General features: G+C 63.9%; 59 protein-coding genes (1 of these 59 cut by a window edge). 38 read left to right on the forward strand and 21 right to left on the reverse strand.

Annotation, left to right across the window (positions count from 1 at the left end; translation table 11 throughout):
- From ISS97_RS02975 to ISS97_RS03010, 8 genes are all read left to right on the forward strand, one after another.
- A protein-coding gene (locus ISS97_RS02975) for a hypothetical protein (protein WP_379984865.1) crosses the window boundary here: on the forward strand, window positions 1-11 show its 3' end. It extends 394 nt beyond the left edge of the window; only the last 11 of its 405 coding nucleotides appear in the window; the start codon falls outside the window, past its left edge; the stop codon is at window positions 9-11.
- Window positions 12-289: 278 nt separating this feature from the next.
- A complete protein-coding gene (locus ISS97_RS02980) occupies window positions 290-1,090 on the forward strand; it encodes a hypothetical protein (RefSeq protein ID WP_379984866.1) in 801 nt (266 codons plus the stop codon).
- Entirely contained in the window at window positions 1,080-1,754 is a 675-nt protein-coding gene (locus ISS97_RS02985) for a hypothetical protein (protein WP_379984867.1), read from the forward strand. The genes ISS97_RS02980 and ISS97_RS02985 overlap by 11 nt, the downstream gene beginning before the upstream one ends.
- The gene (locus tag ISS97_RS02990; protein ID WP_379984868.1) at window positions 1,751-2,386 is read left to right on the forward strand and encodes a FliH/SctL family protein; all 636 of its coding nucleotides are present in this window, start codon (window positions 1,751-1,753) and stop codon (window positions 2,384-2,386) included. Before ISS97_RS02985 ends, ISS97_RS02990 begins: the two co-directional genes overlap by 4 nt.
- 10 nt (window positions 2,387-2,396) lie before the next feature.
- Complete coding sequence (locus ISS97_RS02995) at window positions 2,397-3,704, forward strand: FliI/YscN family ATPase (protein ID WP_379985010.1); 1,308 nt, start codon at window positions 2,397-2,399, stop codon at window positions 3,702-3,704.
- The gene (locus ISS97_RS03000; protein ID WP_379984869.1) at window positions 3,701-4,186 is read left to right on the forward strand and encodes a hypothetical protein; all 486 of its coding nucleotides are present in this window, start codon (window positions 3,701-3,703) and stop codon (window positions 4,184-4,186) included. The genes ISS97_RS02995 and ISS97_RS03000 overlap by 4 nt, the downstream gene beginning before the upstream one ends.
- A 7-nt stretch (window positions 4,187-4,193) precedes the next feature.
- A complete protein-coding gene (locus ISS97_RS03005; protein ID WP_379984870.1) occupies window positions 4,194-4,931 on the forward strand; it encodes a hypothetical protein in 738 nt (245 codons plus the stop codon).
- A gap of 9 nt (window positions 4,932-4,940) precedes the next feature.
- Complete coding sequence (locus tag ISS97_RS03010) at window positions 4,941-6,347, forward strand: LysM peptidoglycan-binding domain-containing protein (protein ID WP_379984871.1); 1,407 nt, start codon at window positions 4,941-4,943, stop codon at window positions 6,345-6,347.
- A gap of 506 nt (window positions 6,348-6,853) precedes the next feature.
- Here ISS97_RS03010 and ISS97_RS03015 read toward each other — a convergent pair.
- The 3 genes from ISS97_RS03015 to ISS97_RS03025 form a co-directional block, all read right to left on the reverse strand.
- Window positions 6,854-7,987 carry a DUF1521 domain-containing protein gene (locus tag ISS97_RS03015; RefSeq protein ID WP_379984872.1) on the reverse strand — a complete coding sequence of 378 codons (1,134 nt, stop codon included), beginning with the start codon at window positions 7,985-7,987 and terminating at the stop codon, window positions 6,854-6,856.
- A gap of 190 nt (window positions 7,988-8,177) precedes the next feature.
- Window positions 8,178-8,936 (reverse strand): ankyrin repeat domain-containing protein, encoded by a 759-nt coding sequence (locus ISS97_RS03020; RefSeq protein ID WP_379984873.1) that lies wholly within the window; start codon window positions 8,934-8,936, stop codon window positions 8,178-8,180.
- A gap of 136 nt (window positions 8,937-9,072) precedes the next feature.
- Window positions 9,073-10,056 (reverse strand): hypothetical protein, encoded by a 984-nt coding sequence (locus ISS97_RS03025; protein WP_379984874.1) that lies wholly within the window; start codon window positions 10,054-10,056, stop codon window positions 9,073-9,075.
- A gap of 236 nt (window positions 10,057-10,292) precedes the next feature.
- On the opposite strand from ISS97_RS03025, the gene ISS97_RS03030 reads away from it, so the two are divergent.
- Complete coding sequence (locus ISS97_RS03030; RefSeq protein WP_379984875.1) at window positions 10,293-12,038, forward strand: LysM peptidoglycan-binding domain-containing protein; 1,746 nt, start codon at window positions 10,293-10,295, stop codon at window positions 12,036-12,038.
- A gap of 66 nt (window positions 12,039-12,104) precedes the next feature.
- On the opposite strand, the gene ISS97_RS03035 is transcribed toward ISS97_RS03030, so the two are convergent.
- Entirely contained in the window at window positions 12,105-12,545 is a 441-nt protein-coding gene (locus ISS97_RS03035) for a hypothetical protein (RefSeq protein ID WP_379984876.1), read from the reverse strand.
- A 90-nt stretch (window positions 12,546-12,635) separates the two neighbouring features.
- On the opposite strand from ISS97_RS03035, the gene queD reads away from it, so the two are divergent.
- From queD to glmU, 13 genes are all read left to right on the forward strand, one after another.
- On the forward strand, window positions 12,636-12,998 hold the full coding sequence (gene queD, locus ISS97_RS03040; RefSeq protein WP_379984877.1) for a 6-carboxytetrahydropterin synthase QueD: 363 nt from the start codon (window positions 12,636-12,638) through the stop codon (window positions 12,996-12,998).
- Between the two features lie 152 nt (window positions 12,999-13,150).
- Window positions 13,151-13,543: a phasin family protein gene (locus ISS97_RS03045; RefSeq protein ID WP_379984878.1), complete on the forward strand. Its 393-nt coding sequence runs from the start codon at window positions 13,151-13,153 to the stop codon at window positions 13,541-13,543.
- Window positions 13,544-13,752: 209 nt separating this feature from the next.
- Window positions 13,753-14,118, forward strand: coding sequence for a hypothetical protein (locus ISS97_RS03050; protein ID WP_379984879.1), 366 nt, complete (start codon window positions 13,753-13,755; stop codon window positions 14,116-14,118).
- Between the two features lie 3 nt (window positions 14,119-14,121).
- A complete protein-coding gene (atpB, locus tag ISS97_RS03055) occupies window positions 14,122-14,955 on the forward strand; it encodes a F0F1 ATP synthase subunit A (RefSeq protein ID WP_379984880.1) in 834 nt (277 codons plus the stop codon).
- Between the two features lie 78 nt (window positions 14,956-15,033).
- The gene (atpE, locus tag ISS97_RS03060; protein ID WP_090449621.1) at window positions 15,034-15,312 is read left to right on the forward strand and encodes a F0F1 ATP synthase subunit C; all 279 of its coding nucleotides are present in this window, start codon (window positions 15,034-15,036) and stop codon (window positions 15,310-15,312) included.
- A gap of 86 nt (window positions 15,313-15,398) precedes the next feature.
- Complete coding sequence (locus ISS97_RS03065; protein WP_379984881.1) at window positions 15,399-15,869, forward strand: F0F1 ATP synthase subunit B; 471 nt, start codon at window positions 15,399-15,401, stop codon at window positions 15,867-15,869.
- 3 nt (window positions 15,870-15,872) lie between these two features.
- Complete coding sequence (locus tag ISS97_RS03070) at window positions 15,873-16,406, forward strand: F0F1 ATP synthase subunit delta (protein WP_379984882.1); 534 nt, start codon at window positions 15,873-15,875, stop codon at window positions 16,404-16,406.
- Between the two features lie 24 nt (window positions 16,407-16,430).
- Entirely contained in the window at window positions 16,431-17,981 is a 1,551-nt protein-coding gene (gene atpA, locus ISS97_RS03075; RefSeq protein WP_379984883.1) for a F0F1 ATP synthase subunit alpha, read from the forward strand.
- Between the two features lie 95 nt (window positions 17,982-18,076).
- A complete protein-coding gene (gene atpG, locus ISS97_RS03080) occupies window positions 18,077-19,009 on the forward strand; it encodes a F0F1 ATP synthase subunit gamma (RefSeq protein WP_379984884.1) in 933 nt (310 codons plus the stop codon).
- 126 nt (window positions 19,010-19,135) lie between these two features.
- The gene (atpD, locus tag ISS97_RS03085) at window positions 19,136-20,548 is read left to right on the forward strand and encodes a F0F1 ATP synthase subunit beta (RefSeq protein ID WP_379984885.1); all 1,413 of its coding nucleotides are present in this window, start codon (window positions 19,136-19,138) and stop codon (window positions 20,546-20,548) included.
- A gap of 85 nt (window positions 20,549-20,633) precedes the next feature.
- Entirely contained in the window at window positions 20,634-21,059 is a 426-nt protein-coding gene (locus ISS97_RS03090; RefSeq protein ID WP_379984886.1) for a F0F1 ATP synthase subunit epsilon, read from the forward strand.
- A 123-nt stretch (window positions 21,060-21,182) separates the two neighbouring features.
- The gene (locus ISS97_RS03095; RefSeq protein ID WP_379984887.1) at window positions 21,183-21,710 is read left to right on the forward strand and encodes a hypothetical protein; all 528 of its coding nucleotides are present in this window, start codon (window positions 21,183-21,185) and stop codon (window positions 21,708-21,710) included.
- 53 nt (window positions 21,711-21,763) lie between these two features.
- On the forward strand, window positions 21,764-23,131 hold the full coding sequence (gene glmU, locus ISS97_RS03100) for a bifunctional UDP-N-acetylglucosamine diphosphorylase/glucosamine-1-phosphate N-acetyltransferase GlmU (RefSeq protein WP_379984888.1): 1,368 nt from the start codon (window positions 21,764-21,766) through the stop codon (window positions 23,129-23,131).
- 62 nt (window positions 23,132-23,193) lie between these two features.
- Here glmU and ISS97_RS03105 read toward each other — a convergent pair whose 3' ends face one another.
- Window positions 23,194-24,129: a chorismate transformation enzyme, FkbO/Hyg5 family gene (locus ISS97_RS03105; RefSeq protein WP_449757857.1), complete on the reverse strand. Its 936-nt coding sequence runs from the start codon at window positions 24,127-24,129 to the stop codon at window positions 23,194-23,196.
- Window positions 24,130-24,277: 148 nt separating this feature from the next.
- On the opposite strand from ISS97_RS03105, the gene ISS97_RS03110 reads away from it, so the two are divergent.
- The 6 genes from ISS97_RS03110 to ISS97_RS03135 all read left to right on the forward strand — a co-directional run bounded on the left by ISS97_RS03110 (window position 24,278) and on the right by ISS97_RS03135 (window position 29,195).
- Window positions 24,278-24,550 carry a phosphopantetheine-binding protein gene (locus ISS97_RS03110; RefSeq protein WP_379984890.1) on the forward strand — a complete coding sequence of 91 codons (273 nt, stop codon included), beginning with the start codon at window positions 24,278-24,280 and terminating at the stop codon, window positions 24,548-24,550.
- 70 nt (window positions 24,551-24,620) lie between these two features.
- The gene (locus ISS97_RS03115) at window positions 24,621-24,923 is read left to right on the forward strand and encodes a hydroxymyristoyl-ACP dehydratase (protein WP_379984891.1); all 303 of its coding nucleotides are present in this window, start codon (window positions 24,621-24,623) and stop codon (window positions 24,921-24,923) included.
- The gene (locus tag ISS97_RS03120) at window positions 24,920-25,873 is read left to right on the forward strand and encodes an LpxL/LpxP family acyltransferase (protein ID WP_379984892.1); all 954 of its coding nucleotides are present in this window, start codon (window positions 24,920-24,922) and stop codon (window positions 25,871-25,873) included. Before ISS97_RS03115 ends, ISS97_RS03120 begins: the two co-directional genes overlap by 4 nt.
- Window positions 25,797-26,441 carry a LolA-related protein gene (locus ISS97_RS03125; RefSeq protein WP_379984893.1) on the forward strand — a complete coding sequence of 215 codons (645 nt, stop codon included), beginning with the start codon at window positions 25,797-25,799 and terminating at the stop codon, window positions 26,439-26,441. Before ISS97_RS03120 ends, ISS97_RS03125 begins: the two co-directional genes overlap by 77 nt.
- Window positions 26,442-26,443: 2 nt before the next feature.
- The gene (locus tag ISS97_RS03130) at window positions 26,444-28,777 is read left to right on the forward strand and encodes an MMPL family transporter (RefSeq protein WP_379984894.1); all 2,334 of its coding nucleotides are present in this window, start codon (window positions 26,444-26,446) and stop codon (window positions 28,775-28,777) included.
- Complete coding sequence (locus ISS97_RS03135) at window positions 28,761-29,195, forward strand: phosphotransferase (RefSeq protein ID WP_379984895.1); 435 nt, start codon at window positions 28,761-28,763, stop codon at window positions 29,193-29,195. The genes ISS97_RS03130 and ISS97_RS03135 overlap by 17 nt, the downstream gene beginning before the upstream one ends.
- A gap of 8 nt (window positions 29,196-29,203) precedes the next feature.
- Here the strand turns inward: ISS97_RS03135 and ISS97_RS03140 are convergent, their stop codons facing one another.
- From ISS97_RS03140 to ISS97_RS03150, 3 genes are read right to left on the reverse strand one after another with little or no spacing between them, the layout of a single operon-like run.
- Entirely contained in the window at window positions 29,204-29,965 is a 762-nt protein-coding gene (locus tag ISS97_RS03140; RefSeq protein ID WP_379984896.1) for a glycosyltransferase family 2 protein, read from the reverse strand.
- Window positions 29,962-30,756, reverse strand: a complete 795-nt coding sequence (locus tag ISS97_RS03145; RefSeq protein WP_379984897.1) for a beta-ketoacyl synthase chain length factor — start codon at window positions 30,754-30,756, stop codon at window positions 29,962-29,964. The genes ISS97_RS03140 and ISS97_RS03145 overlap by 4 nt, the downstream gene beginning before the upstream one ends.
- Window positions 30,753-31,952 (reverse strand): beta-ketoacyl-[acyl-carrier-protein] synthase family protein, encoded by a 1,200-nt coding sequence (locus tag ISS97_RS03150; protein WP_379984898.1) that lies wholly within the window; start codon window positions 31,950-31,952, stop codon window positions 30,753-30,755. The genes ISS97_RS03145 and ISS97_RS03150 overlap by 4 nt, the downstream gene beginning before the upstream one ends.
- Window positions 31,953-32,144: 192 nt before the next feature.
- Between ISS97_RS03150 and ISS97_RS03155 the strand changes: the two genes are divergently transcribed.
- The gene (locus ISS97_RS03155; RefSeq protein ID WP_379984899.1) at window positions 32,145-32,813 is read left to right on the forward strand and encodes an ElyC/SanA/YdcF family protein; all 669 of its coding nucleotides are present in this window, start codon (window positions 32,145-32,147) and stop codon (window positions 32,811-32,813) included.
- A gap of 91 nt (window positions 32,814-32,904) precedes the next feature.
- On the forward strand, window positions 32,905-33,807 hold the full coding sequence (hemF, locus tag ISS97_RS03160) for an oxygen-dependent coproporphyrinogen oxidase (RefSeq protein ID WP_379984900.1): 903 nt from the start codon (window positions 32,905-32,907) through the stop codon (window positions 33,805-33,807).
- Between the two features lie 48 nt (window positions 33,808-33,855).
- Here hemF and ISS97_RS03165 read toward each other — a convergent pair whose 3' ends face one another.
- The gene (locus ISS97_RS03165; protein WP_379984901.1) at window positions 33,856-34,509 is read right to left on the reverse strand and encodes a DUF4097 family beta strand repeat-containing protein; all 654 of its coding nucleotides are present in this window, start codon (window positions 34,507-34,509) and stop codon (window positions 33,856-33,858) included.
- 143 nt (window positions 34,510-34,652) lie between these two features.
- Here ISS97_RS03165 and gpmA point away from each other — a divergent pair, with 143 nt between their 5' ends.
- The gene (gpmA, locus tag ISS97_RS03170) at window positions 34,653-35,396 is read left to right on the forward strand and encodes a 2,3-diphosphoglycerate-dependent phosphoglycerate mutase (protein ID WP_379984902.1); all 744 of its coding nucleotides are present in this window, start codon (window positions 34,653-34,655) and stop codon (window positions 35,394-35,396) included.
- Between the two features lie 123 nt (window positions 35,397-35,519).
- Window positions 35,520-36,038 carry a DUF1453 domain-containing protein gene (locus ISS97_RS03175; protein ID WP_379984903.1) on the forward strand — a complete coding sequence of 173 codons (519 nt, stop codon included), beginning with the start codon at window positions 35,520-35,522 and terminating at the stop codon, window positions 36,036-36,038.
- Here ISS97_RS03175 and glnK read toward each other — a convergent pair whose 3' ends face one another.
- Entirely contained in the window at window positions 36,039-36,377 is a 339-nt protein-coding gene (glnK, locus tag ISS97_RS03180; RefSeq protein WP_090449601.1) for a P-II family nitrogen regulator, read from the reverse strand.
- A 195-nt stretch (window positions 36,378-36,572) separates the two neighbouring features.
- Here glnK and ISS97_RS03185 point away from each other — a divergent pair, with 195 nt between their 5' ends.
- The 3 genes from ISS97_RS03185 to ISS97_RS03195 all read left to right on the forward strand — a co-directional run bounded on the left by ISS97_RS03185 (window position 36,573) and on the right by ISS97_RS03195 (window position 40,610).
- The gene (locus ISS97_RS03185) at window positions 36,573-36,830 is read left to right on the forward strand and encodes an accessory factor UbiK family protein (protein WP_379984904.1); all 258 of its coding nucleotides are present in this window, start codon (window positions 36,573-36,575) and stop codon (window positions 36,828-36,830) included.
- A gap of 147 nt (window positions 36,831-36,977) precedes the next feature.
- On the forward strand, window positions 36,978-38,477 hold the full coding sequence (locus ISS97_RS03190) for a YifB family Mg chelatase-like AAA ATPase (RefSeq protein ID WP_379984905.1): 1,500 nt from the start codon (window positions 36,978-36,980) through the stop codon (window positions 38,475-38,477).
- Window positions 38,478-38,798: 321 nt separating this feature from the next.
- On the forward strand, window positions 38,799-40,610 hold the full coding sequence (locus tag ISS97_RS03195; protein ID WP_379984906.1) for a cation:proton antiporter: 1,812 nt from the start codon (window positions 38,799-38,801) through the stop codon (window positions 40,608-40,610).
- A gap of 95 nt (window positions 40,611-40,705) precedes the next feature.
- Here the strand turns inward: ISS97_RS03195 and aceA are convergent, their stop codons facing one another.
- The gene (gene aceA / locus ISS97_RS03200) at window positions 40,706-42,004 is read right to left on the reverse strand and encodes an isocitrate lyase (protein WP_379984907.1); all 1,299 of its coding nucleotides are present in this window, start codon (window positions 42,002-42,004) and stop codon (window positions 40,706-40,708) included.
- Between the two features lie 48 nt (window positions 42,005-42,052).
- Window positions 42,053-43,651, reverse strand: a complete 1,599-nt coding sequence (aceB, locus tag ISS97_RS03205) for a malate synthase A (protein WP_379984908.1) — start codon at window positions 43,649-43,651, stop codon at window positions 42,053-42,055.
- A gap of 123 nt (window positions 43,652-43,774) precedes the next feature.
- On the opposite strand from aceB, the gene ISS97_RS03210 reads away from it, so the two are divergent.
- On the forward strand, window positions 43,775-44,815 hold the full coding sequence (locus ISS97_RS03210; protein WP_379984910.1) for a LysR family transcriptional regulator: 1,041 nt from the start codon (window positions 43,775-43,777) through the stop codon (window positions 44,813-44,815).
- A gap of 8 nt (window positions 44,816-44,823) precedes the next feature.
- On the opposite strand, the gene ISS97_RS03215 is transcribed toward ISS97_RS03210, so the two are convergent.
- From ISS97_RS03215 to ISS97_RS03255, 9 genes are all read right to left on the reverse strand, one after another.
- Window positions 44,824-45,468 carry a LysE family translocator gene (locus ISS97_RS03215; RefSeq protein ID WP_379984911.1) on the reverse strand — a complete coding sequence of 215 codons (645 nt, stop codon included), beginning with the start codon at window positions 45,466-45,468 and terminating at the stop codon, window positions 44,824-44,826.
- Window positions 45,468-46,058 carry a 1-acyl-sn-glycerol-3-phosphate acyltransferase gene (locus tag ISS97_RS03220; protein WP_379984912.1) on the reverse strand — a complete coding sequence of 197 codons (591 nt, stop codon included), beginning with the start codon at window positions 46,056-46,058 and terminating at the stop codon, window positions 45,468-45,470. The genes ISS97_RS03215 and ISS97_RS03220 overlap by 1 nt, the downstream gene beginning before the upstream one ends.
- Window positions 46,055-46,477 carry an alternative ribosome rescue aminoacyl-tRNA hydrolase ArfB gene (arfB, locus tag ISS97_RS03225; RefSeq protein WP_379984913.1) on the reverse strand — a complete coding sequence of 141 codons (423 nt, stop codon included), beginning with the start codon at window positions 46,475-46,477 and terminating at the stop codon, window positions 46,055-46,057. Before arfB ends, ISS97_RS03220 begins: the two co-directional genes overlap by 4 nt.
- A 45-nt stretch (window positions 46,478-46,522) precedes the next feature.
- On the reverse strand, window positions 46,523-47,272 hold the full coding sequence (locus ISS97_RS03230; protein WP_379984914.1) for a pseudouridine synthase: 750 nt from the start codon (window positions 47,270-47,272) through the stop codon (window positions 46,523-46,525).
- Window positions 47,273-47,291: 19 nt separating this feature from the next.
- Window positions 47,292-48,935 (reverse strand): ubiquinone biosynthesis regulatory protein kinase UbiB, encoded by a 1,644-nt coding sequence (gene ubiB, locus ISS97_RS03235; protein ID WP_379985011.1) that lies wholly within the window; start codon window positions 48,933-48,935, stop codon window positions 47,292-47,294.
- Window positions 48,936-48,940: 5 nt separating this feature from the next.
- A complete protein-coding gene (locus ISS97_RS03240) occupies window positions 48,941-49,591 on the reverse strand; it encodes a ubiquinone biosynthesis accessory factor UbiJ (protein ID WP_379984915.1) in 651 nt (216 codons plus the stop codon).
- 57 nt (window positions 49,592-49,648) lie between these two features.
- Window positions 49,649-50,320, reverse strand: coding sequence for a M23 family metallopeptidase (locus tag ISS97_RS03245; protein ID WP_379984916.1), 672 nt, complete (start codon window positions 50,318-50,320; stop codon window positions 49,649-49,651).
- A gap of 188 nt (window positions 50,321-50,508) precedes the next feature.
- Window positions 50,509-50,973, reverse strand: a complete 465-nt coding sequence (gene trmL, locus ISS97_RS03250; protein ID WP_379984917.1) for a tRNA (uridine(34)/cytosine(34)/5-carboxymethylaminomethyluridine(34)-2'-O)-methyltransferase TrmL — start codon at window positions 50,971-50,973, stop codon at window positions 50,509-50,511.
- A gap of 51 nt (window positions 50,974-51,024) precedes the next feature.
- Window positions 51,025-51,228, reverse strand: coding sequence for a hypothetical protein (locus ISS97_RS03255; RefSeq protein WP_379984918.1), 204 nt, complete (start codon window positions 51,226-51,228; stop codon window positions 51,025-51,027).
- A 252-nt stretch (window positions 51,229-51,480) separates the two neighbouring features.
- On the opposite strand from ISS97_RS03255, the gene ISS97_RS03260 reads away from it, so the two are divergent.
- Both ISS97_RS03260 and ISS97_RS03265 read left to right on the forward strand, forming a co-directional pair.
- A complete protein-coding gene (locus ISS97_RS03260) occupies window positions 51,481-54,360 on the forward strand; it encodes a M16 family metallopeptidase (RefSeq protein ID WP_379984919.1) in 2,880 nt (959 codons plus the stop codon).
- A gap of 128 nt (window positions 54,361-54,488) precedes the next feature.
- The gene (locus ISS97_RS03265; RefSeq protein ID WP_379984920.1) at window positions 54,489-54,893 is read left to right on the forward strand and encodes a DUF4156 domain-containing protein; all 405 of its coding nucleotides are present in this window, start codon (window positions 54,489-54,491) and stop codon (window positions 54,891-54,893) included.
- The last annotated feature ends 137 nt before the right edge of the window (window positions 54,894-55,030 follow it).

Genomic DNA, 55,030 nt, shown 5'->3' on the forward strand with positions numbered 1-55,030 from the left:
AGCAGTCCTAGAGCCTGTTTATGGTCTCCCCGTGGCCCGCGTTGCTGTTGAATGGCTGTCAGGTGGTAGCGCGTGGCGCTGCGCCTGGCTGGCTGCCAGGTCAAGCCGCGCGCTGCCGCATGGCGGCCATTCAACAGCAACCCTCCGGGCCGGGTCTGTTTGCCCGCATGCCGGCGTCATCACTCAGTCGTGCACGGACGTGCACTCCTTCGTTCTTCCTTGGCCTGCGCGCAAACAGATCCCGGCGCGGGCCACGGGGAGACCATAAACAGGCTCGAGGGCGCATGCAATGACCAAGCCGTGGAACATCGGCCGAGTGTGGCGGCTTGCGGCCCTGGCGCTGCTGCTGGGGCTGCTGGCCGGATGCAGCCGGGACGTGTTGTACGCCAGGTTGGACGAGCAGCAGGCCAACGACGTGGTGGCCGCGCTGATCAACGGCGGCATCGACGCCGAGAAACGCCCGGCCGAGCGCGGCGAAGGCTGGCAAGTGCTGCTGGATCGCCGCGACATGCCGGCAGCGGTAGCCGTGCTGCGCGACGCCGGCCTGCCGCATCAGGGTGTCGACAACATCGGCCTGATGTTCAAGAAGGACGGCTTTGTGTCGTCGCCGATGGAAGACAAACAGCGCTTCATCTACGCCCGCGAGCAATTGCTGGGCAATACGCTGCGCAAACTGGATGGCGTGATCGACGCGTATGTGTACCTGTCGCTGCCGGACAAGAGTCCGCTCGACGACAAGCCCGCGAGTGGTTCGGCGTCCGTGGTGATCATCGCCCGGCCGAACGCGGGCATCGAAAGCCGCGCGCCGGATATCAAGGCGGCGGTGATGACCGGCACGGAAGGTCTGAGCGATCCCAGCCGCGTCACAGTGCAGTTCTTCCAGCGCGCGCCGACCGAAGTGACGCCGGCGCCAGCACACGTCGGCGTGATTGCCGGTGGCATGCGCGGCGATGTGGCCTCGCTGTTGCTGATCGGTTTCGCGGCGTTGGCTGTGCTGCTTGCCGGCCTGCTGCTGTGGCGCAACCGCAACGCGCTGATGGGCCATCCATCGCGCGCGGTGGTGCGTCGCGAGGTATCCGGTGAACGCTGAGCGCGCCATGCGCCGGCAGCACGCGCAGGCGCTGCTCGATGGCCTGCACTCCGAGCGTTGTGTCGGGGTGCCCGCTGACTTGCTTGAGCACGCGCGCTGCTCCGCGCTCGGCCGCAGGCATCTTGCGCGCGCGGCATTGAGGGCGGCGCCTGCGGTATTCGCCCCCGATCATGAGCGTTGGCAGGCTTGGTCCGAGGCGGAAGACTGGTTGCACTGGCCGCACGCGACGCTGGAAACATTCACGCGCGAGCTGGGCGCCATCGCCTTTGGGCCTGCCTTGCGCGTCGCGGTCGAGCGCAGCGAAGTATTGTTCCTGCGCGAGGCCTTCGGGCTGGACGCGTGGCGCCGCGCGCAGGCTGCCGACCCCTGGCGCGGTGCCGCGCCGGAAGCCGTACGCCATATGGGCCGCGCGGTGATGCAGCGCTGCGAGCGTGATGCGCAGGCCTTGCGCGACGCCGTGTTCGAGCGCGGCAAGATTGAATTTCTCGGTCACGCTGGTCGCAACGACGCCAGGCTTGCCGAACGATTGGCGCTGGCTTATGCGAGCGCGCCGGCCCTGCCCTGCATCAAGGAGTGCTGGCTGCCGGCGGGCACCGTGGCCGGTTTGCTGGTTTCGTCGCGCGCGAGCGACGAGACCGACGTGGCGGAGGCCCAGCCGGAATGAATGCCTTGTTCGCCGACAGCAATCGCTTTCATCTGTACCTCGATACCGGGGTGATTCCCGCTGAGTCTTGGACACCGCTGCAGGAAGCGCAGCGCATCCTGGACGAGGCGAATGCCGTACTGCGGCAAGCGCAGTCGGAAGTGGAAAAGATCCGTGCGCAAGCCAAGTTTGAAGGGCTGGTGGAAGGCCGCGAACGCGGGTTGCGCGATTGCGCGCAGGCGCTGGAAGCGCTGGTGGTGGCGCGCGCCGCCGCCACCGTCGAGCTGCGCCGCCGCGCCAGCGAGATCGCCATCGCGGTGGTCAAGCACATCGCGCCGGTCATTGGCGCGGAGCGGTTGGTCGCTTCGCTGGTGGCAGAGGCGATGCAGAAGCTGGTGTTCGAGCCGCACCTGCTGGTGCGCGTGCATCCCGATGTGGCGGAGCAGGCGCGCGCCGAAGTGGCAGCGCTCGGTGCGGCAGCCGCACCGGATACCGAAATCATCGGCGATCCAGAGCTGGATCGCTTCGACTGCATCATCGAATCCGCGGGCGGCATGGTGCGCGCCGGGTTCAACGAACAGCTCGAGCAGGCGCGAGTGATTCTCGCCGCCGCCGAGCAGACGGGAGGACGCCGTGAACGTCCCGACGCCTGAAAGCATCGTTGTGCCCGGCGACGATCCGCTGCTGTTGGCCCTGAGCAAGCGCGACACCCTGCAGCGCGTGGGGCGTGTGGCGGAGGCCTACGGCACGCTGGTGCGCGCGACCGGTGTGCGTGCGGCCATCGGCGAGTTATGCCTGCTCGAACAGGCGGACAGTGGTTTCTGTTTGCCAGCTGAAGTCGTCGGCGTGTCGCAGCAGCAGACCCTGCTCACGCCGCTGGGTCCGCTGGAAGGCATCTCCACCGCAACGACGGTGACGGCAACCGGCAAACAGGCCACTGCGCCGGCCGGCATGAGCCTGCTCGGTCGCGTGATTGACGCCCACGGCGATCCGCTCGATGGTCTGGGGCCGCTGGAACAGGTGGAGCGCGTGCCGCTCTACGCGGCATCGCCCAATCCGCTCAGCCGGCAGGTGATCGACGAAGCCATGCCGACCGGCGTGCGTGCGATCGATGCCACGCTCACCATCGGTCGCGGTCAGCGCACCGGCATCTTCGCGGTGGCCGGCGGCGGCAAGAGCACGTTGCTGGGCATGCTGGCGCGCAACGCGCAGGCCGACGTGAATGTGATCGTGCTGGTTGGCGAGCGCGGGCGCGAGGTGGGCGAGTTCCTGCACGACAGTCTGGGCGAGGAGGGTCTCCGGCGCAGCGTGGTGGTCGTGGCGACTTCCGATCGTCCTGCGCTGGAACGCAGTCGTGTCGCGTGGCTGGGTACGGCCATCGCGGAGTATTTCCGCGACCGCGGCATGAATGTGTTGCTGATGATGGATTCCGTGACGCGCTTCGCGCGCGCTTTGCGCGATGTGGGCCTGGCCATGGGCGAACCGCCGTCGCGGCGCGGTTTCACACCCTCGGTGTTCTCCGCGCTGCCGCGCTTGTTCGAGCGCGCCGGCACCAACGACAAGGGCGCGATCACCGCGTTCTACACCGTGCTGATGGAAGACGAGGACGGCAACGATCCGATCGCGGAGGAAGTGCGCTCGATCCTCGACGGTCACATCTATCTCTCGCGCCGGTTGGCGCAGGCCAACCATTACCCGGCCATCGACGTGCTGGCCAGCGCGAGCCGTCTCATGCCGCGCGTCACCCAGACCACCCATCAGCGCGCCGCCGGTCTGCTGCGGCGCTATGTGGCCAAGTACCGCGAGATCGAAATGCTGTTGCAGCTGGGCGAATACAAACCCGGCGGCGATGCCGACGCGGATACCGCCATCGCGCGCATCGATGCCATCAATCAATTGTTGCGCCAGGGTACGCACGAGGCGGCCGATTTCGCCGCCACCCGTTCGCGTCTGGCTGGAGTGTGTACATGAGTACCGCCTTTCCGCTGGAGCCCTTGTGCGCTGTGCGCGGTATTCGTCTGCGTGCGCTGGAGAGCGAGCTCAAGCAATGCCGTGAGCACTGGCAGCAGACCGAACAGGAGCGCGCTGCGGCCGACGAGCGGCTGCAGCAGGCCCAGTTCACGCGGCAGGATTTCGCCGACCGCGCATGGACCGGCATGTTCGCCACTGGCCAGCCCACCGCGCTGGCGGTGGAGCGCTACGAGCGTCATCTGGCGTTGCTTGACCAGCACATCAGCCAGCGTCGCATTGAGCTGGAGACGCGCGAACGCGATTGCGCGGAAGCGCAGACCGCGCTCGATCTGGCGGCCACGGCATGGCGCCAGGCGCGCAACAAGCTCAATGCGGTGGATGAAATGAAACAGGGCTGGCTGCGCGAGATGCGCAGCCGTGTGGAGTTGCGCGAGGAGCACAGCCTGGAAGAGCTGTCCCTGCGCCAGATCCCCCTACGTTGAGGTAGCCATGCGCAATGAATCCAGCACGCCGACAACGCGCGATGTCCATCCTGTGCAGCATGCGCGTGCTTCGCGCGGCGCGAAGGACAAACAGGATCCGCTGCGCGGGCGCGAAGAGGTGCAGCGCTTCCGCAAGTTGATGGACGGCACCACGCCCAAGCAGGGTGCGGATGACGAAGAGGCGATGTCCAGTGTTGTGGTGACCGGGCATAAGTCGCTGCAAGAGCAGGAACAGGCGCTGCGCGATCTGCTGCAGCGTCAGCTGAACGCGGCGGGCGACGAGGCGCTGGCGCTGCCGCCGCGCGGTGACGGCGATGACCGCCAGGACGCGGACGGCGATAGCGGCCAGAGCGACCAGGGTTTTGCGGCCGCCGGCCCGCAGGCCCTGCAGCAGGCGCAACAGGTGCTGCAGCAAAGCGCCGAGCAACCCGCGCCGGCGATGCAGGCGGCCCTCGCACCTGCGCTCGCGGAATTGATCGAGCGGCACGTCAAGCAATTGCTGGTGCCGGATGCGAACTCCCGCAGCTCCGCTCAATCGCGCGAGATCATGATCACTCTCAAGAACGGGGTGCTGCCTGGAGCCGAGCTGTGGCTGAGCCGTACGGACAAAGGCTGGAAGCTGCGCGCCGATATGCGCAACACCGAGGCCTACCGGCAATTGCTCGACGGTGCGCCGCAGTTGATCGAACGCTTCGCCAGCAGGCAGCTTGGTGAGCTGGAGATCGATCCGGTGCTGTTGAGCTGAGGTGCTGTCATGGGTATCGAAAGCATCCTCAAGAACGACCCGGTGATCCAGTTGCTCGGTGGCGGCGGAAGCCACGGCGTGCAAGGCAACGGCCATGTGCTGCTCAACTTCGCTATGTCGCCCGGCGACACCATCAACACCATCGCGGAAAAACTGGGGCTGCCTATCGATGGCCTGTTGCAGTCCAATCCCGGGCTTCGCGCCGACACGCCGCTGACCGCCGGCCTGACCGTGCAGTTGCCGATGTCGAACCTCGGGGATATCCGCAGCGCGCTGGGCGGCGACAACGGCCACGCCTACGGTCGCGACAACAACAACGGTGCCAATGGCACGTCGAGCCAGCGCGAACTGCCGTTGCCGCCCGACCTTGCCGATGCCATCCGCGGCAACGACCGGGTTGACGGGCTGCGTCTCGGTTTGTCTTTGTCGCTGGGTGCGAATGCGCAATCGGTACCGCTGATGGCGGCCGGCCTGCTCAATACCACCGATACCGCGCTGATGGCCGGGCGCGAGCAGCCGCTTGCCGGCAGCGTCTGGCCGGGCGCCACGGCAGGCCCCGGCACCGCGCCGGTGAGTTATGTGCCAAGCGCGGATCGCGGCAGCGTGGTGGCCACTGGCCTGCCTTCATCCTCGCTGGCGACGGCGCGGGCCGATGGCGTGATGCTCAGCTTCGCCCAGGTGGCCGGCGCGATGGCGCAGGCTGCAATGGATCGGCAGCACAACTCCCAATCGGTACCGCCACCGCCGCCCATGCCATGGCTGGACGGTACGCGCCCGAACCTGCTGGCCACGCCAATGGCTTCGCCCGTGGCATTCGCGCAGGTGGCGCCATCGGTGAACTGGAGTGTCGCCGCCGCGCCGGTGGTCGATGGCAATGAAGCGAAGCTGCAAATCATGGCGTTTTTGGCGGCGCAGCTGGGGCAGGCTTCGTCCGGTACAGCCACTGCGGCGAATGTGCAGGCACCGGGATTTATCGACCCGCAGGCTGTGGCAGCACATGCGGCGAGTATGCGTGCAGGACGCAGCATCAATCTGGGTGCGGGGCGCAGCCTGGAGTTCACCCTGGTCAACGATCGCATGCGGCGTGTGGGCGCCATCGGCGATGAAGAGCGCACCTTGGGTGGCCGTCGTGCCGGCAAGTCGGAGGTGAATTCGGCGCGCGGCAAGCGTGCCGAGGCGGAAGAGGAAGCGCAGCGGGGGCAGGATAGCGATGAGGGGCGGCGTCGGCGTGCGGCGGTGGCGGCGATGCGTCGTCGGCGGCGCAAGCTCAGTGTGCGATGCCGGCCGCGGAAGGGGGCGCGCAGGCCGTTGCGCGAGCCAGGTAATGGGCGTTATCCGGGGGCGGTGGATTGGGCGGAGTTTCGGGGGCGGTTGCCGCCGCGGTATTTGTGGGGGGATTCGTCGTCGGAGGCTTGAGGTTCTTTTTCTCCCTCTCCTCCGGGGGAGAGGGTTCGGCCCTGCGACGCGCCCTCCTACTCCGTCATCCCTGCGTAGGCAGGGATCCAGTGGCGTTGTCGCTCGGTTGTCGCGCTGACTCGACCGGGTTCGCCTGCGGCGGGGTTTCGAACCGCTGCCGCGGTCCGAGTTACTTTTCTTTGCTTGCCCAAAGAAAAGGCACCAAAAGAAAAGGCACCAAAAGAAAAGGCACCAAAAGAAAAGGCACCAAAAGAAAAGGCACCAAAAGAAAAGGCACCAAAAGAAAAGGCACCCCTCTTACGCGCCCTCCGGCTTCGCCTGCGACGCGAAGCTAGTCCCGTGGGGCGGGTCCGTGAGGGTTGGCCGGGCTTTTCGACACAACGTCCCTGTCGTGTCGAAAAGGCGCAGGCGTCCTGCCTGCGCCCCCTTCGGGGCCTGATCGTCCAACCCTCACCGCTCCACAGGAGACCCACGAGCTAAAGACGGCTCGCTACGCATCGCTGTTGCTAAGCGTGCGCCAGAAAATTTCCATCGATGGCGTGGGTCCAGCCGCCTGCGTCGAGTTGTACCCATTGGCGGGCATTCGTGTCTTCGTAGACGCGAGTGCCGTCGTCGGTGGCCCAGTCGAGGAGGCGGCCGAGGATGGGGGTGTCGACGATGCTCAGGGGCTGGTTGCTGTTTTGGTTGAGGTGGTCGACCACGATGGCCTGGTCGCCTTGGGTGATGGTGAGTTTGCTGGAGTAGAACTCGCCGTTGCCGGCGGGGGTGGTGTTGATGGTCAGTTTGGTGCCGTCGTCCAGGCTGAGTGTGAGTGTGCCTTTGAAGGTGCCGATGGCCTGGCCGTTGTTGTCGAAGTGTGGATCCCCCCAGATGCGTGTGACTTCGCCGGTGGTCTTGTTGGTGAGCACGAATTGCGAGCTGCTCTGGTCGATGTCGAGCGCGTAGTTGCCGAGGTCGATGCGTGCGTGCTGGCCATCGTTGGCTTCCACGTTCCACGGTTGCGTGGTGACGTTGCCGGGGTTGCCGCTGGCGAATTGAATGTAGTCGATGATGATGTTGGCTTCGGCGCGACTGATGTGGCCGTCGGCGGAGGCATAGCCGATCAGGCTGAGTATGAAGTGGCGGTCGTCGGCGCTGAAGCGCGAGAGATCGGCGTTGTCGAGGGCATCCGCCACGCGCTGCGCGCCGGCGCTCTGATCGGTTTCCGCCAGCATGTTGGCGGCGCTGCCGAGGAAGGCGGCGTTGCGGAAGCTTTGTACGGCCTGATTCACCAGTTGCGTGAAGATGTCGGCGAACAGCGCACTGCCTGGATAGGCGACCGGCATGCGGATCGGTGCGTTGATCGGTGTGTGCGCCGGTGTCGGCGCAGGCATGCCGAATGGGCTGCTGGGTGTGGCGTAGCCGTGGATCAGGCTGACCAGTGCATCGGCGTCGCTGCCGCTGATGTAGCCGTCGGATGAGAGCGAGCCGGTCAGGCTTTGCAGTACGCGTTTTTCGCTGGAGGAAACCTGGTTCAGATCCACCGAATCCAGCGCGGCATGCACGCGCTGCGCGCCCAGGCTTGCGCCGGCGCGGTCGATGGTGGCGTTGAAGTTGTTGCGGAAAAGCGCATTGTCCAATGCATCGAAAACGGTCGTCATGTCCTTCCCCTTCGCGCGTGATGTGTTGCGGTATCAGGGATGATGGGCACGACCGATGCCGCGCGATACTTGGGAAAACCCTTGACTGGGGAAAGCCCTAGGGTGAGAGGGAAGTGAGGAATGAAGGAGCTAAGGGCGGCGGTATGCCGCGTCACTCATTTCTTACTCTTCTCGTCTCTCTACTAGCCCCTCACTGCACGCCGCGTTCCACACTCACGCCATGCTGGCGCAGCCACTGATCGACCTGTTCATGCTCGGCGCGTGCGGCGGGATTGAGGCCGCCGGCGGGCAGGATGTTGAAATAGGTCTGGAAGGTGGCGCCCTGCTGGTTGCGCCGCGTGGCATCGGCCCCCGCTTGCAACAAGCGCAGTATGCAATGGGTTTTGTGTACCTTGGCGGCGACGTGCAGCGGCGTGTTGCCGAGGCGGTCGGCGCGATTGGGATCGGCGTGGTGAGTGAGCAATAGATCGAAGGCGTCGTCCTTCGGGTTCATCAGCGCGGCAGCGAGCGGCGGTGCCTGGGTAACGCCGTGCGGTGCGTTGGGATCGGCACCGTGGTCGAGCAGGGATTTCAGATAGGCGGGATCGTTGGCCATCGCGGCAAGGTGCAGCACGGTGGCGCCGCCGACACCGGGGCGGGTGGGATCGGCGCCGGCTTGCAACAGTGCGTTCATGCCGCGCAGGTCCTGGTGCAGCAGGGTCCACTCCAGTGGCGTGACGCCGCGGTCACCTTGCGCGTTGAGGTCGGCACCCGATGCCGCCAGCGAGCGCACGCGCGCGGCATCACCTGTCGCGGCGGCATCGAGCAGCGCGACCACGCGGCTGTCGCTGAAAACCTTGCTTGCGTCCGTGTCGCTCATGGCATCTCTTCCCGCAGCGGCGCCGCCAAGCGCCAGGCTGGTAAGCAAGTACCAGGCATAGCGCCTGGTGCGTTTTTGCATGCGCATCATGCCGGGTTCTCCGGTGTCGGCCCAGTGCCAAACGCCGCACAAGGCGGCGTGGGCGAACACCAGTAAAGCAGGGTTTGCGTCACGGTTTCATGGCGAAGCACGCAAACTCGCGTGCTCTGTTCACGAAGCCCAGATTTCACGGAGCCCAGGGGTGATCCTTCTCCATGGCGGAGATCACTGCATCGTCCATGTGCAGATCGACCGAGTGCTTGGCGACGTCGATGGCGTATTTCGCTTCCAGCACTTCGGCCTTGCCGGTGGCCCAGTCGTACCAGTGCAGGTCGGGCTTGGCGACTGGCGCGGGATCGTTGAGCGTGATCTTGTGGCCCACGGCATCCGGCAGCGGCGTGTGCTCCTGCGTGGTGGTGAGGATTTCGCCATTCACGGCATAGCGGCGGATCAGGCCGTTCTCCGCCTGTTGTTTCAACGCCGCGGGATCGCCTTCGGGAATGAGCCGCTGGATGGTGGCGTCATTGAGGCCGGCGGCATTGAAGGTGACACCCGCCGAATCCGTCGCCAACGATGCGATGGAGGCGAGACCGCCGCCAAGGGAGTGGCCAGTGATCGCCAGGCTGCTGCCGAACGCGGCTTTAGCTTCGGTGGCGAGCGAGACGGCCTGGTTGTATTGCGCGGCGGAAATGCCGAGACCCTGTTCCGCGTTATTCAACCAGTCCTTGGCATCATTGGAGCCGGCGAAGGCCAGCACGTGGTCGCCGTTCTTGTCCTGATAGATCGCCGCGCGGAAGCCGGTGCTGGGATCTTCCAGCGATGCGGGATCGATGCCGGCCTGCATCAGCTGATCGTTGCTGAGCCGGGTCCAACCTTCGATGCCCTTGCTGTTGGGGTCGTACACATCCTGGCTGATCTTGGCCAGTTGCAGGTCGATGGCCTTGGCGTCCGTGCCGCGCACTTGCGCGTCGAAGTTCGGCGCGGCGGTGGTGGCGGAGTTGCCGAACATCGCGCGGGTCAGTCCGGCCAATTGCGGATTGAACGCGAACTGTGGCAGCGATACGTGCGCGTCGGCGCTGGCGACTGTTGAAGCCGCGGGCTGCGATTGCGTGGTCGAGTGATTTACCGGCAACGCGGCGCTGCTGCGATTGGACTGAAGTTCCAGATACATCGCGTCCACCTCCCATGGCGATAGCCGCGACGATGCGGCACGCACGCGATGGCCGACAGCTAGGTCGCTCCCTAGCCTGGGGTTTTCCCGAGGTTTTGAGCGCAGATGCCGATCCTAGGGTTCTACCTAGCTCGGGAAAGTCCCAGCTCGGGAAAGTCCCAATGGGAGACGCGCGAAATGCGGTGTTCCAATCCAGTCACTGCATTTCACTTTCTTTACCGTCTGCGAGGCATTCCATGACTGCTGTCAGCGCTGTCCGCTCCACCCAGACTCTCGCCGCAAGCGGCGACAACTCGACTACCTACACCGTGCAGCATGGCGATTCGCTGTCGGGTATCGCGCAGCGCTTCGGTGTATCGCTGGCGGCGCTGGAAGCGGCCAATCCGCAGATCAGCAATCCGAACCGGATCTATCCGGGCGATCGCATCACGGTTCCAGGTGGTCACGGTGGTGGTACACCGACTCCGGTCGGCGGCACCACGCCACCGACGGGTAATGCGGGTCCAGCCTCGGGTTTCAGCATTAGCCAGAATGGCGTGAAGATGATCGAGGGATTCGAGGGCTACAGCGAGAAGGCCTATCCCGATCCCGGCACTGGCGGCGCACCATGGACCATCGGCTATGGCCACACCGGTGGTGTGCAGCCGGGCCAGACGATTACCCGTGCGCAGGCCGAGGCATACCTCAAGCAGGATCTCGGCTGGGCGCAGGATGCCGTGCGCAAGAACGTCCATGTGCCGATCAACCAGAATCAGTTCGACGCATTGGTCAGTCTGACCTACAACCTTGGCGCGAACGGTTATCCGGGACTGCTCTCCAAGCTCAACAGCGGCGACTACGCCGGCGCGCAGCAGATGTTCGGGCAGTACGTGCATGGTGGTGGTCATGTCTTGCCGGGGCTGGTGAATCGGCGTGCCCAGGAAGCGGCCTTGTTCGGTAGTTCGGCACCGGCTGGCGCACCAGCACCGGCGCCAGCACCCGCTCCTTCGCCGGCTCCTGGCGGTGGTGCGCATGGCGGCAATTACACCGTGCAGCCGGGCGATACCTTGTCAGGCATTGCGCAGCGTCAGGGCGTGTCGTTGCAGGCGCTGGAAGCTGCCAATCCGCAGATCGGGAATTTCAATCACATCTATCCGGGCCAGGTGATTCATTTGCCTGGTGGCGGTAGTGCACCGGCACCGTCCGGTGGGAGCTACACCGTGCGTTCGGGTGATTCGTTGTCGGGCATTGCGGCGAGTCATGGCGTGTCGCTGTCTGCGCTGGAGGCGGCGAATCCGCAGATCAGTAATCCCAATCGCATCTATCCAGGGCAGGTGATCCATATTCCTGGCGGTTCGGGTGGCAGCGCGGCGCCGGCGCCGAAGCCGGCGAGCCATGACTACACGGTGCGTTCGGGCGACACGCTGTCTGGCATTGCGTCACGCAATGGTGTGTCGCTGGCGGCGCTCGAGCGGGCCAATCCGCAGATCAGCAATCCGAACCGCATCAGTGTGGGTCAGGTCATCCACATTCCCGGCGTGGGTAGCACGGGCGGCACTACTGGTCCGGGCCCGGTGCAGGGATCAAGCGGCGCCAGCGGCAGCAAGGTGGTGGATCTGGCGAAGCAGTTCCTTGGCCGTAATGCTTCCGATCTCAAGCACAGTGGCCAGTTGCCGATGGATAGCTGGGTGTCTTCCGACTTGTGCTGCGCCAACTTCGTGACGGCGGTGCTGCAGAAGGCGGGAGCGATCAACTTCCATAGCGACAACGTGTCCGAGACGGCTTCCAAGCTGCAGGCGCAGGGGTGGCACAAGGTGGATGCGGCGCACGCCAAGCCAGGCGATGTGTGCATCCTCAACAACGGCGATCACGTTGAACTGGTGGCCAGCAACAACGGTGGCAATGTGCAGCTGATCGGCTCCAACAACAGCAATGCCGATGGCACGCAGAAAGTGGGTTACGGACATCCCTACGGTGGCGCGTGGTACCTCACGCCTCCGTGAGCCTTCGGGCAACGGACTGACCAGGGGCGGCCATGTGCCGCCCCTGGTTTTTCTGGAAGGCGAAAATCAGTGGCCGATGATGGCGGCGGGTGCGCCGTATTGCTGGGCCCAGCTTGCCCAGGCGACGTCGGTCGGGCCGATGGCTTCGGCCTTCACGGTCCACTGCTGGCCGGAGCGTTGCAGCAGCGCGGCGTAGATGCGCGATTTCATTCCCGCCTGGGCCGCCTCGGCGTACTCGGTGCCGGAGTAGTCCAGCGGCTTGCCGCCTGCGCCCTGCATATGCGCCTGCAGGAAAGCCCAGTCGCCGGAGGTGTTCAACTGGTCGACCACGAACAGCACGGGCTGGTGCAGGCGCTGTTCCAGTGGCGCGCGAGCCGCATCCAGTAGAGCTTTGCGCTCGGCACTGCCGGCGGCGGGCGACTGCACGGCGCTTTGCGCGTGGGTGACGTTCATGGCGGTCACGCTCATCAGCAGGGTGGCGAGAAGGGCGGAAAGACGTGCGGACATGGCGTGAGTATGCCGCTGGCCCTCTGGTGCCGGACCTGGGGTTTTCCCCAGTGGCGCAGGCAGTAACGGGCGGGGCGCTAGAATGCGCGTATGCATATCTTCAAAATTTTCCAGATCGAAGCCGCCCACCGTCTGCCCAACGTGCCGCCGGGCCATAAGTGTGCGCGGCTGCACGGCCACTCTTTCCGCATCGAGATCCATGTGAGCGGCGAGCCCGACCCGACCCTGGGCTGGGTCATGGATTTCGCCGATGTGAAGTCAGCGTTCGCCCCGCTGTACGACCAGCTCGACCATCACTACCTCAACGACATCGAGGGGCTGGAAAACCCGACCAGCGAGATGCTGGCGCGGTGGATCTTCCAGCGTCTGGAGCCACGTCTGCCGGGGCTGGACAAGGTGGTGGTGCATGAGACCTGCACCTCGGGGGCGAGCTGCAGCCGGAGCAGTTTTTGACGCGTCGCCACATTTCATGGCTTTGTCATAAATAGCCGTGTTACGTGAATTTTTTCCTTCTCGGCGACTTCTTCACAAAAAATATATTGCACCGCACAAAAAGTCTTGCTAGGCTTGCTCCACTACCCCAATTCCCGCCGAGGGAGCCAGCTATGACTCAGCAATTTAATGCCCAGGTTTTTGCCTACGCCAAGCAACTGACCGACAGCGCCTTCAAGGCACAGTCGGTGGCCCTCAAGGGTCTGGAGAAGGTCGCCGAGCTGCAGATCAAGGCGCTCGAGAAGCACTCGCAAGTCACTGCCGATTTCATCACCGAAGCGTTCGAGGCCCGTGACGTCGACGGTCTGCGCAGCCTGTGGGAAAAGGGCACCGCGCTGAGCCGTGAGAACGCCGAGCGCGCCGTGGCCGTGACCCAGGAAATCATTGCCGTGACGCAGAAGACCGCCGAGTCGCTCAATGCGCTCGCGCAGGAGCAGCAGCAGGCCGCCAACGACGCCGTTGCCGCCCCGGTTGCCGCGGTCAAGAAGGCTGCTGCCGCCAAGTAAGCGCTTCAACGTCGCTCTCCCTCAGCGACGCCCAAGGCCGGACTGGTTCCCAGTCCGGCCTTTTTCTTGTCTGTGAGCTGGGCAGGACAAGTTGTCGCAGGACGCGCGGCTTGTCGCTCTAAATGCCTCGCTGATATACTTTTTGGGATTGGACCGTGGCCCGCAGCTGGATCGGTGCCGCCTAGTGCGAAGCCGCGCGGGGACCTCACGTGCTCAACAGTCTTGCCTCCGGACGTCGTCTTGCGCTGCGCATTGTCTTGCTGCAGCTGCTGATGGCGGCGCTCGTTGGCCTCGCCTTCCTGACGCAGGGGGTTCGCGACGCAATCGCGGCCTCTGCGGGTGCCACCATCGTGGCGCTGGGTACTGCGCTGCTTGCGGCGCGTACGTTCTCGGGCCTGGGTGGTGGCGGCATGACCGTGGGGCACATGTTGTCGGGCATGGTCTTGAAATGGATCGTAATCGGCGGGGGGCTGATCATGATCCTGGGTCAATACAAACTGCCGCCACTGGCCGCTATTACGGGGCTGGTGGCTGCGTACGCAATAAATCTGCTGGCGTTCAGATTCAAGGGTTGAGACATGGCAAGTGAGCCGCAGGGCGGTCTAACCGAATATATCCAGCATCACCTTCACCACAATGTGGTGAGTTTTGGTGACAGCAACTTCATGAAACTGAACCTCGATTCGGTCGTGGTGGCGTTTGCGCTGGGTGCATTGTTCTGCCTGTGGTTCTGGCTCAAGTCGCGCAAGGCGACCTCGGGCGTACCGTCCAAGGGGCAGGCCCTGGTCGAGCTGATCGTCGAGTTCGTCGATACCCAGGTGAAGGACACGTTCCACGGTGACCGCCGCACGGTGACGCCGCTGGCGCTGTCGATCTTCATGTGGGTGGTGTTCCTCAACGCGATGGATCTGCTGCCGCTCGATGCGCCGGGCTGGGGCGTGAAGACCGTCGCTGGTGCGGAAACCGCGCACCACACCTTCTTCCGCTGGGTGCCGACCGCCGATATCAACACGACGGTGGGTCTGGCGCTGGCTGTGTTCTTCATCGTGATCGGCCATGGCATCAAGGCCAAGGGCGGCCTGGGTTTCGGCAAAGAGCTGATGACCGCGCCGTTCCATGCGCACAACCCGATCGTGGTTGCGATCCTGGTGCCGTTCAATTTCCTGCTCAATGTCGTCGAATACCTGTCTAAGCCGGTGTCGCTCGCGATGCGACTGTTCGGCAACATGTACGGCGGCGAGTTGGTGTTCATGCTGATCGCGGGTCTGTTCGCGAGCTGGTTGAGCTTCCTGCCGGGTGTGCTGTTCAACACCGCATGGGCGATCTTCCACATCCTGATCATCCTGCTGCAGGCGTTCATTTTCATGATGTTGACGATCGTCTACATCGCCACCGCGCGTGAACACCACTAAAGCTTTTTCGTTTCGTTCTGTTTTTGCTTCATCTTCTTTTGTACTAACTAACCCGTTACCGATTTACAGGAGAACACCATGGAACTCATCGCACACGTGCAGGGCCTGACCGCCATTGCCATCGGCATCATCATCGGCCTCGGCGCTCTGGGCGCTTGCTTGGGTATCGCCATCATGGGTTCCAAGTTCCTCGAGTCCGCCGCTCGTCAGCCGGAACTGGTTCCGCTGCTGCAGGGCCGTATGTTCCTGCTCGCCGGTCTGATCGACGCTGCGTTCATTATCGGTCTGGCCGTTGCACTGCTGTTCGCGTTCTCGAACCCGCTGATCGCGGCGCTCAAGACCGCCGCTGGCGGCTGATCGACGCGAAGTGAGTCGCCGCAGCAATCAGAAGTTGCTGCGGCGATCGGCGGTTTAACGCGTTACCGGAGTTAATTGGAAAGCTCATGGATATCAATCTGACTTTCCTGGGCCAAATGGTGTCGTTCGCCATCCTGGTCTGGTTCACCACCAAGTTCATCTGGCCGCAGCTCAATGCCGCGATCGAAGAGCGTCAGAAGAAGGTTGCCGATGGTCTGGCCGCCGCCGAGAAGGCGCGCGCCGAACTGAAGGATGCCGACGCCAAGGTGGCCGTCGAGATCAAGCAGGCTCGTCAGCAGGCCGCCGAGATCATCGAGCGTGCTCAGCAGCAGGCCAATCAGATCGTGGACAAGGCCCGCGAGGATGCGTTGGCCGAAGCCGCCCGCCTGAAGGCTGGCGCTGCCGACGAGATCGTCAGCATGCAGCAGCGCGCGCGTGAAGAACTGCGCGGCTGGGTCGGTCGTCTTGCGGTGCAGGGCGCCGAGAAGATCGTGCAGCGCGAAGTCGACGCTTCGGCCCACAAGGCCATGCTCGACCAGCTCGCCGCCGAGATCTAAGCCATGGCCCAGGCAATCACTCTCGCCCGTCCGTATGCACGCGCCGCTTTCGAGCTGGCGCATGCGTCCGGTGCGCTGGCTGCGTGGTCGCAGGCGCTGGCCTTTGCCGCCACGGTGGCGAAGGATCCCCGCGTCGCCGGCCTCGGCAACGATCCGCGCGTGCTGGCTTCGCAGCTGGTTGCGCTGCACTTGCCGCAGGGCATGGGCAGCGACACGCCATTCGCGAAGTTCCTGGGCGAGCTGGCCGAGCACCGCCGTATGGCGCTGCTGCCGGAAGTGGCCGACCTGTTCGAAACCTACAAGCGTGAGTCCGAGTCGCAGCTGCTGGTCAAGGTGACCAGTGCGATGGCTCTGGACGCCGCGCAGGCCGAGCAGCTGAAGACCTCGCTGAAGCGTCGCTTCAAGCGCGAGATCGAACTGGAAACCCAGGTCGATGCCTCGCTGCTCGGCGGCGTGGTGATCGACACCGGCAGCGAAGTGATCGACGGCTCCGTCCGTGGCCGCCTGGCGCGCTTGTCCAGCGCGCTGACGGCATAAATTCAAAATCTCAGGATAACGACCATGTCCAGCATCACTCTTAATCCGTCTGAGATCAGCGAACTGATCAAGAGCCGCATCGAGCAGTTCAAGCTCGGCGCGGAGGCTCGTAACGAAGGCACGATCATCAGCGTTTCCGACGGCATCGTGCGCATCCACGGTCTGGCCGACGTGATGCAGGGCGAAATGATCGAGCTGCCGGGCAACGCCTACGCGTTGGCGCTGAACCTCGAGCGCGATTCGGTCGGCGCCGTGGTGCTGGGCGAATACCAGCATCTGCGCGAAGGCGACACGGCCAAGACCACCGGCCGCATCCTCGAAGTGCCGGTGGGTCCGGAGCTGCTCGGTCGCGTCGTCGACGCGCTCGGCAACCCGATCGATGGCAAGGGTCCGCTCGGCGCCAAGCTCAGCTCGCCGATCGAAAAGGTCGCGCCGGGCGTGATCTGGCGTAAGTCGGTCGATGAGCCGGTGCAGACCGGTTACAAGTCCGTCGACTCGATGATCCCGATCGGCCGTGGTCAGCGCGAGCTGATCATCGGTGACCGCCAGACCGGCAAGACCGCACTGGCCATCGACGCGATCATCAACCAGAAAGATTCCGGCATTAAGTGCATCTACGTCGCCATCGGCCAGAAGCGCTCGTCGATCGCCAACGTGGTGCGCAAGCTCGAAGAGCACGGCGCGCTCGCCAACACCATCATCGTGGTGGCTTCGGCTTCCGAGTCGGCTGCGCTGCAGTACATCGCGCCGTACTCCGGCTGCGCCATGGGCGAGTACTTCCGCGACCGTGGTCAGGACGCGCTGATCATCTATGACGATCTGTCTAAACAGGCTGTGGCCTACCGCCAGATCTCGCTGCTGCTGAAGCGCCCGCCGGGCCGTGAGGCTTACCCGGGCGACGTGTTCTATCTCCACTCCCGTCTGCTCGAGCGCGCTTCCCGCGTGTCCGAGGAGTACGTCGAGAAGTTCACCAACGGCGAAGTGAAGGGCAAGACCGGTTCGCTGACCGCGCTGCCGATCATCGAGACCCAGGCCGGCGACGTGTCCGCGTTCGTGCCGACCAACGTGATTTCGATCACCGACGGCCAGATCTTCCTCGAGACCGACCTGTTCAACGCTGGTATCCGTCCGGCCGTGAACGCCGGTATCTCGGTGTCGCGCGTGGGCGGTGCCGCCCAGACCAAGATCGTCAAGAAGCTGTCCGGCGGCGTGAAGCTGGCCCTGGCCCAGTTCCGTGAGCTGGCTGCGTTCGCACAGTTCGCCTCGGACCTCGACCCGGCCACCCGCGCCCAGCTGGATCGCGGCCAGCGCGTGACTGAGCTGATGAAGCAGAAGCAGTACGCGCCGCTGTCCATCGCCGAGCTCGCGCTGTCGGTGTACGCCGCCGAGAAGGGCTACCTGGACGACCTGCCGGTCAACAAGGTACTGCCATTCGAGAAGGGTCTGCACGCCTTCATGCACCAGAACCACGGCGACCTGATGAAGAAGATCGTCGCCACCGGTGACTGGAACAACGATATCGAAGCCGTCTTCAAGTCGTCCCTGGACGAGTACAAGAAGACCGGCAGCTGGTAAGCAAGTACAGGGTGTGCGGCCGTTCGCTTTGAATGGCCGCACAGCACTCCGGCCGTTGAGCCGGGATCGCACAAACCCAACAGGTTGAGGCAAACGTGGCAAGCGGACGCGAAATCAAAACCAAGATCAAGAGCACGCAGAACATGCGCAAGGTGACGCGCGCGCTCGAAATGGTCTCGGCCTCGAAGATCCGCAAGGCGCAGGATCTGATGAAGGCGTCGCGTCCGTACGCACGCCAGATGCGCAAGGTGATCGCGCACGTCGCCCAGGCCAGCACCGACTTCAGCCATCCGTTCCTGGTGCAGCGCGAACCCGTCGCGCGCGTCGGTTACCTGGTGGTTTCCACTGACCGTGGCCTGTGCGGTGGTCTGAACTCGAATATGTTCCGTCGCCTGCTTCCCGCCATTCGCGAATGGCAGGACAAGGGCGTTGAAGTCGACGTGGTGGCGATCGGCCAGAAGGCCGTGCAGTTCTTCCGCCGCATCAAGGGCGTCAACCTGATCGGCAGCATCACCCATCTCGGTGAGAAGCCGAAGGTCGAGCAGCTGATCGGCGTGATCAAGGTTGCGCTGGATGCCTATACGGCCGGCAAGCTGGATCGCGTGTTCCTTGCCTACAACGACTTCGTCAACACCATGACGCAGAAGCCGTCGATCGAGGCGCTGTTGCCGTTGCCGCTGGTGGCTGCCGAGCTGGAAGCTGCCGAAGGCGGCAAGGACTCCGCGACACCGAGTTGGCCAGTGGCTGGCTTGAAGCTGGAACAGACCCACGACTGGGACTACATCTACGAGCCGGACGCAGCGACGGTGCTGGAGCACGTGCTTGGTCGCTATATCGAGTCCGTGGTGTACCAGGGCGTGCTGGAAAACCTCGCCAGCGAACATGCCGCGCGCATGGTGGCGATGAAGAGCGCGTCCGACAACGCCAACAAGGTGATCGGCGAACTGACGCTGGTCTACAACAAGGCGCGCCAGGCTGCGATTACCCAGGAAATCTCGGAAATCGTCGGCGGCGCGGCGGCAGTGTAAGTGCGATCGTCCCTGATCGCGAAGATCAAAAAGCAGCCATCCATGGCTGCACTGTTCACTAAAAGCACGCGACCGTGATTGGGCGCGAGTAAAACAAACACTTAAAGATCCATCCGGAGCACATCCATGAGCCAGGGCAAAGTTGTACAGATCATCGGCGCGGTTATCGACGTTGAGTTCGCACGCGATCAGGTGCCGCAGGTTTACGACGCGCTGAAGATCGACGGCACCGAGATCACGCTGGAAGTCCAGCAGGTCCTGGGTGACGGCATCGTGCGTACGATCGCGCTCGGCTCCACCGACGGCCTGAAGCGTGGCCTCGTGGCCCGCAACACCGGCGAAGGCATCAAGGTGCCGGTCGGCAAGGCCACCCTCGGCCGCATCATGGACGTGCTCGGCAACCCGATCGACGAAGCCGGTCCGATCGACACCAAGGACCATTGGGTCATCCACCGCGAAGCGCCGAGCTATGACGACCAGGCTGCTGCGAATGACCTGCTGGAAACCGGCATCAAGGTGATCGACCTGGTCTGCCCGTTCGCCAAGGGCGGCAAGGTCGGCCTGTTCGGCGGCGCCGGCGTGGGCAAGACCGTGAACATGATGGAGCTCATCAACAACATCGCGAAGGCGCACTCGGGTCTGTCCGTGTTCGCCGGCGTGGGTGAGCGTACTCGTGAAGGTAACGACTTCTATCACGAGATGAAGGACTCCAACGTTCTCGACAAGGTCGCGATGGTGTACGGCCAGATGAACGAGCCGCCGGGCAACCGTCTGCGCGTGGCGCTGACCGGCCTGACCATGGCCGAGTACTTCCGCGACGAGAAGGACGCCAGCGGCAAGGGCAAGGACGTGCTGCTGTTCGTCGACAACATCTACCGCTACACGCTGGCCGGTACCGAAGTGTCGGCGCTGCTCGGCCGTATGCCGTCGGCCGTGGGTTACCAGCCTACGCTGGCCGAGGAAATGGGCGTGCTGCAGGAGCGCATCACCTCGACCAAGACCGGTTCGATCACCTCGATCCAGGCCGTTTACGTGCCCGCGGACGACCTGACCGACCCGTCGCCGGCCACCACCTTCGCCCACTTGGACGCGACCGTGGTGCTGAGCCGTAACATCGCTTCGCTGGGTATCTACCCGGCCGTGGATCCGCTGGATTCCACCAGCCGCCAGCTCGATCCGAACGTGATCGGCGTGGAGCACTACGAAGTGGCGCGCAAGGTGCAGGGCACGCTGCAGCGCTACAAGGAGCTGAAGGACATCATCGCCATTCTCGGCATGGACGAGCTGAGCGAAGAAGACAAGCAGGCTGTGGCCCGCGCGCGTAAGTGCGAGCGCTTCTTCTCGCAGCCGTTCCACGTGGCGGAAGTGTTCACTGGTTCGCCGGGCAAGTACGTGTCGTTGAAGGAAACCATCCGCGGCTTCAAGATGATCGTGGACGGCGACGTGGACCATCTGCCGGAGCAGGCGTTCTACATGGTCGGTGGCATCGATGAGGCCATCAAGAAGGCCGAGGACATGGCGGCCAAGAAGGCAGCCTAAGAGCGGTAGGGAGGTGAACAGGCCGGCGAGAGCCGTTTATTGATCACCTCCTCACTCCCTCACTTGCTTTAAAGAGTAAAAGCGCATGAGCCATACCCTACGTGTCGACATCGTCAGTGCTGAAGCCGAGATTTTCCACGGCGAGGCAGCCATGGTCGTCGCCACCGGCGAAATGGGCGAGCTGGGCATTGCGCCCCGCCACGCTCCGCTGATCACCCGCCTGAAGCCGGGCCATGTCGACGTGGTGCTGCCGAACGGCGAGCGCCAGCAGTTCTGGGTGTCCGGCGGCATTCTGGAAGTGCAGCCGCAGGTCGTGACTGTGCTGGCTGATACCGCTGCGCGCGCCTCCGATCTGGATGAGGCTGCCGCCCAGCGCGCCAAGCAGGAAGCCGAGGACGCTCTGGCCAACCGCACCGACGCGATGGAAATCGCCGAGGCACAGGCCAAGCTGGCTGAAGCGCTGACCCAGCTGCAGGCGCTTGAGCGTCTGCGCAAGAACCTCAAGCACTGATTCCTTTCCGCCTCGGCGGACTGCAGGATCCAGAAACGCCGGCCTTGTGCCGGCGTTTTTGCTTGGGCATCTTTGCGTCCATCGTTCCTCAGAAGAGCAGGGCGTATGGCAAGGATGTGTACCGTGGTGTGTCCGGGCCTATGCGGCCTGTTGCTGGTCGCCTGTGCTACGACCAAGCAAGAGACCCGGCCACCTCCCGCAGCCGGAGACGCGACGTGGCACATGGTGCAGCCGGAAAGCACTCGGCGCTATGAGCTGGCCATGGGCGACGTCTCCAGCGGCGCCGTGCCCTTTCATCGCGTTGCGCCGGTCTATCCACCGTCGCTGCTGGCGAGCTGCCCAAGTCCGGTAGAGGTTCAAGCCCTGCTGGTCGTCAATCAGGAAGGCAAGGTCGACGATGTTCGCGTGGTCGACGAAGTCACCGCCGATGCCGAGCGTCACTTGTATATCGATGCTGTTCGCGTCGCTGCACGGCAGTGGGACTTCAGTCCGCTCCAGATCACTCACTGGGCAGCTGACGCCAACGGCGAAAGCCACGTGGTCGACAGCAAAAGCCGCCCTTTCAGCCTCACCTACGCATTCCGTTTCGAATGCCATGCGGGCCGGGCTGAGGTATCAACCAGTGATACCCCGCCGGCTGGTGTTCATTGAGCCAGCCGCTGGACTGCTATGCTCCGCCGCTGACGTAAGCCGCCGATATCGCCATGAAGAATAAGCCCCTGCACGTCATTGTCCTTGCCGCCGGCGAGGGTAAACGCATGAAGTCCAAGAAGGCCAAGGTGTTGATGCCTTTGGCCGGGCGCCCGCTGCTGGAGCATGTGCTGACCGCTGCGAGGGCGCTGCAGCCCGAGGCGATCCACGTGGTTTACGGCCATTGCGGTGACCAGGTACTGGCGGCGTTCGACGGGCAGGCGGATTTGCGCTGGGTCTTGCAGATGGAACGCCTCGGCACCGGGCATGCCGTGGCGCAGGCGCTGAGCAACGTGCCCGACGGTGTCGCCGTACTGGTGCTTTACGGTGATGTGCCGCTGACTCGCGCGGAGACCTTGAAGCGTCTGGTGAGCACGGAAGGGTCGCTGGCCCTGCTCACGACCCGCGTGCCCGATCCCAAGGGTTACGGCCGTGTGCTGCGCGATGGCAACGGCCTGGTGCGCGCCGTGGTTGAGGAGAAGGACGCTGACGATAGCCAGCGCGCGATCAACCTGATCAACACCGGCATCGTCGCTGCCGAGGCCGATGCGCTGAAGCGGTGGACCAGCAAGCTCGACCGTAACAATGCGCAGGGCGAGTACTACCTCACCGATATCTTCGCGATGGCGGCGGAGGAAAGCCGCGCCGCGCGAAACGTCGAATCCGATGATGCGATGGAAGCTGCCGGCGCGAACAACCCCTGGCAGCTTGCCGAGCTCGAGGCGGTATTCCGTCAGCGTGCGGCGCAGGCACTGGCGCTGGAAGGTGTGCGCATCGCCGATCCGGCGCGCATCGATGTGCGCGGCATGGTGACTGCGGCGCGCGATGTGGAGATTGACGTGAATGTCATTCTCGAAGGCGACGTGGAACTAGGTGAAGACGTACGCATTGGCGCTTTCACGCGCCTGAAGAATGTGAAGCTCGCTGCTGGCACCGTCGTGCAGTCGCACTGCGATCTGGAGGGCGTGGTCACCCACGGTCCCTGCATCATCGGCCCGTTCGCGCGTCTGCGTCCCGGCACCGAATTGGCGGCTGGTGTGCACATCGGCAACTTCGTCGAGACCAAGAAAGCGCGGCTGGGCGAAGGCAGCAAGGCCAACCATCTCAGCTATCTCGGCGATACCGTGGTTGGCAGCAAGGTCAACATCGGTGCCGGCACGATTACCTGCAACTACGATGGTGTGAACAAGAGTGTCACGCTGATCGACGATGGCGCCTTTATCGGCTCCAACAGCGCGCTGGTGGCGCCGGTGCGCATCGGCGCGCAGGCCACCATTGGTGCGGGCTCGGTAATCACCAAGGATGCGCCTCCCGGTGAGCTGACCATCGCGCGCGGTCGCCAGGCGACCTTGCATGGCTGGCACCGGCCTGAGAAGAAGTAACGAAGGTCGCGCGTGAGAAACGAGCGCGGCAGCACGGGTAGATCGCCGCCCTCGTTTCTGTCTTACGCGTAACGCCAGCCGTCGATCTCGACCAGCAATTCGCTACGGCATACATCGCCATGCAGCATCAGCACGGGCACGCCGGGCAGATGGGTCTGCAGGAAATCGAGCACGCGTGGCGCGTCGATGGCGTGCCTTACATAGGCCTTCAGTGGTGAGCGCGTGTCGAAACCGGCGGGCATGCCGGCGCTCGCCAGCAGTGCTTCGAGGTTGGCCAGGGTTTCATCCAGCTGCGCATCCAGATCGTCTTCGTGCGCCGAGCTGTGGCCGACGACGGCAGCCGTACCGGAGATGGCCAATACATCTTGCGATGGCAAAGACATCGCGCGGGCGAAGCTCGGTGGCGTACGGCCGTATTGGCGCGGGTAGCGCCAGGCGCTGACCTGTCGCGGATTTTCCACGCGCACGCCCGGCCGGTCGCAGGCCAGCAGATAGATCTGCAAGGTGTGTGCGTCGGTATGGTGGCCGATGGCGGTGGCGGCAGGGAAACCTTCGTTGAAGAAGTGGCCCATGCCAGCCGCGCGACCATCGCAGAACAGCTTGTAGCGCTCGCCGTCGCCCTCGCCCTGGTTGATGGCGCCCAGGTAATTCCAGATGCGCTGTACATGCCGTTCCGGACGCCGGTCGACGAACTCGCGCAATTGGCGGTAGGCCAGTTCGGCGGTATCGCGTGGCCCGCCGTGGGCGCGTTCGTCGAGTTCAATGGCGGCGAACAGCCAGCCGTCGCCGGCTGACCAGCGCAGGTCGCCTTCGCTCCCGTGTGTGACCTGGCCTTCGACTTGCCAGACCTCCAGCGGCGCCGGGGCGTCGAGGCATTCAAGCGCGATGGCCATCCAGCGCGGATCGTCGTGTGCCGGCACGCCGGCACCAAAGCCGAACACGGCAAGCGTGCCGGGTTCGTTCAGGACGTCGGGGGACGCCGCGTTGCGATAAGACACTTGCGGTGCGCGTCGCCGTGGCGAGACGGATAGCGCACTTTCTGAACCGTGAGTCATGCACCGTAGCCCAGGGAAAGTGGGTCGCTATGTTACACTCCACGCCCTGTGCCGACCGGGGGGAGGCATGTTTTGGCAGTACGGAACGAGCATGGCAGAGCAGACCGCGGCACAACATGAACTGGCGACCCTGATCGTGGAGAGCCTCAACCTGGAAGCGGTCACGCCCGAGCAGATCGATCCGGAAGCTCCCCTGTTTGGTGGCGATCTGGGCCTGGATTCGATCGACGCCCTGGAGATCGCATTGGCCGTGTCCAAGCGCTACGGTTTCCAACTGCGTTCCGACAATCCGGATAACGGCCGCATCTTTGCCAGCCTGCGCGCGCTATCCGACCACGTCGAACAGTACCGAACCTCGGCCTGAGCCCTGACACGATGCCCTGTATCGTTGGCATCGTCCGGTTGTTTCGCCGTCTTGCGCGGGTAGCCGCGCCATGAGCGCGTCGGCCTACCGCACCGTATTCCGCGTCGCCCCCGATCACCCAAGCCTGCCCGGGCATTTCCCCGGGTATCCGCTGGTACCTGGCGTTATGTTGCTGGAACAGGTCGCGCTGGCGTTGCGTGCCTGGCGTAACCAGCGTCTGGCGCGGGTGGTGGAGGCCAAGTTCGTCGCGCCCTTGCTACCGGCCGAACAGGCTGAGTTGAGCCTGACCGACAACGGTACGCGCGTTCGCTTTGAAATCCGTCGTGGTGAGATCTTGCTCGCGCGCGGCATCGTGGAAGGTAGCGATCCATGAGCGCGCACTGGCAAAGCCGGCCGGAAGGCGGCGGACGTTTTGCGCTGTGGCTGATCCGCAGTATCGGGTTGTACGGCGGTCGGCGTTTCGGTCGGTTGTTCCTGTATCCGATCACGCTGTACTTTTTTTTGCGCCGCAAACCGGAGCGAGAAGCATCGCGGCAATATCTGGAAAAAGTGCTGCCGCGCCCGGTCACCACCTGGCAAGTGATGAAGCACATTCACTGCTTTGCGGCGACGATGCTGGATCGCGTGTTTCTGCTGGCGCACGGCGAGCGGGATTTCCAGATCGAAACCGAAGGGCTGGAGCTGCTGGTCGAGCGCATCGAACAAGGCCGGGGTGTGTTGCTGTTTGGCTCGCATCAGGGCAGTTTCGAAGCGCTGCGCGCACTCGCATCGCGTCAGCCGGATGTATCGCTGCGTGTACTGCTCGACAAACAGAAAACACCGGCACTCACGGAGTTGCTGGAGGCGCTGGCCCCCGGCATTGGCGACAAGGTGATCGACGCTTCGAAAGATGGCGCCACCATGGTGCTGCAGATGGCCGAAGCCTGTGCGCAGGGCGCGATGGTGGCCCTGCTCGCCGATCGCGGCCGCGAGCACGAAGTGCTGCGCCGTGCCGAGCTGCTTGGTCAGCCGGCGCCGTTTCCGGTAGGTCCCTGGTTGCTCGCGCATACGCTGCAGGTGCCGGTGGTGCTGTGTTTTGGCTTGTACCTCGGCGGTAACCGCTATCGTCTGATCTTCGAGCCGTTTGCCGAGCGTGTGGATATCCCGCGCCATGATCGCGCGCCAGCGCTGGACGCGGTCATTGGCCGTTATGCCCAGCGCGTGGAGCATTACATCCACGTCGCCCCCTACAACTGGTTCAACTTCTATGACTTCTGGCAGCAAGATCTTCACGCTCCTGTTCGGCCTGAGCCTGCCGTGGCTGGCGAGCGCATCGGCAACTGAAAACGATGCCGCGGCGCAGTCGCTGATCGCTTCGCTGGGCCGTCCGGCGCCGGCGCGCACGGTCTTCGCGGAAGCGCGTTTCATGAAGATACTGGAGCAGCCGCGCGTCTCCTCTGGCGAGTTGAGCTGGCTGGGCGGCGACCGGCTGGAGCGCCGCGTGGAACGCCCGGCCAAAGAAGTGGCCACCATCGCTGACGGCGAAGTCACGCAACAGCGCGAAGGACGCAAGCCACGCAGTTTCACGTTGAATCGTGCGCCGCAACTTCAGGTGTTGCTGGATAGTTTCGTTGCCTTGCTTGGCGGCGATGCCTCGCGGCTGGATCAAGCATTCGCCATTCGTCATGATGGTAGTGCGCAGCGCTGGACATTGATGCTGACACCGCGCGATCCGCGCGTCGCCAAGGCGATCGCCAGTATCCAGATCGATGGTCGCGGCAACGAACCGCGTTGCATGCGCATGCAGGAAGCGGATGGCGATCTGGCCATCGATCTGCTGGGTGATCTTGCCGCGCGCATGCCGGCGGTGCCGACGCGTGAAGCGCTGGCAGCCCTGTGTCAGGGCGATTGATCATGTCGCGTCGGGGGCAGGCCATCTTGTTGGCGCTGTGGTTGCTGGCGCTGGCGGGACTTGGCGCGCTGGTCGCGCAGCGGCTGAAGGTCAGCACCGATCTGCGCGATTTCATGCCGGCGCCGACCACGCCCGACCAGCGTCTGCTGATGGAGCAGGTGGGAGAGGGACCGGGTTCGCGCCTGCTGCTGCTGGCGGTGAGCGGTAAGTCTGATGCGGAGCTGGCGGCGCTCAGCCAGGGCCTTGCAGCCGCGTTGCGCAAGGATTCGCGTTACAGCCAGGTACTCAACGGTAGCTTCGACCTCGCGACGTTGGACGAGCGTTTGCTGCCGTATCGCTATCTGCTGTCACCGACGCTGGATAGCGAATCAATGGACGAAGCTTTCCTGGCGGATCAATTGCAGCAGCGGCTGGACGATCTTTCGTCACCGGCTGCCAGCCTGTTGAAAGGTCTATTGCCGCGCGACCCCACGCTGGAAGTGTTGAAGCTGGCGGAACGCTGGACGCCTCCGAAGTCACCCGAGTTGCGCGAGGGCGTCTGGTTCTCGGCGCAGCACGAGGCACTGTTGCTGGTGCAGACACATGCGGCGGGTTTTGATCCGGATGCGCAGGTGGATGCGGTGACCGGTATCGACCATGCATTCCACGCTTTGTCAGGCAGCACCGGGGCTACGCTGACGACCAGCGGCCCTGGGTATTTCAGTGTGGTAGTGAGCCAGCAGACGCGCGGGCAAGCTGAGTTGATCGGCAACGTTTCCACCGTCGGCTTCATCCTGCTGTTGTTGCTGGCTTATCGCAGCGTGGGTTCGCTGTTGCTGTCGGCCCTGCCGATCGCCAGCGCAGCGCTGACAGGCATTGCCGCGCTGGTGCTGCTGTTTCCGCAGGTGCACGGCATAACGCTCGCCTTCGGTTTCACCCTACTTGGTGTGGCGCAGGAATATCCCATCCGCGTGTTGAGTCATCGGCGCGCAGGAGAGGATGCAGTAGCCAGCGTGCGCGGACTATGGCCATTGCTGCTTACCGCCATCGCTTCGGCCTGCATCGCCTATCTCGCGTTCTATGCGTCCGGGGTGAATGGTTTGAAGCAGCTGGCTGTGTTTACCATCACCGGATTATTGGTGGCGGGATTCAGCACTCGCTATCTGCTCCCGCGTTTGTTGCCGAGCAAAGTACGTGATGTGGCAGATATGCCATGGCTGTTGCATGCGCGCCGTTTCGTTGATCGCCTGCCACGACCGCGATGGGTGCCGTTGCTGGTGGTCGTGGCGACGGTGCTGATGCTGGCGATGGCTCCTGGCTCGTTCTGGCAGAACAACCTCGCTGCATTGACGCCGCTGCCGCAGGATCTGCTGCAGCGTGATGCCCGTTTGCGCGAAGCGCTAGGTGCGCCGGATGTCCGCTACTTGTTGATCCTGCAAGCGGCTGATGCGCAGGGTGTGCTCAAGCTCTCCGAGCAGATAGAGCCCAAAGTCGCGGCCTTAGTGGCCCGACATGCGGTGGATGCGGTCGAGCTGCCCTCGCTCTATTTGCCCAGCGAAGACACGCAGCGCGCGCGTCAGCAAAAGCTGCCGGATCGCACCGCTCTGCAGCGGACGCTGACGGAGTCTACGCAGGGGTTGCCGTTCCGCAAGGATCTGTTTGCGCCTTTCCTCGCCGATGTGGAAACGGCGCGCAGTCTGCCGCTGCTAACGCCGGAAATATTCGCGCAAAGCACGCTGGGACAGCGTCTGTCCGCCATGCTGGTGGCACGAGAGGGTCATTGGCTGGGCTTGGGCACACTCAGCGGTGTGCATGACGTCGCGGCACTGCAGAGCCTGGCGAACGAGAGTGGCGGTGCCGTACGCCTGCTCGATCTGAAGCAGGCATCCGAATCGCTGGTGGTCGACTACCGCACGCGCATCCTGCATGCGTTGCTGGGTGCCACCCTATTGATGATTCTGACCATTACCTTCGCTCTGCGCAGCGCGCGCCGCGCTTGGCATGTGCTGGCGCCAATGACATTGGCAACCTTCCTGGTGCTGGCGGTGGAGCGGGCGATAGGTATCGAGATATCGCTGTTCCATCTTGTCGCGCTGATTCTTGCCGCGGGGCTTGGTTTGCACTATGCGTTGTTTTTCGAGCGTGACACCGGCGACCCTGCGGAGCAGCGTCGCACGCTGCATGCCACCCTGGTCTGCGTGCTGTCCGCCTTGCTGGTGTTCGGCATGCTGGCGTGGAGCAGCATTCCGATATTGCGCGCGATCGGTCTCACTGTAAGCCTGGGCGTGGCGTTTCATTTCTGTCTTTCCATTCTGATGGCGCCACATGCAGGACATGGCCATGCTCGACAAGACTGACTGGGCGCATCTGATTCCACACGCGGGCACGATGTGTCTGTTGGATGCGGTGGTGGACTGGAGCGAAGCATCCATTCACGCCGTCAGCGACAGTCATGCCGATGCTTTGCACCCGCTGGGCACCGCTGAGGGCCTGCATGCAGTGCATCTGGCGGAATACGGCGCTCAGGCCATGGCGGTGCATGGTGCGCTTGGTGAGCGCGAGCGTGGTGTCGAAGTGGCGCGGCCGGGGCGGCTGGTAAGCCTTCGCGACGTGCAGCTCGAAGTGGAGTATGTCGATGCCGCGCAAGGCAGGCTGGATATCTACGCCGAGCGTCTCTATGCCGACAACGGCGGTGCGCAGTATGCCTTTCGTGTGGAACAGGCAGGGCGCACGCTGATCAATGGGCGAGCCGCGGTGATCTACGCGGCGTCGTGAAGCAGGACTCAGGTCACTCTTGCTGCGTCGAATACCACGGGTCGGCTGGCACGTGAGCGCCGGTAGCTCGCCCACACATCGCCGTAGTGCATGATGCGACCGACCGTATAGAAAGTGATGCGTGCCACATCGCGCACCGGGCTGAAGTGACTGATGCGGAACTCGCCGTAGTAACGGGACGCGATCGGAACCGAGGCGATACCCAGTCCTTTCTCGCGCGAGGCGGCGATGAGGATCGCAGCTTCGAATACGAAGTTCTCCGCTGGCAGATCCACCAAATCCAGTGCCGCGCGCGGATACCAGCGCTGGCCGCTTTGGGTGTCGGCTACCGGTTGTGCGCAGGCCCAGGAGATACCCCAGTCGGCCACAGCATTGGCGCGGCGACGGGCCTTGGGTTGCTGTTCGCGATCGATCAGCCGTGCGCCGATGACGATGTGATTGGGATAACGCTGCGCGGCCGCCACGATGTGCGGTACGTCGCTGGCCAGATGCTGACCGTCGCCGTCCATCGTCACCACGGCATCAAAGCCCTGGCGCAACGCTTCGTGGAAACCGGTGCGCAGTGCACCGCCCTTGCCGCTGCGTTGCGGATGGCGCAGCAAGGTGACGGGCATCGCGCCGACGATATCGGGCGTGCGGTCGTCCGAGCCATCATCCACCACGATTACCGGTACGCCGAGCGCGAGGGCGGAGTTGACCACACCCTGGATGGCTGCCTCTTCATTGAGGCAGGGAATCAATACGCACCATCGGACGGTTGGGGAGCTCAAGCAGCCTCTTCCAATTGGATGTCCAGGCCGATCGACCCGGCTGTATCCAAAGTGTAATGAGCTCCATGGCCGGCCAACAGCAGCAGCAAGGGCAACGCGGCGGCGGCGGTAACGTTGGCTTCATGCCAGGCGGGGGGCAAAGGCGAAAAGGGGGCGGCCTCTACCGGTCGGGTGGGCGTCAGGCTGAGGCGGGCGATGCTGTGCGGCCCCGCTTGCGGAGCCAGCACCAGGGCACAGCCAAAGGCCTGGGTGCTTTCGGTCATGGTGCCCAGCGGGCCGGTGCCTGCGATATCGCTGCATACCAATAGCACCGGCCTTTGGTCGGCGATGACTTGCATCGCGGCTTCCAGCAAGCCGGCGCCCAGGCTGGCGCGATAGCCGCAGACGGCGGCCGATGGCGCGTGGCAGTCGGTGGCGATGGTCCAGTAGCCGGCTGGCGCGTTGTGCACCGAATTGTGAAAACGCGTAGGCGAGAGCGCGGAGGGTTCGCGCGCCAGGGTGTCGCACATGTAGTCGGTGATGGTCTGGTCGCCAAAGGCGGAGGTGAACACGCAGGCCAATTCGTTGGCCTGGCGTCCGCTCATGGCGACTGCCTGGCCGGCGACTTCGGTGGCGAGCAATACGCTTTCCGGTGCACGACGACGTTCGTTGGCCGGCAGCACGCTGGCGGCCGGCCGTGCTGCCGGCGGCGGCACAGGGGTGCCGGCCAGCCAGGCGCGCAGGGCGGCGAAATCCCTCAGTTGTGGCGACCAAAGGCCGACACCTTCCACATAGACCGGCCAGCTGCTCATGCCACGACCTTGCCGAACGCGAGGCAGGCGTTGTTGCCGCCGAAGCCAAATGAGTTGCTGAGGGCGATATGGACGCGCTTCTGCTCGTTCCGCCATGCGAACTGCGGGCCGCAGGCCGGATCGGGATCGTTGCAGCCGAGGTTGCCCGGTACCAATCCGTGCTCAATGGCGAGCAGGGTGAACGCCGCTTCCAGAATGCCGGCCGCGCCCAGCGTATGTCCGGTAAACGCCTTGGTGGAGCTGGCGCGCGTGGTGGCGGGGAACGCGCGGGCGACCAGCGCGGCTTCCACTTCGTCATTCTTCAGACTCGCGGTGCCATGCAGGTTGATGTAATCGACCTGTGCCGCTTCCAGGCCAGCACGCGCCAGCGCAGCGCGCAGCGCGAGCTCGGCACCGAGGCCTTCCGGGTGTGGCGTAGACATGTGGTGGGCGTCGCTGGATTCGCCGTAGCCCAGCAGACGTGCTGCATCGGGTTGGGCATCGGTGCGCTCAAGTAGCGCGAAGCCAGCCGCTTCGCCGATGGATATACCGCGGCGTGCGCGATCAAATGGCTGGCACGGTTCGGGCGAAACCAGTTCCAGTGCGTTGAAGCCAAACAACACGCTGTCGCACAAGGTGTCGACGCCACCAACGACGGCCGCATCGACCAGCCCCAGGCGGATCATCCGCTCCGCGCTGGCGAATACCTTCGCGCTGGATGAGCAGGCGGTGGATACGGTCAGCGCCGGCCCCTCCAGCCCGAGCGCTTCGGCGACAAAGGCGACCAGCGAATGCGGCATATGGATGGCCGGGCGGCGCAGGTCCGGGGGCATGTGTCCGTCGGCGTCGAGGCGGCGGTAGGCTTCTTCCGTCGCGCCGATGCTGGCGGTGGATGTGCCCAGGATCAGTGCGATGCGCCCTGCGCCATAGCGTTCGCGTGCCATACGGACGCGATCGGCGAAGCCGTCCTGGGTCAGACCCAGCCAGGCCAGGCGGTTATTGCGGCATTCCCATGCGGACAGCGCATTGGGCAGCTTGCTGCCCTCTACGCCGGCGACGCGGCCGATCCAGCACGCGAGTGGCGCGCTGCTGAAATCATTGGCGTGCAGGCCGCTGCGGCCGGTATCGAGGGCGTGCAAATGGTCTTGGAGACCGTGGCCTAGCGCGGACGTAACCGTGTATGCGCTGACGCCAAGCGGGTGGATGGGTACGGACATCGCGGGAGCCTAGCGAGCGATCATGGGCCTGCCTAGTCCGGCGAGGTTTTGCGGCGGCTTGCGTTCATTTTGGTCGATGAAAGGCTGCCGATTGCAGCTTTCTTGGAGCTTGCCCACACTGCGGCACCTTCGTTGCTGTTCATCATCGTGTCCCGTCTTATCGTCCCTTTGAAACGCGGTCCCTGGCGCTACTTGAGCGATCGCGATGTATTGCATGCGGCGGTTGTGGCGGTGTTGGCCGTGGTGTTGACGGGCGGTTTGGTGTGGGTGGCTTACGCCGCCCATGTGTGGCGGATTGCCAGGCGCAGTCCGGTGGTGCCGCCAGGACGCATGACCTTGCTGGTATTTGGTCGCCGGCTGGTGCAGGACTGGCCCGAGCACGATTACCAGCAACGCTTGGCGCGCGCCCTTGCGCTGATCCGCCAGGAGTTGGCCGAGCAGGTGTTGCTGTTGGGTGGGTGCAGCGGTGGACGGATCAGTGAAGCTGCCGCCGGAGCGGCCTGGTTGCGGCAGCGGGGGCTCCCGGCGGGAACCGATCTGCAACTGGAGCAGGCCTCGGTCGACTCGCTGGAAAACCTGCGCCATGCACGCAGCCTGCTGCAAGAGAGCGGGCCGCTGTCGGGCGGCCTGCCGCCGGTGGCCTTGATCACCAATCGCTACCATCTAGCGCGCTGCCAGTGGCTCGCGCGGCGTCTGGGCTTCGCCGATTGTGTGCTGGTGGCGGCCGAACCTGAGCTGCGTCTGGACCAACGCTATGTGCTGCGCCTGCTGCTGGAATCGGGGTATGTGATGTGGATCGATCTGGCGCTGCGCTGGGCGCGTCTTATCGGCCATCGGCGGATCGCCGCCAGATTGAGCTGACGGGTATCAGTATCGCGCGACGCCCCGCCGCATCGGCGCGCGACGGCGGGCTTGCTAAGCTCGCGTCAGTGAATAGACCAAGAGCATGGCGATGAGTCAGCAAGCCGATCAAGTCGAACTGTTTCTGCGCGAGTTGCAGGATCGCATCTGCGCCGCCGTGGAAAAGCTGGATGGCAACGCGCGATTCGAGGAGGACGCGTGGACACGTGCGGCCGGCGGTGGCGGGCGCACGCGCGTGTTGCGCGAAGGCGCTGTGTTCGAGCAGGCGGGAGTGAACTTCTCGCGCGTCTATGGCAACAAGCTTCCGCCTAGCGCCACGGCGCATCGGCCGGAGCTGGCCGGCGGGAGTTTCGTCGCCACCGGGGTTTCCCTGGTGCTGCATCCGCGCAACCCGTATATCCCAACCACGCACGCCAATGTGCGTTACTTCGAGGCGAGCAAAGAGGGCGTGGAACCGGTGTGGTGGTTCGGCGGCGGCTTTGATCTCACGCCGTTCTATCCGTTCGACGAGGATGTGGCGCACTGGCACACCGTTGCGCGCGATGCCTGCGCGCCGTATGGAGCGGACGTCTATACGCGCTACAAGCAGTGGTGCGATGAGTATTTCTATCTCAAGCACCGCAACGAGACGCGTGGCGTCGGCGGCCTGTTCTACGACGACCTCAACGAAGGCGGGTTCGAGCGCTGTTTTGCTTTCACTCGCGACGTGGGACAGGGCTTTCTCGATGCGTACCTGCCGATCGCAGAGCGCCGCAAGGACACGCCTTATGGTGAGCGCGAACGCGAGTTCCAGTTGTACCGGCGTGGCCGCTACGTGGAATTCAACTTGGTCTATGACCGCGGCACCTTGTTCGGCCTGCAGTCTGGCGGGCGCACTGAGTCGATTCTGATGAGCCTGCCTCCGCGCGTGCGTTTTGAATACGCGTATGTGCCGGAGGAAGGCTCAGCGGAAGCGCGGCTCGGTGAGTACCTGAAGCCGCGCGACTGGGTCTGAAACGGAGCACGGGCGGCGGCAACAAGTGCGCCGCCCGCCAGCGCGTCGTCAGTCCAACGACGGCGCGTCGCCCCTGAACTTCACCGGCGTGGCGCCCTTCACGGGGCCGATCTGCGCGCTGTCGCTGACCTGCAGCACCACTTCGCGACGGAATTCCAGCGTGCCCTGTACAACGGCATGCGGCCCGATTACGACATGCGGCGGACGACTGTTGTTGTTGAACCAGCCGCCGGGCTTATCGACCAGGATGCCGCCCTCGACCCGTGAGTTGGCGCCGACATAGATGCTGCCGCTGACCGTCTCGATGCCCTTGGCTACATGCGCTGCATCGAGGTTAATGGTGCCGTTGACGTTGGCGACCTTGCCGGCCACCTCCGCGCCCTTGCCGAGCCTAATAGTGCCGTTGGTGGTGCCCACCTCGCCGGTGATGCGACTGCCCGCACCCAGCGTGGCCGAGCCGTTGACCGTCGAGATCTCGCTGGCCTGGGATTTCTCGCCAAGCTCCACCGAGCCGTTGACCGTACTTGCCTTGTGCACCGTGGCGTTGTCGCCGATGCGCACCGAGCCGTTTACGGTGCTGACGTCGCCGGCCTGCTGGCCGTTCTCGACGCGTACGGTGCCGTTGATCTTGTCGATATCGTTGTCCCGGGCCAGCACAGCCAGTGGTAGGACGAGGGCAAGGGCGAGCAGGGTACGGCGCATGGTGGACTCCAAAAGGTGGGTGTATCAGCCCATAGGATGCTCCTGCGCCCCGCCGGGTTTAGCATGACCTTCGACAGGGGCGCATTTGACGGCTGCCGGGCCGGGCCTCACCATTTCAGGTTTCCCGCCTGCCTTTCGCCGCCATGCACAAACTTGTACTGATCCGTCACGGCCAATCCCAGTGGAACCTCGACAACCGCTTCAGCGGCTGGGCCGACGTCGACCTTACCGAGCAAGGCATGGCCGAGGCGCAGGAAGCGGGCCGCCTGCTCAAGGAAGCCGGCTATAGCTTCGATGTGGCGCATACCTCGCTGCTCAAGCGCGCCGTGCGCACCCTGTGGGGTGTGCAGGATGCGATGGATCTGATGTGGATTCCGGTGCTTACCGACTGGCGCCTCAATGAGCGCCACTACGGTGCGCTTACGGGCCTCAACAAGGCGGAAACCGCCGCCAAGTACGGCGACGATCAGGTCAAGATCTGGCGCCGCAGCTACGACATTCCGCCGCCGCCGCTCGATCGTGCGAAGAACGAGTCGGTGCATGATCCGCGCTATGCCTCGCTGGACCCCAAGGACATTCCCGATACCGAATGCCTCAAAGACACCGTGGCTCGTGTGCTGCCGTATTGGCATGAAGTGCTGGCCCCGGCGATTCGTGCCGGCCAGCGCGTCGTGGTTGCCGCGCATGGCAACTCGCTGCGCGCGCTGGTGAAGTATCTGGACAATATTTCCGACGAAGCCATTGTCGAACTCAATATTCCCAACGGTGTACCACTGGTATACGAGTTTGATAGCGAGCTGAAGCCGCTGCGCAGCTATTACCTCGGCGACGCCGACGCGATTGCCGCCAAGATGGCCGCCGTGGCCAACCAGGGTAAGGCGAAGTAAGCGTTTCGACGCGCGGGTGACAGGCGTCACCCGCGATGGTTGTGCGGCGTCAATCGTTGCGCGTCGGTTCGTCCGCTAGTCTGATCCCACATTCCCGCAGAGTGTCCGGTCATGGCGCCTACCGTGTTTCCCCTGATCATGCTTCCGTTGATGGCTTATGGCGTGTGGCGGCGTGTGCGCGGCAACTTCGGGCCGCAGCCGATCCGGCGCAAGCGCATGGTGGCGCGCATCGTGATCTTCAGCCTAGTGGCCGGTCTGATTGCGTTGGTTGGGTTGTACAACGTGAAGCTGCTGGAGGGGTTATTGGGCGGCTTGGTTGGCGGCGCTGCGCTGGGCCTGCTGGGTCTGCGCCTGACCCGTTTTGGCCGGGACCAGAAAGGGGCGGATGTTTACATCCCGAACCCCTGGCTTGGAGTGGCACTCACCGCGCTGCTGGTCGGTCGCGTGGCCTGGCGCTTCCTGGTGGTGATGCCGCAGATGCAGGATCCCGCCGCCGCTTATGCGGGCCCTCCGCTAGGCAATAGCCCGCTGACGCTCTTGGTGTTCGGCCTGATGATTGGCTACTACATCACCTACTACGCGGGCCTGCTGGTGCATCACCGGCGTTTTCAGCGCGAGCACGCGCCGGCTGCGGCGGACTGATCAGAGCGCGTCGTTGTCGAGTTCGCCGGTACGGATGCGGATGACCTGCTCCAGCGTACTGACGAAGATTTTGCCGTCGCCAATCTTGCCGGTACGGGCCGACTGCGTGATGGCTTCCACCACCCGCTCGAGCTGGTCATCGGCGACCGCCACTTCCACCTTGATTTTAGGCAGGAAGTCGACCACGTACTCGGCGCCCCGATAGAGTTCGGTGTGTCCCTTCTGGCGGCCGAAGCCCTTTACCTCGGTCACCGTGATGCCTTGCACGCCAACTTCGGCCAGTGCTTCGCGCACATCGTCCAGCTTGAAGGGTTTGATGACCGCGACCACCAGCTTCATGGGTATTCCTCAGTTAAAGAGTGCCGGGTGTTTCCCGTCCCGATACAGACAGGCATTTTGCCTGCCATGGATGCCATTTGTCGCCTGGGCCAACCCTGTGTAGGAGAATGCCTACACATCACAGTGGAGCAAGCCGATGGCGCCTGAATTTCACATTTATCTAAACTTATCGCCGACGAGTTCGAGGTGCTATCCATGATGGATAGACAGGATATCGATCAGCTTGCCTTACGACTTGCCTCGTTGGTTCCGCCAGGATTGGCTCAGGCGCATCAGGATCTCCGCGCCAACTTTTCCGATGTCCTGGCGCAAGGATTGCGCCGCCTTGACCTAGTCACCCGCGAGGAATTTGAGGTTCAGAGTCTTCTTCTGGCGCGTACACGCGCCAAGGTAGATGAACTTGAAAGGCGTGTCGCTGATCTTGAGGCGAGCGCCGCGGCCCGCGGGAACTAGCCAGTCTCCCTCCCGGGAGCCGTCCCCGATCCGTCACCCTCACCCCGAGAACGATCGGGGGCGGTCATTTTTCACCGCCTGCCGAAGGGAGTCGCCCATCTTGTCGTCTGGACGCGACCTCTTCCTGTCTGCGGGCCCACTACTCGCATGAGTCTCGCCGTTACCCTCAGCCGGGCACAGGAAGGCGTGGCCGCGCCGCAGGTAATGGTGGAAGTGCATCTTTCCGGCGGGCTGCCGGGGACCAATATCGTGGGTTTGCCCGAAGCGGCGGTGCGTGAGGCGCGGGATCGTGTTCGCGTAGCCATCCAGAACACAGCGTTCGAATACCCCAATCGCAGAGTCACCGTGAATCTGGCCCCGGCCGAGTTGCCCAAGGACGGTGGGCGCTTCGATCTGGCGATTGCCTTGGGCATCCTGGCTGCCGGCAACCAGGTGCCGCGAGAAAAGCTGGATGACTGCGAATTCCTAGGCGAATTGGCGCTATCGGGCGCCTTGCGTGGGGTTTCCGGTGTGCTGCCCGCTTTGCTGCGCGCCCGCGCCCGTGGCCGCAAAGTAGTGGTGCCACGGGCGAACGCCGCCGAGGCGGCGCTGATTCCCGATGCCGACGTGCGTGTCGCCGACACGCTTGCGGAAGTCTGCGGTTGGCTGCGTGGTGGGCAGGACCTCGCGTTGCCGATAGGTGCAGAGATCGCAGCAGATGCCACTTACGGACCGGACCTGATTGATGTGCGCGGCCAACGGCAGGCGCGTCGGGCTCTGGAGATTGCCGCAACCGGTGGGCACCATTTGTTGCTGGTGGGGCCGCCGGGAACCGGCAAGACCATGCTGGCCGAACGCCTTCCGGGCATCCTCCCGCCGCTGACGGAATCGGAGGCCTTGGAGAGCTGCGCGATCCTTTCGGTGGCGGGGCAGGTAGTGGATCCCTCAAAGTGGCGTCGGCGCGCGTTCCGCGCGCCGCACCACACGGCTTCGGCGGTGGCATTGGTCGGTGGTGGATCGCAGCCCCGGCCGGGCGAGATTTCGCTGGCGCACAACGGCGTGCTCTTTCTGGACGAGCTGCCGGAATTCAGTCGCCACGTGCTGGATGTGTTGCGCGAACCGTTGGAATCCGGCTCGATCGTGATTTCGCGGGCTTCGCGTCAATCAACGTTCCCCGCGCAATTTCAGCTGGTGGCGGCGATGAATCCTTGTCCTTGCGGTTACGCCGGGGATCCGCGCCAGCGTTGTCAGTGCACGCCCGATCAGATCCAGCGTTACCGCGGACGTATTTCCGGTCCGCTACTGGATCGCATCGACATGTGCGTGGACGTACCGCGCCAGCCACTGACCGAACTGAGCGCCAAACGTGGCGCCCATGACGAGGATTCCGCAACGGTGCGCGCCCGCGTAGTGAAAGCACGCCACCAGGCATTGGTACGGGCGGGCCGTTCCAATGCTGAGATCAGTACGCGCGAACTCGAACGCGATTGCGCGCTGGGCCCGGCGGAGCGTGCCTGGTTTGAAGGAGCACTTGAGCGCCTGGGATTATCGGCACGGGCCTATCACCGCACGCTGCGGGTGGCGCGCACCATTGCCGATCTGGACGGCGGGGCGGCTGCGTTGGATCGGGTGCATCTGGCAGAGGCATTGCAGTACCGACGCTTCTAGGGCTTTGATAAACAAAATTTAATCTTCGGATGGGTAATTTCTGTACCGATAGGTATTGACTTGATGGGGGATGGGATTAATATCTGCACCGACTAGTTCTCTTATGGACTCAGTCCCGCCACCCCGGTATCGGCCCCCCTCCCTCCCCCCGTCCGATACCGGGGTTTGGCATCTCCCCCCAATCCCTTCGCTCGATTTTGCTTTCGGATGTGTCCGATAGATGGGTTTGCGCGACACTCGGGATACTGCGCTGCTGTTGGCTTCCCCAAGGCCAGTTCGCCCAAACACCGCAAACGACATGATGTCGCCAGGGGATCGTGAATGACGCTTCAAATCGGCCTGATGCTCACGGGCATGCTCGGCATCGGTTTTCTTGCGCAATGGCTGGCTTGGCGGGTTCGCCTGCCGGCGATTCTGTTTTTGCTGCTGGCCGGCATTTTGCTCGGACCGGTCAGCGGTGTGCTGAAGCCTGACCACCTACTCGGCGATCTGTTATTTCCGATGGTTTCGCTCTCGGTAGCGCTGATCCTGTTCGAAGGCAGCCTGACCTTGCGTTTCCACGAGTTGCCGGGGATTGGCCGTGCGGTGCGCGGACTGGTGTCCTACGGTGCCGTGGTGGCGGTGGTGCTGCTTGCCATTGCTGGACATTACCTGGCGGGACTGCGCTGGGAAATCGCCTGGTTGTTTGGCGCGCTTACCTGTGTCACCGGTCCGACGGTGATCGCACCCATGTTGCGCACCGTGCGCCCCAATGCCCGTATCGCCAATACGCTGCGTTGGGAAGGCATCGTGATCGATCCGCTTGGCGCGCTATTCGCCGTGCTTATCTACGAAGCCATTGTGTCGCGGCATCAAGGTCACACCATCGGCGTGTTCCTGGCGACCATTCTGTGTGGTTGTTTGATCGGCACGCTGGCTGCCTGGGTGCTCGGCTTCCTGTTGCGTCGCCAGCTGATTCCGGACTACCTGCAGAACTACGGCACGCTCGCGACGGTGCTTTTGGCTTTCACCGTATCGAACACCATCACGCACGAATCGGGTCTGCTTACCGTAACCGTGATGGGCATTGCGCTGGGCAACATGCGCGGCGTGCATATCGATGACATTCTGGATTTCAAGGAAAGCCTGACCACACTGTTGGTCTCCACCTTATTCATCCTGCTGGCTGCGCGACTGGAGTGGCCATTACCGGATGGCATGCTGTGGGCTGGCATCGCGGTATTCATTGCGGCGCAGATCATTGTGCGTCCAATAACGGTGGTGGTCTCCAGCATCGGCAGTGCCTTGAGTTGCCGTGAGCGCGCCTTGATTGCCTGGGTCGCACCGCGCGGCATTGTGGCGGCCTCGGTATCGGCTCTGTTTGCGCTCAAGCTGGAAGCGCTGGGCATGCACGACGGCGCCGCTCTGGTCCCATTGGTATTCATCCTGATCATCGGCACGGTGGTGCTGCAAAGCGCTACTTCCAGGCCCCTGGCGCTATGGTTGAAGGTAGCCGAACCCGAACCCCATGGTGTGTTGGTCTTCGGTTCCGACAGCGTGGCGCGAGCGATCGCCAAAGTGCTCAAGGATGCCGGCTTCCACGTTGTGCTGGCCGATGATGAATGGGATGGCGTGCGCCGGGCACGCATGGATGGGCTGACCACGTTCTACGGCAATCCCGCATCCAGTTACGCCGAGCGCAATCTCGATCTGACTGGTATCGGCCGTTTGCTGGCGATGTCGATGCATCGCGAACGAAACTCGCTGGTGTGCGTGCATTACCGCCAGGAATTCGGCCGCGAAAAGGTCTATCGCCTGCGCAACCTGCCGCCGCAGGAAGGCAACAACGATCGCACCATGCTGGCCGGCACACTGCTGGCACCGCCGCTGTTCGCCGAGGACATGACGCATGCGCGCTTCGCCGAGTTGCTTGAGCAAGGCTGGCGCATCAAATCCACTCGACTCACCACCACCTTCGATTGGCCGCACTTCATCGAGCAGTACGGTTCGGACACGGTGCTGCTATTCGGCGTGGAAGAGAAGGGTGCTTTGCGAGTGGCATCCGCCAAGCGCACATTGGAGCCGCGGCCTGGCTGGCTGGTGATCGCACTGGTGCCGCCGGAAACGACAAAGGCACCGGTGCGCGCGGAATAGACTGAACAGGCATCACTCCCTACGCAGCGAGCGCCGACAGGGTGCTCCCCATCGGCGCTCGCGCCAGCGTTCCATGCTGGCCCCGGCGGCAACACTCAGGCTGCAGTGGCGTGCTTGTGGAATTGAGCTTCTTCGGTGGAGCCTTTCAGCGCAGTGGTGGATGACAAGCCCTGCTGAATCGCCTGCGTCACCTGGTCGAAATAGCCGGTGCCCACTTCACGCTGATGCTTCACTGCCGTAAACCCGCGCTCAGCCGCAGCGAACTCGCGCTCCTGCAGTTCGACGAAGGCGCTCATCTGGCGGCGGGCATAGCCATAGGCGAGATCGAACATGCCGTAATTGAGGCTGTGGAAGCCGGCCAGGGTGATGAACTGGAACTTGTAGCCCATCGCGCCAAGTTCCTTCTGGAATTTCGCAATCGTTGCGTCGTCCAGATTCTTCTTCCAGTTGAAACTGGGCGAGCAGTTGTAGGCCAGCAGCTTGCCTGGGAATTTCGCGTGGATCGCTTCCGCAAACTTGCGCGCTTCTTCCAGATTCGGCTTGCTGGTCTCGCACCAGATCAGGTCGGCATATGGCGCGTACGCCAGGCCGCGGCTGATCGCCTGATCCAGGCCCGGACGCACGCGGAAGAAGCCTTCCACTGTGCGCTCGCCAGTGATGAATGGCTTGTCGTTGTCGTCGACATCCGAGGTGAGAAGGTCGGCGGCATCGGCATCAGTGCGTGCGACCAGAAGCGTCGGCACACCCAGCACGTCGGCGGCAAGGCGCGCGGCATTCAACTTGTCGACGGCCTCGCGCGTCGGCACCAATACCTTGCCGCCCATGTGGCCGCACTTCTTCACGGAGGCGAGCTGATCTTCGAAATGCACGCCGGCGGCGCCCGCTTCGATCATCGCCTTCATTAGTTCGAATGCGTTCAAAACGCCACCGAAGCCAGCTTCCGCGTCAGCCACGATCGGCACCATCCAGTCGGTATCGTCGTTGCCCTCGGCATGATGCAGCTGATCGGCACGCAGCAGCGTATTGTTGATTCGCTTGACCACCTGCGGCACCGAATTGGCTGGGTACAGCGACTGGTCGGGATACATCTCGCCGGCGAGATTGGCATCGGCCGCTACCTGCCAACCCGAGAGATAGATGGCCTGCAGCCCCGCCTTTACCTGCTGCATGGCTTGATTGCCGGTGAGCGCGCCCAGCGCGTTGACGAAATCTTCCTTGTGCAGTGATTTCCACAAACGCTCCGCGCCGCGGCGGGCAAGCGTGTGTTCCACCGCCACCGTGCCGCGCAAGCGCACCACATCCTCGGCGCTGTAATTGCGCTGGATCCCAGTCCAGCGGGGATTGTTTTTCCAGTCGAGCGTGAGTTGTTCGGCGGTGGGTAGCTGGTTCTTCATGACGTGACTCCGTGACATTCGTAGGTCGGTGGCGACTGACGTGTGCGGTCAGGCCAGACGGTCATAGGCGGGCAGGGTGAGGAAGTCGCCGAGCTGGTCGGCGTGAGTCAGGCTGGCGAGCAGTGCGGCCGCTTCATCGGCACGCGCGGCGCCGGGCAGACCGCTCTCGCGCAAACGGTGCGTGTGTGTAACCAGCGCGTGATCGAACAGCGCAAAATTGATGGGCGCGTGATCAGTGAATTCGACACTGCCGTGATGCAGCCATTGCCACAGTTGCGCGCGCGCGATCTCGGCAGTGGCGGCGTCTTCCATCAGGTGATGGATCGGCACGCAGCCCTGGCCATCGAGCCACGAGGCGGTGTAGCGCAGTGCTACTTCAACGTTGTTGTCGAAACCCGCGCGGCTGATCGAACCCGAACACGGTGCGATCAACTGATCGCGCGTCACCTTCACGTCGGCCCGCTCAACGTTGAGCTGGTTCGGCGACGGCATGTACTTGTCGAAAATCTCCTGTGCCACAGGCACCAGGGCGGGGTGCGCCACCCAGGTGCCGTCATGACCGGCCTGTACTTCGCGCAGCTTGTCTGCGCGCACCTTGGCCATGGCGGCTTCGTTGGCGACCTCGTCACCTTTGATCGGAATCTGCGCGGCCATGCCACCCATGGCAAACGCGCCGCGGCGATGACAGGTCTGGATCAGCAGTTCCGAATAGGCCTTGAGGAAGGGCACCGTCATCAATACCTGGCCGCGCTCCGGCAGCAGGCGATCGCGGTGGCCGCGCAGGGTTTTCAGGTACGAAAAGATGTAGTCCCAGCGGCCACAGTTGAGGCCGACAGCGCGGTTGCGCAGCGCGTGCAGTATCTCGTGCATCTGGAACACTGCCGGCAGCGTTTCGATCAGCACCGTGGCTTTCATGCAGCCGGACGGCAGGCCGAGCTCATCTTCCGCGGCGGACATCACGTCATCCCACAGCGCGGCTTCTTCCATCGCCTCCATCTTGGGCAGGTAGAAGTAAGGGCCGCGATCGCGTGCCTGCAGCGTGCGCGCGTTGTGGAAGGCGTACAGGCCGAAATCGACCAGCGCACCGGCCATCGGCTCACCGTCGACAGTGATATGTCGCTCCGGCAGATGCCAGCCGCGCGGGCGCACCACCAGCACGGCGGGATTGCCGCTGATGCGGTATTGCTTGCCCTCCGGCGAAGTGAACTCGATGTTGCCGTTCACGGCATCGCGCAGGTTGATCTGGCCGTCCAGCTGATTGGCGAAGGTCGGCGCGCTCGAATCCTCGAAGTCGGCCATGAACACCTTCGCGCCAGAGTTGAGCGCGTTGATGATCATCTTGCGCTCGACCGGGCCGGTGATCTCCACGCGGCGGTCCTGCAAAGCGGCTGGGATTCTGGCCACGGTCCACTTGCCTGAGCGGATTTCGGCCGTATCGGCGCGGAAGTCGGGTAGCGCGCCGGCGTCATAGCGGGCCTGCCGCTCGCGACGGGCCGCCAGCAAGGCCAGCCGGCGGGTGTCAAAGCGGCGGTGCAGCCCGGCCAGGAAAACAAGGGCCTCGGGGGTGAGGATACGGTCGTGCCCGGGGCCGGTCTGGCCCTCGATGCGGGCCGGTTGGGTGACGACGCGTTCCTTGGGAACAGCCATGGCGATCTCCGTGATGACGATGGGATGACACTAGGTCGCGGAGATATGCTTTGACAAAGCAAATGTTTCAATTTTTGATATTGTCTATGTCAATGTAATTCGTAACTCATTGAGTATAAAAAGATGAAAAGCGCGTCTGACAAGCTGAATAAGCCGAAGAGGCCGCGAAAAACGACTTTGAAGCGACGCGTCGGCGAAGAAAAGTCCACTGCTGAAACTGGTCGCTTCTACTACAAGGGCAACCGCCAGAAGCAGCTGCGCGCGTTTGTCTACACCGTAAAGCTGGGCACGCTGACCCGTGCGGCGGAAGCGCTCTATCTGTCTCAGCCGAGTGTGAGCTTGCAACTACAGGCGCTGGAGCGGGAGCTTGGCGTGCAACTGCTGGAGCGCAGCCGGCGCCGCATCAACCTCACCGACGCCGGCGAGGCGCTTTACGAGCTGGCGCGCCCATTGGTGGAGGGTTGGGAAACCCTGGACCGCGACTTCCAGGCGAAGGTCAAAGGCATGCAGGCCGGCCGCCTGACCATCGCGGCAGGCAGCTCCACCATCCAGTACCTGTTGCCGGAGCTGGTGCGCCGCTATCGCGAACGTTTTCCCTCGGTGCAACTGCAGCTCGCCAATGTCACCGGCAAGGATGGCCTGGCTCTGCTACGCGCCGATCAGGCTGATTTCGCCGTGGGCTCCATGCTGGACGTGCCCAACGATATCGCCTGGGCACCGGTCTACCACTACGACCCGATGCTGATTACGCCGCTGGATCATCCGCTGGCGGCCAAAACGAGCATCACCTTGGAAGATCTCTCACCTTATGGCTTGATTCTTCCGCCCCAGCGTCTGTCGACATATCGACTGGTCGACCTGGTATTCCAGCAGCGCCAAGTGCCGTATCACGTCGCCATCGAAGTCGGTGGCTGGGATGTGATCAAGGAATACGTCGCGATGGGCCTGGGTATTTCCATCGTCACCGGCATCTGCATCACCGAAGCCGATCGTAGCCGTCTGGCCGTTCGGAATCTGCGGCAGTATTTCCCGCAGCGCAGCTATGGCGTGGTGATGCGCAAAGGCAAATTCCTCAGCGCCGAGGCACGCGCCTTCGTGGATCTGATCCGGCCCGGCCTGCTCACCCATCGCGATTACGACGAATCAGGTCACTCCGAACGCTGAGCCGCGAACTAGGGCTGACGCTGAAGTGCGAGCTTGACGCCAAAGCCGAGCAACACCGTGCCGCACACACGATCCATCCACTGCCCGAAACGCGGGCGCGTTGTCAGCAAACGATGGATATGCCCGCCCAGCAAGGCCAGCATCATCGACCAGGTGGTGCCGGTACCGATGAAGCTCAGGCCAAGCACCAGCAGGCCAAGCTGTGGGTGTGGTGCCTGCATCGACACGAACTGCGGCAGAAAGGCGAGAAAGAACAGCGCCACCTTGGGATTGAGCACATTCGTCAGCATGCCCTGGCGGAAAGCGGCGGCGAGACCTTGTCCGCGCGTTACGGTCGGCTTCCGTGTCGTGGCGCGCGAGAACAACATGCGCAGACCGATCCACACCAGGTAGGCCGCACCGAGATACTTCAACACGCTGAAGGCGATGGCCGACGTCATCAGGATCGCCGAGATGCCCAGCACAGCCGCCAGCGTATGCACGATGCACCCGGCATTGATACCCAGCGCCGCCGCCATGCCTACGGCGCGACCTTCGCGTCCGCTACGGGTAAGGATGTAGAACGTATCCAGCCCCGGCGTCATGTTGAGTGCGATGCAGGCGAGCAGGAAAGCGTCGAAATGCTGGATGCCGAGCGTGGTCATTTCATCCATTACGCATTGCGGTGCTTGCCGCGGTAGGGTGCGAACATCGCGCGGATCTGCACCATGTCCGCTTCATGATCATCAGTGACGCGCACCACAGGGCCAAGCGTGAAGGTCTTGGTCGGGTAATCGAGAAACAGCGTCTGGATCGGCACGTTCGCATCGTGCGCGATGCGCAGAAAACCGGACTTCCAATGCGTCACCTTCTTGCGTGTACCTTCCGGCGTAATGCCCAGCCACATCCGCTCACGCTCGGCGAAACGCGCCACCATCTGGTCGACCACGTTGAGCGCGGCCTTGCGGTTGATCGGGATCATGCCGATCGGGCGCAGGATGATGCCCAGTGGCCCGTCGAGCACTTCGCGCTTGATCATGATGTTGATGTCCACGCCCAGGCCGATCTTCATCAGCAGGCCCCACACGCCATCCCAGTATGAGGAGTGCGGCGCGCCAATCAGGATCAGCTTGGGTACGTCCGGCAGCTCGCCGACCAGGCGCCAGCCGGACAGGCGCAGCAGGCTGCGCGCCAGCCATGGCCAGAAACGGCTGTTGAGCCGGGGGGCCGACGGCGGTGCAGGCGGCAGGATGGCTTGGCTCATTCGGAGCTCCATGAACGCGAACGCGACTGCTTGATCTTGCCGCGTTGCTGCTTGCCTGCGAGGCGGCGTTCCTTCGAGGCGCGCGAGGGTTTGGTAGCGACGCGTGCCTTGGGCACCACCAGCGCGGCGCGGATGATCTCGACTAGGCGGTCGCGTGCATCCTCACGATTGCGGCTCTGGTCGCGGAAGCGGCGAGCCTGGATGACCAATACCCCATCGTCGGTCAGACGGCGATCGCGCCTTGCCAGCAGGCGCTCACGTACCGCATCCGGCAGCGATGGGGAATGCGCTACATCGAAGCGCAGCTCTACCGCGCTCTCGGTGCGATTGACGTGCTGCCCGCCTGGACCGTCAGCGCGCAGAAAGCGCTCGGTCAGCTCGGTTTCGGGCAGGACAATGGATCGGCTGACGGTGAGCATGGCGCGCAGTTTAGCGGGGGCGCGGCCTACCGCGCTTGCCCTGGATCACTCAGTAGTCGGCAGGGACCAGCCGAAGCGCTCCAGCAACCCGGTGAACGCTGGGTCCAAAGGCGCTTCGAGCAGCATCGGGGCACCGCTCAACGGATGGCGGAAACGCAGACGCCAGGCATGCAGCAGCATGCGATGGCAGCTGAAATATTGCTTGTACAGCCGATTGTGATCCCCGCGTCCATGCTGGCAGTCGCCGATGATCGGATGATGGACGTGCGCCATATGTTTGCGGATCTGGCGGAACCGCCCCGTTTCCGGCTCGGCCAGCACCAGCGCATAGCGTTGCTGCGGATAACGGCCCAGTGAGATGGGGACTTCCACCGTGGCCAGCCGCCGGTAGCTCGTGCGGGCGTCGCGGCGCGGGCCGGTTTCACGGGAGCCGGGCAGGGCGTAGTCGATCAACGCCTCCTCCGGCTCCGGCCAGCCGCGCACAACCGCGAGGTATTGCTTGTGCACGTCGCGGCCCATGAACTGCTCGCCCAGCGCGGCAGCGATTTCGCTGGAGCGCGCTATCAGCAGCACGCCGCTGGTCGCGCGGTCGAGCCGGTGCGCCAGATAGGTCGTGCCGCCAACCTGCTCGCGCAGCATGTCGATAAGGAATGCTTCTGCATTGCCGACCATCTTGGAGCGATGCACCGCGAGACCCGCGGGCTTGTTCACCGCGATCAGTGCGTCGTCCTGGTACAGGATCTGTAGGGGCGTGCCCTGTGCGTGACCGGAGTGGGTGTCGTCGTGATCGCGCACGGCGTGCGCTCCTGCAAGCTCAGTCACGTCGTCGAGGCCAGCCGACAACGAAGGCCAACACGCCGGCCACGCCCAGGCACAGCGGCGGCCACACGCCGTGTTGCGGCGCCATCGACCACAGCAGCGCCGCGCTAACGACCAGTGCACCGCCAAGCAGGCCGGCAGCGATCACGCGCTGTTGCCGGCGAGATTCCTCGCGCACCTGCGCCAGCGCCAGTGGATCACCCAGCTGCCGTTGCTCGCCGCGCGCCACCTGACGCAAGGCATCGCGAATCAGCTCCGGGAACTGCGGCGCGGCATGGAACCATTCCGGCAAGCGCTTGCGCACCTCGCGCAGCGTGCGGCGCGGGCTGTAGCGTTCGCGCAGGATGCGCTTGAGCACAGGATGCGCCACCGCCCAGATGTCGATCTGCGGATCGAGCATGCGGCCCACGCCCTCGATGTTGAGCAGCGTCTTTTGCAGCAGGATCAACTGCGGCTGTAGCACCAGCTCGAAGCGGCGCGCGGTCTGGAACAGCTTGACCACCAGCTCGGCCAGCGAAATCTGCGACAGCGGGCGGGTGAAGTACGGCTCGCACACCGTGCGCACGGCCGCTTCCAGTTCATCCACCCGCACCGTGCCCGGCATCCAGCCGGCATCAATGTGCAGTTGAGCGATACGCGCATAGTCGCGCTCGAACAGCGCAATGAAATTCTGCGCCAGCCAGTACTGGTCGGCCTCCGGCAGCGAGCCCATGATGCCGAAATCCAGCGCGATGAAGCGTGGGTCGCTCGGCCGGGTCACGTCCACCCAGATGTTGCCGGGATGCGCATCCGCGTGGAAGAAATTGTCGCGGAATACCTGCTCGTAGAACACGCGCACGCCCTTCACCGCGAGCGCCTTGCGATCGATGCCCGCGGCGTCGATCGCAGCAATGTCGTCGCAGCTCACCCCGCTCACACGCTCCAGTGTCAGCACGCGCGCATTGGTCAGTTCCCAATGCACTTCGGGCACATACAGATCGACGCCGCTTTCGAAGTTGCGCCGGAGCAGGCTGGCGCTGGCGCCTTCGCGCTGCAGATCCAGCTCGTTTTCCAGCATCTTTTCGACTTCGGCTACCACGTCGAGCGGCCGGATCTTGTCGGCATTGGGATGCCAGCGCTGGGCCAGCTCGCCCAGCGAATGCAGCAGGCGGATATCGCGCGCGATGCGCGCATCGATACCAGGGCGAAGCACCTTCACCACCATCTCGCGGCCATCGTGCAACACCGCGGCGTGCACCTGTGCAATGGAGGCGGACGCCAGCGGCGTTTCGTCAAAGCGGGCGAACAGTTGGGTGACGGGCTCCTTCAGTTCACGCTCGACGATGGCGCGTGCTTCGCTGCCAGGGAAGGGTGGCACCTGATCCTGCAGCAGCGCGAGTTCGTCGGCGATATCAGCCGGCACCAGGTCGCGGCGGGTCGACAGCACTTGCCCGGCCTTGACGAAGATGGGACCCAGCTCAGTCAGCGCCAGCCGCAGTCGCGCACCGCGCGATAGTTGGCTAACGTCCTCGCGCGGACGCGCCAGGAACGGGCGCAGCAGTTTTAGCGGGCGGAACAGATGCGCGGCGTCCACCAGCTCGTCGAGCCGATAGGCCAGCAGCACCGAGGCGACGCGCAGTACGCGCGGCACAACTTTCAGTGGCGTCACGCGGCGTTTCCTTTCAGCTTCTGCTCGAGCCGTGCCAGGCGGGATTCCAGGCGCTCGCTGCGTTCGCGCAGAGTGTCGACGCCGTCGAGGAAACCTTCCACTTCACCCGGCGCCATGGCTACGCGCGCTTCCTCGCGCAGCCAGTCGGCGGCGTCTTCTGTCAGGTGGCTGGCGCTTTCGCGTGCATGAGCCAATCCCTTGCGTACCGCTTTGGCCAGCGGCACGCCCAGCACGTCGCCGAAGCTGCGAGCGAACGCTTCCTCGAAATCCGGCGCGAACTTGCTGGCGAGTTTCTCCAGGCGGCGGGCGAGCTCGGCGTCGCCGGCGATGTCGACCTTGCCGGGCGCGACACCGTCATCATCGCGTTTCAGCAGCATCGCCAGCAGGCTGCCCGGCGTGGCGCTGACGCGCAGATGGCTGTCGTCCTGCGCGGGGCCGACTTTCAGCCGGTTGTCTTCCACGCTGATCGCGAGCGCCAGGTTCGGCCCCTGTAAGTGCAGCTGCACACTGCGCCCATTCAGCGCGGACAGGCGCTGCACGGTGTCGGGATCGAGCGAAAGAATGTGGTTCAGCGCGGTCTCCAGCGCACGGCCTGCGATAACCCGCAGGGGACGCGGCAGGAAAGGGCGGGAAGCGAGATCAGTCATGCCCCGCATTGTAGCGGCAGGCGCTGCGGCTCACTCGCCGATACGAGGCAGCGTGGCTTACAGGCCTGCAAGATAGGGGCTGGGGTCGACCCGCTCGCCGCTGCGGTGCACTTCGAAATGCAGGTGCGAGCCGGTGGAGCGTCCGGTCGAGCCGACCCTGGCGATCGTGTCGCCGGCATGGATGACCTGGCCTGCCTTCACCAGCAACTGCGAGTTGTGCGCATAGAGCGTCCGGTAGCCGTGTTCGTGCTTGATCACCACCACCTTGCCGTAGCTGCGCTGGGTGGTTGAAGTGACCACCACGCCATCGGCGACAGCACGCACCGGCGTCCCCTTCGGCGCGCCGAAATCGATACCCGCGTGGAACGCGCGCTTGCGCTTGAAAGGGTCGGTGCGATGGCCGAACTGCGAGGTGATATGCGCGAGGTCCACCGGCATCAACGTCACGATGGGATCGAGTCCGCCCAGGCCTTCGATCTCCAGCGGCTCACTTGCATCCTCGTGCTCTTCTTCGATCGGTCCTTTCGAGCTGAGCGCGGCCGGGCGGACAGCCAGGATGTCGATGCTGGCCTGTTCGCTCATGGTGGTCGGCTCGCCGTCACTCACTACGGCCATTGCCGGCTGAGTCGAGGCATTTGCGATTGCCAGCGGAATCAGCAGCATGCCGATGCGGAAGAGGCTGGATTGCACAGGGGTAGCGAAGTGAAGCAGGCGTTCGATCAAAGACATGGCGTTCTCCGCGCGCACGCGGCCGGTGCCCGGCATGGCCGGACAGGTGACGGTTCTCGATGAATGAGCTGGGCGGCGCTCCGGTTCCCGGAGGCCAGTGCCGGCCAAAGATCATCCCGGCGCGCTAAGTATTTGAGCCGGAAAGAGCTCGGAGGGCTATGAGAAGAATCTCAAAGGCCGGCCGAATTTCAGGCTGCGCCGGTGAAGCCCAGCTGGCGCCACGCCTCATAGACGGCCACGGCGACGGTATTGGAGAGATTGAGGCTGCGGCTGTCCGGCCGCATCGGCAGGCGCAAGCGCTGCGCTTCGGGAATGGCATCGAGCACGTCGCCCGGCAGGCCGGCAGTCTCGCAGCCGAACAGCAAGGCATCGCCTTCGGCGAAACGCGCATCGACGTGCGCTACCCGCCCCCGCGTGGAGAACGCGAACACTCGCGGGTTGCCGATGCGTTCCAGGCAGCTAGCCAGGTCGTCATGTACCGCCAGCTGCGCGTATTCGTGATAGTCCAGGCCGGCGCGTCGCAGGCGCGCATCGTCGAGCTCGAAGCCCAGCGGCCGGATCAGGTGCAGCGTGGCGCCGGTATTGGCGCACAGGCGGATCACGTTGCCGGTGTTCGGTGGTATCTCGGGGCGGAAAAGAATGACATGCAGCATCGGGCCATTATCAGGGCATCGCGGGCCGATGCGGAGATGGCGTATCGGCGATCAACCACCGATACGCGGGCAAACCACTCCGTCCGGCGGCAGCATGCACTGCGCATGTGCCGCCATCACCACTTGGCCGGCGCTGCCACTGGCGGCCAGGCGAATCGCGTCGGGCGAGGCGGTGACCATTGCGCCCAGGATCAGTCCGCATACCAGCAGGCAGGCAACGAACAGGCCGCGCAACATCAAGGCTTCGAATTTCATGATCATGTCTCCGATGAATGAGTGGGTCCTACATCCCCTCTATGGCAAGCGCCGTGCCAACCCATCTGGTGATCACAAGGTATTGATTTAGCGGAAATTGATGCGGAGGCTTCGTCGCACTTCGCTGTCCGCGGACAGCGGCCGGCGCCGAGCGGACAGTGTCCGGACGCCGCCGTCATCCCTGTCGATGGTCATTTGCGGTTCCCTATCCCGGCCACTAGCCTCGGGGGTTCCGTGAAACAGGAGGTTCCCATGCGCAAACCCCTTGCCATGCTTATTGCCGGGCTGCTGACGTTCGGTGGTGTGGCCGTGGTGCCGGCTATCGCCGTGCCCGCATCCGCCACCCAGACCATTCCCGAGATCGCTTTCACCCGCTTCACCTTGCCCAACGGCCTGACCGTGGTGGTGCACGAAGACCACAAGGCGCCGGTGGTGGCGGTCAGCATCTGGTACCACGTCGGTTCCGGCGACGAACCCAAGGGCAAGACCGGTTTCGCGCATCTGTTCGAGCACCTGATGTTCTCCGGTTCGGAGAACCACAAGGGCACCTACTTCGCGCCGTTCGAACTGGCCGGTGCCACCGACATGAACGGCACCACCTGGTTCGACCGCACCAATTACTTTGAGACGGTGCCGACCACCGCGCTGGACATGGCGCTGTGGATGGAGTCCGACCGCATGGGCCACCTGCTCGGCGCCATCGGCCAGAAGGAACTGGATACCCAGCGCGGTGTAGTGCAGAACGAAAAGCGCCAGGGCGAGAACCGCCCGTATGGCCGCGTGGACCAGAACATCCTCTCCAACACCTATCCGGGCAACCATCCGTACCAGCACGACACCATCGGCTCGATGGCCGACCTGGATGCGGCCTCGCTGGGCGACGTGAAGCAGTGGTTCCACGACTACTACGGCGCCGCCAACACCACCATCGTGCTGGCCGGCGACATCACCGTGGCCCAGGCCAAGGAAAAGGTCGCCAAATATTTCGGCGACATCCCGGCCGGTCCGCCGGTGCCGCGCCAACAGGCGTGGATCACGCCGCTGGAGAAATCCTCGCGCGGCATCCAGCACGACCACGTCTCGCAACCGCGCATCTACCGCACCTGGGTTGTGCCGCAGCTCGGCACCGACGACATGATCTCGCTTGACCTCGCCTCCACCGCGCTCGGCGGCGGCAAGACCTCGCGTCTGTATCAGCGTCTGGTCTATCAGGACAAACTGGTTGATGACGTCTCCGCCAGCGTGGCGCCCTTTGCGCTGGCCAGCCAGTTCCAGATCCAGGCGGACGTGAAGGAGGGCGTGGACCCGGCCAAGGTCGAGGCCGCCATCGCCGACGAGCTGAAGAAGTTCCTCGCCGAAGGCCCGACCCAGGACGAGCTCGATCGCGCCAAGGTGGGCAACCGTGCCTCCTTCGTACGTGGTCTGGAGAAAGTCGGCGGCTTCGGTGGCAAGGCGGTGATCCTGGCCGAAGGTCAGGTTTATCGCGGCGATCCGGGTGCGTACAAGAAAGACCTGGAACGCATCGACACCGCGACCGTCACCAGCGTCAAAGCCGCTGCCGACAAATGGCTGAGCAAGGGCGACTACCTGCTCACCGTGCTGCCCGCAGGCAAGGACTTCAATCCCGAGTCGGAAGACGCCAAGGTGGTGGCACTCAGCGAAACCACTGGCCGTCCGCAGGCCAAGCTGCCGGCCGCGCAGAACTACAGCGTCGGCAAGAACGAAGTCGATCGCGCCAAGGGCGTGCCCGAGGTCAATCAGTTCCCCGACCTGAGCTTCCCCAAGCTGGAGCGCGGCAAGCTGAAGAACGGCATCGAAGTGGTGCTGGCGCAGCGCCACACCATTCCGGTCACGCATGTGCAGCTGCAGTTCGACGCCGGCTACGCCGCCGACCAAGGCCATAAGCTCGGCACCGCCAGCTTCACCAGCACGCTGATGAACGAGAGCACCAAGAGCCTCGATTCGGTGGAGGTGTCCAAGCGCAAGCAGCGTCTTGGCGCCATCACCAGCATCGGCTGTGGCCTGGATACCTGCACGGCGTCGCTCAACGCGCTCAACGATCAGTTGAAACCGTCGCTGGAGCTGTTCGCCGATATCGTGCGCAACCCGGCATTCAAGGCAGATGACATCGAGCGTGTCCGTGGCCAGTGGCTGGCCAACATCGCGCAGGAAAAAACCCAGCCCACCGGCCTGGCTCTGCGTACCTTGCCGCCACTGCTGTATGGCGCGAACCACGCCTATGGCATTCCGTTCACCGGCAGCGGCACGGAAGCCGCGATCAAGTCGCTCACCGCGGCGGATCTCGCCGCGTTCCAGCAGGCCTGGCTGCGCCCGGACAACGTGAAGATACTGGTCGCCGGCGACACTACGTTGTCGCAGATCATTCCGCAGCTCGAGGCGGTGTTCGATGACTGGAAGGCGCCGGCCGCCCCGCTGCCGAAGAAGAACATCGCCACGGTGGCGGCGCAGCCCAAGCCGCGCGTGTTCCTGATCGACCGCCCGGATGCACCGCAGTCGCTGATCCTGGCCGGCTTGCTGGCACCGTCGAGCAAGGCGCCCAACGACCTCGACATCGACGTCGCCAACGGCGCCTTCGGCGGCAGCTTCACCTCGCGCCTCAACATGAATCTGCGCGAGGACAAACGCTGGGCCTACGGCGCAGGCAGCTTCCTGCGTGATGCCCTCGGCCAGCGCCCGTTCCTGATGTTCGCGCCAGTGCAGACCGACAAGACGGCCGAATCCGCCAATGAAGTGCATAAGGAGTCGGTGGCCGTGGTCGGCGACAAGCCGCTGACCCAGCAAGAGGTGGACAAGATCAAGGCCGCCAACATCCGCGGCCTGCCTGGCAGTTTCGAGACCACCTCGGCGGTGCTCAGCGCGGTCAGCGAGATCGTGCAGTACGGACGTCCCGACGATTACGTGCAGACACTCAAGCAGCGCACCGAAGCCGTCGGGCAGCCGTCGGCGGAAGCGGCGATCAAGGAGATCGTCCATCCGCAGGCGCTGACCTGGGTGATCGTGGGTGATCTGAAGAAGATCGAGCAGCCCGTGCGCGCGTTGAAGCTTGGCGAGGTGCAAGTGATCGACGCCGACGGCAAGCCGGTCAAGGCGAAGGCGAAGTCCGGCAAATAGCAGGGCGGCAGGCGCGGCATCGCGCCTGTTCAGCTGTGCTTGGGTTGTCGATGCATCCTCACGCTAGGATGTGGGCCGGGCAGGGAACTGCCCGGCTTTTCTTTATGGCTGATATTCCGGAGTGACTCATGCGCAAGACCCTGCTGCTGCTCGTTCCCATCGCGCTGCTCGGCGCCTGCACCTGGGGCATCACCCTCGACGATGCGGCCAAGAACGTACGCACCGCCTGGAGCGGCGACGTGTCCTCCTGCAAGGATCTGGGCAAGGTCACCGTCTCGGTGATGAACCGCGTAGGCCCGGTCAACCGCAATGACATCAAGGTGCGCGACGAGCTGGAAGTGATGGCCCGCAACGAAGCGGCCAAGATGCACGCCGACACCATCAAGCCACTGGCCGAGCCCTCAGAAGGCTCGCAGCCGTGGGGCGCCTACCAGTGCGGCGCCAACCGGCCGGCGCCGAGCCACCAGCCACCGCCGCCGGCAGGGCAGTCGGCCACGCCGGGGAATGCGGAGACCTTTCCCGTAAAGGGCTGATGCCCGCGTCGGCAGGCCATTCACGCATCCAGGCAAAGCGCCCCGCGAGGGGCGCTTTCTTTTTGCGCGCTTGCGAACATGCTTCGATCGGCATAATATTCACAAATTGATTGTACATTTATGTACTAAATGTGCGG

Source organism: Dyella koreensis, assembly GCF_044904565.1.
In the GTDB taxonomy this organism is placed as follows: domain Bacteria; phylum Pseudomonadota; class Gammaproteobacteria; order Xanthomonadales; family Rhodanobacteraceae; genus Dyella_D; species Dyella_D koreensis.

Excerpts from the sequence above, each read along its gene's own strand:
- ISS97_RS03195 (WP_379984906.1), top strand. The coding sequence starts at position 38,799 with ATGACGCTTCAAATCGGCCTGATGCTCACGGGCATGCTCGGCATCGGT.
- ISS97_RS03070 (WP_379984882.1), top strand. The coding sequence starts at position 15,873 with ATGGCCCAGGCAATCACTCTCGCCCGTCCGTATGCACGCGCCGCTTTC.
- ISS97_RS03130 (WP_379984894.1), top strand. The coding sequence starts at position 26,444 with ATGTCGCGTCGGGGGCAGGCCATCTTGTTGGCGCTGTGGTTGCTGGCG.
- ISS97_RS03120 (WP_379984892.1), top strand. The coding sequence starts at position 24,920 with ATGAGCGCGCACTGGCAAAGCCGGCCGGAAGGCGGCGGACGTTTTGCG.
- atpB (WP_379984880.1), top strand. The coding sequence starts at position 14,122 with ATGGCAAGTGAGCCGCAGGGCGGTCTAACCGAATATATCCAGCATCAC.
- ISS97_RS03045 (WP_379984878.1), top strand. The coding sequence starts at position 13,151 with ATGACTCAGCAATTTAATGCCCAGGTTTTTGCCTACGCCAAGCAACTG.
- ISS97_RS03090 (WP_379984886.1), top strand. The coding sequence starts at position 20,634 with ATGAGCCATACCCTACGTGTCGACATCGTCAGTGCTGAAGCCGAGATT.
- ISS97_RS03190 (WP_379984905.1), top strand. The coding sequence starts at position 36,978 with ATGAGTCTCGCCGTTACCCTCAGCCGGGCACAGGAAGGCGTGGCCGCG.
- ISS97_RS03185 (WP_379984904.1), top strand. The coding sequence starts at position 36,573 with ATGATGGATAGACAGGATATCGATCAGCTTGCCTTACGACTTGCCTCG.
- aceB (WP_379984908.1), bottom strand. The coding sequence starts at position 43,651 with ATGGCTGTTCCCAAGGAACGCGTCGTCACCCAACCGGCCCGCATCGAG.
- ISS97_RS03240 (WP_379984915.1), bottom strand. The coding sequence starts at position 49,591 with ATGACTGATCTCGCTTCCCGCCCTTTCCTGCCGCGTCCCCTGCGGGTT.
- queD (WP_379984877.1), top strand. The coding sequence starts at position 12,636 with ATGCATATCTTCAAAATTTTCCAGATCGAAGCCGCCCACCGTCTGCCC.
- ISS97_RS03065 (WP_379984881.1), top strand. The coding sequence starts at position 15,399 with ATGGATATCAATCTGACTTTCCTGGGCCAAATGGTGTCGTTCGCCATC.
- arfB (WP_379984913.1), bottom strand. The coding sequence starts at position 46,477 with ATGCTCACCGTCAGCCGATCCATTGTCCTGCCCGAAACCGAGCTGACC.
- ISS97_RS03260 (WP_379984919.1), top strand. The coding sequence starts at position 51,481 with ATGCGCAAACCCCTTGCCATGCTTATTGCCGGGCTGCTGACGTTCGGT.
- ISS97_RS03005 (WP_379984870.1), top strand. The coding sequence starts at position 4,194 with ATGCGCAATGAATCCAGCACGCCGACAACGCGCGATGTCCATCCTGTG.
- ISS97_RS03220 (WP_379984912.1), bottom strand. The coding sequence starts at position 46,058 with ATGAGCCAAGCCATCCTGCCGCCTGCACCGCCGTCGGCCCCCCGGCTC.
- ISS97_RS03025 (WP_379984874.1), bottom strand. The coding sequence starts at position 10,056 with ATGTATCTGGAACTTCAGTCCAATCGCAGCAGCGCCGCGTTGCCGGTA.
- glmU (WP_379984888.1), top strand. The coding sequence starts at position 21,764 with ATGAAGAATAAGCCCCTGCACGTCATTGTCCTTGCCGCCGGCGAGGGT.
- gpmA (WP_379984902.1), top strand. The coding sequence starts at position 34,653 with ATGCACAAACTTGTACTGATCCGTCACGGCCAATCCCAGTGGAACCTC.
- ISS97_RS03245 (WP_379984916.1), bottom strand. The coding sequence starts at position 50,320 with ATGTCTTTGATCGAACGCCTGCTTCACTTCGCTACCCCTGTGCAATCC.
- ISS97_RS02980 (WP_379984866.1), top strand. The coding sequence starts at position 290 with ATGACCAAGCCGTGGAACATCGGCCGAGTGTGGCGGCTTGCGGCCCTG.
- trmL (WP_379984917.1), bottom strand. The coding sequence starts at position 50,973 with ATGCTGCATGTCATTCTTTTCCGCCCCGAGATACCACCGAACACCGGC.
- ISS97_RS03215 (WP_379984911.1), bottom strand. The coding sequence starts at position 45,468 with ATGGATGAAATGACCACGCTCGGCATCCAGCATTTCGACGCTTTCCTG.
- ISS97_RS03125 (WP_379984893.1), top strand. The coding sequence starts at position 25,797 with ATGACTTCTGGCAGCAAGATCTTCACGCTCCTGTTCGGCCTGAGCCTG.
- hemF (WP_379984900.1), top strand. The coding sequence starts at position 32,905 with ATGAGTCAGCAAGCCGATCAAGTCGAACTGTTTCTGCGCGAGTTGCAG.
- ISS97_RS03150 (WP_379984898.1), bottom strand. The coding sequence starts at position 31,952 with ATGTCCGTACCCATCCACCCGCTTGGCGTCAGCGCATACACGGTTACG.
- ISS97_RS03255 (WP_379984918.1), bottom strand. The coding sequence starts at position 51,228 with ATGAAATTCGAAGCCTTGATGTTGCGCGGCCTGTTCGTTGCCTGCCTG.
- ISS97_RS03210 (WP_379984910.1), top strand. The coding sequence starts at position 43,775 with ATGAAAAGCGCGTCTGACAAGCTGAATAAGCCGAAGAGGCCGCGAAAA.
- ISS97_RS03035 (WP_379984876.1), bottom strand. The coding sequence starts at position 12,545 with ATGTCCGCACGTCTTTCCGCCCTTCTCGCCACCCTGCTGATGAGCGTG.
- ISS97_RS03110 (WP_379984890.1), top strand. The coding sequence starts at position 24,278 with ATGGCAGAGCAGACCGCGGCACAACATGAACTGGCGACCCTGATCGTG.
- ISS97_RS02990 (WP_379984868.1), top strand. The coding sequence starts at position 1,751 with ATGAATGCCTTGTTCGCCGACAGCAATCGCTTTCATCTGTACCTCGAT.
- ISS97_RS03135 (WP_379984895.1), top strand. The coding sequence starts at position 28,761 with ATGCTCGACAAGACTGACTGGGCGCATCTGATTCCACACGCGGGCACG.
- aceA (WP_379984907.1), bottom strand. The coding sequence starts at position 42,004 with ATGAAGAACCAGCTACCCACCGCCGAACAACTCACGCTCGACTGGAAA.
- ISS97_RS03115 (WP_379984891.1), top strand. The coding sequence starts at position 24,621 with ATGAGCGCGTCGGCCTACCGCACCGTATTCCGCGTCGCCCCCGATCAC.
- ISS97_RS03145 (WP_379984897.1), bottom strand. The coding sequence starts at position 30,756 with ATGAGCAGCTGGCCGGTCTATGTGGAAGGTGTCGGCCTTTGGTCGCCA.
- atpE (WP_090449621.1), top strand. The coding sequence starts at position 15,034 with ATGGAACTCATCGCACACGTGCAGGGCCTGACCGCCATTGCCATCGGC.
- atpD (WP_379984885.1), top strand. The coding sequence starts at position 19,136 with ATGAGCCAGGGCAAAGTTGTACAGATCATCGGCGCGGTTATCGACGTT.
- ISS97_RS03015 (WP_379984872.1), bottom strand. The coding sequence starts at position 7,987 with ATGACGACCGTTTTCGATGCATTGGACAATGCGCTTTTCCGCAACAAC.
- ISS97_RS03020 (WP_379984873.1), bottom strand. The coding sequence starts at position 8,936 with ATGATGCGCATGCAAAAACGCACCAGGCGCTATGCCTGGTACTTGCTT.
- ISS97_RS03000 (WP_379984869.1), top strand. The coding sequence starts at position 3,701 with ATGAGTACCGCCTTTCCGCTGGAGCCCTTGTGCGCTGTGCGCGGTATT.
- ISS97_RS03030 (WP_379984875.1), top strand. The coding sequence starts at position 10,293 with ATGACTGCTGTCAGCGCTGTCCGCTCCACCCAGACTCTCGCCGCAAGC.
- ISS97_RS03265 (WP_379984920.1), top strand. The coding sequence starts at position 54,489 with ATGCGCAAGACCCTGCTGCTGCTCGTTCCCATCGCGCTGCTCGGCGCC.
- ISS97_RS03165 (WP_379984901.1), bottom strand. The coding sequence starts at position 34,509 with ATGCGCCGTACCCTGCTCGCCCTTGCCCTCGTCCTACCACTGGCTGTG.
- atpA (WP_379984883.1), top strand. The coding sequence starts at position 16,431 with ATGTCCAGCATCACTCTTAATCCGTCTGAGATCAGCGAACTGATCAAG.
- glnK (WP_090449601.1), bottom strand. The coding sequence starts at position 36,377 with ATGAAGCTGGTGGTCGCGGTCATCAAACCCTTCAAGCTGGACGATGTG.
- ISS97_RS03010 (WP_379984871.1), top strand. The coding sequence starts at position 4,941 with ATGGGTATCGAAAGCATCCTCAAGAACGACCCGGTGATCCAGTTGCTC.